Annotated in this window: 61 protein-coding genes, 1 tRNA gene and 1 CRISPR repeat array (1 of these 63 running past the window's edge); of the genes, 14 read left to right on the top strand and 48 right to left on the bottom strand. The window is 37.5% G+C overall.

The annotated features are described in order from the left end of the window. The 18 genes from CO050_02115 to CO050_02030 form a co-directional block, all read right to left on the bottom strand. A protein-coding gene (locus tag CO050_02115; GenBank protein ID PJC31863.1) for a B12-binding domain-containing radical SAM protein crosses the window boundary here: on the bottom strand, window positions 1-1120 show its 5' portion. It extends 383 nt beyond the left edge of the window; only the first 1120 of its 1503 coding nucleotides appear in the window; the start codon lies at window positions 1118-1120; its stop codon lies beyond the left edge, outside the window. After that, window positions 1117-2100 carry a hypothetical protein gene (locus CO050_02110; protein PJC31862.1) on the bottom strand — a complete coding sequence of 328 codons (984 nt, stop codon included), beginning with the start codon at window positions 2098-2100 and terminating at the stop codon, window positions 1117-1119. Before CO050_02110 ends, CO050_02115 begins: the two co-directional genes overlap by 4 nt. Window positions 2101-2150: 50 nt before the next feature. Continuing rightward, on the bottom strand, window positions 2151-2765 hold the full coding sequence (locus CO050_02105; GenBank protein ID PJC31861.1) for a uracil-DNA glycosylase: 615 nt from the start codon (window positions 2763-2765) through the stop codon (window positions 2151-2153). Further along, window positions 2765-3751, bottom strand: a complete 987-nt coding sequence (locus CO050_02100; protein ID PJC31860.1) for an adenosine deaminase — start codon at window positions 3749-3751, stop codon at window positions 2765-2767. Before CO050_02100 ends, CO050_02105 begins: the two co-directional genes overlap by 1 nt. 51 nt (window positions 3752-3802) lie before the next feature. Continuing rightward, entirely contained in the window at window positions 3803-4081 is a 279-nt protein-coding gene (locus tag CO050_02095) for a hypothetical protein (GenBank protein ID PJC31859.1), read from the bottom strand. Beyond that, window positions 4068-4331, bottom strand: a complete 264-nt coding sequence (locus CO050_02090) for a hypothetical protein (protein PJC31858.1) — start codon at window positions 4329-4331, stop codon at window positions 4068-4070. The genes CO050_02095 and CO050_02090 overlap by 14 nt, the downstream gene beginning before the upstream one ends. An 80-nt stretch (window positions 4332-4411) precedes the next feature. Further along, window positions 4412-8113 carry a hypothetical protein gene (locus CO050_02085; protein ID PJC31857.1) on the bottom strand — a complete coding sequence of 1234 codons (3702 nt, stop codon included), beginning with the start codon at window positions 8111-8113 and terminating at the stop codon, window positions 4412-4414. Window positions 8114-8629: 516 nt separating this feature from the next. Continuing rightward, complete coding sequence (locus CO050_02080; protein PJC31856.1) at window positions 8630-8824, bottom strand: hypothetical protein; 195 nt, start codon at window positions 8822-8824, stop codon at window positions 8630-8632. Window positions 8825-8930: 106 nt separating this feature from the next. Continuing rightward, on the bottom strand, window positions 8931-9380 hold the full coding sequence (gene rpsI / locus CO050_02075; protein ID PJC31855.1) for a 30S ribosomal protein S9: 450 nt from the start codon (window positions 9378-9380) through the stop codon (window positions 8931-8933). 2 nt (window positions 9381-9382) lie between these two features. After that, window positions 9383-9811: a 50S ribosomal protein L13 gene (locus CO050_02070; GenBank protein PJC31854.1), complete on the bottom strand. Its 429-nt coding sequence runs from the start codon at window positions 9809-9811 to the stop codon at window positions 9383-9385. After that, a complete protein-coding gene (gene rplQ, locus CO050_02065; GenBank protein PJC31853.1) occupies window positions 9804-10205 on the bottom strand; it encodes a 50S ribosomal protein L17 in 402 nt (133 codons plus the stop codon). The genes CO050_02070 and rplQ overlap by 8 nt, the downstream gene beginning before the upstream one ends. 5 nt (window positions 10206-10210) lie before the next feature. Continuing rightward, window positions 10211-11104 (bottom strand): DNA-directed RNA polymerase subunit alpha, encoded by an 894-nt coding sequence (locus CO050_02060; protein PJC31852.1) that lies wholly within the window; start codon window positions 11102-11104, stop codon window positions 10211-10213. A gap of 2 nt (window positions 11105-11106) precedes the next feature. Continuing rightward, on the bottom strand, window positions 11107-11727 hold the full coding sequence (locus CO050_02055; GenBank protein ID PJC31851.1) for a 30S ribosomal protein S4: 621 nt from the start codon (window positions 11725-11727) through the stop codon (window positions 11107-11109). Further along, a complete protein-coding gene (locus CO050_02050; GenBank protein ID PJC31850.1) occupies window positions 11727-12161 on the bottom strand; it encodes a 30S ribosomal protein S11 in 435 nt (144 codons plus the stop codon). The genes CO050_02055 and CO050_02050 overlap by 1 nt, the downstream gene beginning before the upstream one ends. Before the next feature lie 12 nt (window positions 12162-12173). Next, window positions 12174-12569 (bottom strand): 30S ribosomal protein S13, encoded by a 396-nt coding sequence (locus CO050_02045; protein ID PJC31849.1) that lies wholly within the window; start codon window positions 12567-12569, stop codon window positions 12174-12176. Continuing rightward, the gene (gene rpmJ / locus CO050_02040; GenBank protein PJC31848.1) at window positions 12569-12682 is read right to left on the bottom strand and encodes a 50S ribosomal protein L36; all 114 of its coding nucleotides are present in this window, start codon (window positions 12680-12682) and stop codon (window positions 12569-12571) included. Before rpmJ ends, CO050_02045 begins: the two co-directional genes overlap by 1 nt. Next, window positions 12679-12921 (bottom strand): translation initiation factor IF-1, encoded by a 243-nt coding sequence (locus CO050_02035; GenBank protein ID PJC31847.1) that lies wholly within the window; start codon window positions 12919-12921, stop codon window positions 12679-12681. Before CO050_02035 ends, rpmJ begins: the two co-directional genes overlap by 4 nt. A 215-nt stretch (window positions 12922-13136) precedes the next feature. Continuing rightward, a complete protein-coding gene (locus CO050_02030; GenBank protein PJC31846.1) occupies window positions 13137-13850 on the bottom strand; it encodes a hypothetical protein in 714 nt (237 codons plus the stop codon). A gap of 42 nt (window positions 13851-13892) precedes the next feature. Here CO050_02030 and CO050_02025 point away from each other — a divergent pair, with 42 nt between their 5' ends. Then, the gene (locus CO050_02025) at window positions 13893-15092 is read left to right on the top strand and encodes an aminopeptidase (protein ID PJC31845.1); all 1200 of its coding nucleotides are present in this window, start codon (window positions 13893-13895) and stop codon (window positions 15090-15092) included. Here the strand turns inward: CO050_02025 and CO050_02020 are convergent, their stop codons facing one another. From CO050_02020 to recA, 8 genes are all read right to left on the bottom strand, one after another. Next, window positions 15093-15401, bottom strand: coding sequence for a hypothetical protein (locus tag CO050_02020; protein PJC31844.1), 309 nt, complete (start codon window positions 15399-15401; stop codon window positions 15093-15095). An 18-nt stretch (window positions 15402-15419) separates the two neighbouring features. Next, window positions 15420-16052, bottom strand: coding sequence for a carotenoid oxygenase (locus CO050_02015; protein ID PJC31843.1), 633 nt, complete (start codon window positions 16050-16052; stop codon window positions 15420-15422). A gap of 29 nt (window positions 16053-16081) precedes the next feature. Beyond that, window positions 16082-16774, bottom strand: a complete 693-nt coding sequence (locus CO050_02010; protein PJC31842.1) for a hypothetical protein — start codon at window positions 16772-16774, stop codon at window positions 16082-16084. 48 nt (window positions 16775-16822) lie between these two features. After that, a complete protein-coding gene (locus CO050_02005) occupies window positions 16823-17959 on the bottom strand; it encodes a tRNA (N6-isopentenyl adenosine(37)-C2)-methylthiotransferase MiaB (protein ID PJC31841.1) in 1137 nt (378 codons plus the stop codon). A gap of 73 nt (window positions 17960-18032) precedes the next feature. Beyond that, on the bottom strand, window positions 18033-18305 hold the full coding sequence (locus CO050_02000) for a DNA-binding protein (protein ID PJC31840.1): 273 nt from the start codon (window positions 18303-18305) through the stop codon (window positions 18033-18035). 144 nt (window positions 18306-18449) lie between these two features. Beyond that, window positions 18450-19622 (bottom strand): ribonuclease Y, encoded by a 1173-nt coding sequence (gene rny / locus CO050_01995; GenBank protein PJC31839.1) that lies wholly within the window; start codon window positions 19620-19622, stop codon window positions 18450-18452. Beyond that, complete coding sequence (locus CO050_01990) at window positions 19615-20184, bottom strand: hypothetical protein (GenBank protein ID PJC31838.1); 570 nt, start codon at window positions 20182-20184, stop codon at window positions 19615-19617. Before CO050_01990 ends, rny begins: the two co-directional genes overlap by 8 nt. Next, a complete protein-coding gene (recA, locus tag CO050_01985) occupies window positions 20129-21157 on the bottom strand; it encodes a recombinase RecA (protein ID PJC31837.1) in 1029 nt (342 codons plus the stop codon). The genes CO050_01990 and recA overlap by 56 nt, the downstream gene beginning before the upstream one ends. Before the next feature lie 59 nt (window positions 21158-21216). On the opposite strand from recA, the gene CO050_01980 reads away from it, so the two are divergent. The 5 genes from CO050_01980 (at window position 21217) to CO050_01960 (ending at window position 25974) form a co-directional block, all read left to right on the top strand. Continuing rightward, window positions 21217-21290, top strand: a tRNA-Pro gene (locus tag CO050_01980). A gap of 278 nt (window positions 21291-21568) precedes the next feature. Further along, window positions 21569-21769, top strand: coding sequence for a hypothetical protein (locus CO050_01975; protein ID PJC31836.1), 201 nt, complete (start codon window positions 21569-21571; stop codon window positions 21767-21769). 10 nt (window positions 21770-21779) lie between these two features. Further along, entirely contained in the window at window positions 21780-23645 is a 1866-nt protein-coding gene (locus tag CO050_01970) for a hypothetical protein (protein ID PJC31835.1), read from the top strand. Window positions 23646-23701: 56 nt separating this feature from the next. Further along, complete coding sequence (locus CO050_01965; GenBank protein ID PJC31834.1) at window positions 23702-24931, top strand: hypothetical protein; 1230 nt, start codon at window positions 23702-23704, stop codon at window positions 24929-24931. A 59-nt stretch (window positions 24932-24990) separates the two neighbouring features. Continuing rightward, window positions 24991-25974 (top strand): hypothetical protein, encoded by a 984-nt coding sequence (locus CO050_01960; GenBank protein ID PJC31833.1) that lies wholly within the window; start codon window positions 24991-24993, stop codon window positions 25972-25974. Between the two features lie 42 nt (window positions 25975-26016). On the opposite strand, the gene CO050_01955 is transcribed toward CO050_01960, so the two are convergent. Beyond that, window positions 26017-26814, bottom strand: a complete 798-nt coding sequence (locus CO050_01955; protein PJC31832.1) for a hypothetical protein — start codon at window positions 26812-26814, stop codon at window positions 26017-26019. A 141-nt stretch (window positions 26815-26955) separates the two neighbouring features. Here CO050_01955 and CO050_01950 point away from each other — a divergent pair, with 141 nt between their 5' ends. Together CO050_01950 and argS are read left to right on the top strand one after the other, a co-directional pair. Further along, window positions 26956-27243, top strand: a complete 288-nt coding sequence (locus CO050_01950; protein PJC31831.1) for a hypothetical protein — start codon at window positions 26956-26958, stop codon at window positions 27241-27243. Between the two features lie 153 nt (window positions 27244-27396). Next, window positions 27397-29079, top strand: coding sequence for an arginine--tRNA ligase (gene argS / locus CO050_01945; GenBank protein ID PJC31830.1), 1683 nt, complete (start codon window positions 27397-27399; stop codon window positions 29077-29079). A gap of 4 nt (window positions 29080-29083) precedes the next feature. Here the strand turns inward: argS and CO050_01940 are convergent, their stop codons facing one another. The 6 genes from CO050_01940 to CO050_01915 all read right to left on the bottom strand — a co-directional run bounded on the left by CO050_01940 (window position 29084) and on the right by CO050_01915 (window position 34435). Continuing rightward, on the bottom strand, window positions 29084-29722 hold the full coding sequence (locus CO050_01940; GenBank protein ID PJC31829.1) for a hypothetical protein: 639 nt from the start codon (window positions 29720-29722) through the stop codon (window positions 29084-29086). 43 nt (window positions 29723-29765) lie between these two features. Next, window positions 29766-30074 carry a 30S ribosomal protein S10 gene (locus CO050_01935; protein PJC31828.1) on the bottom strand — a complete coding sequence of 103 codons (309 nt, stop codon included), beginning with the start codon at window positions 30072-30074 and terminating at the stop codon, window positions 29766-29768. 46 nt (window positions 30075-30120) lie between these two features. Continuing rightward, window positions 30121-31308 carry an elongation factor Tu gene (gene tuf / locus CO050_01930; protein ID PJC31827.1) on the bottom strand — a complete coding sequence of 396 codons (1188 nt, stop codon included), beginning with the start codon at window positions 31306-31308 and terminating at the stop codon, window positions 30121-30123. 63 nt (window positions 31309-31371) lie between these two features. Continuing rightward, on the bottom strand, window positions 31372-33459 hold the full coding sequence (gene fusA / locus CO050_01925) for an elongation factor G (protein ID PJC31826.1): 2088 nt from the start codon (window positions 33457-33459) through the stop codon (window positions 31372-31374). A gap of 4 nt (window positions 33460-33463) precedes the next feature. Next, window positions 33464-33946 (bottom strand): 30S ribosomal protein S7, encoded by a 483-nt coding sequence (locus CO050_01920; GenBank protein ID PJC31825.1) that lies wholly within the window; start codon window positions 33944-33946, stop codon window positions 33464-33466. Between the two features lie 3 nt (window positions 33947-33949). Next, on the bottom strand, window positions 33950-34435 hold the full coding sequence (locus CO050_01915) for a 30S ribosomal protein S12 (protein PJC31824.1): 486 nt from the start codon (window positions 34433-34435) through the stop codon (window positions 33950-33952). Between the two features lie 77 nt (window positions 34436-34512). Here CO050_01915 and CO050_01910 point away from each other — a divergent pair, with 77 nt between their 5' ends. Continuing rightward, complete coding sequence (locus tag CO050_01910) at window positions 34513-35937, top strand: methionine--tRNA ligase (GenBank protein ID PJC31823.1); 1425 nt, start codon at window positions 34513-34515, stop codon at window positions 35935-35937. 2 nt (window positions 35938-35939) lie between these two features. Continuing rightward, window positions 35940-37424: a hypothetical protein gene (locus tag CO050_01905; GenBank protein ID PJC31822.1), complete on the top strand. Its 1485-nt coding sequence runs from the start codon at window positions 35940-35942 to the stop codon at window positions 37422-37424. Window positions 37425-37447: 23 nt separating this feature from the next. On the opposite strand, the gene CO050_01900 is transcribed toward CO050_01905, so the two are convergent. From CO050_01900 to CO050_01865, 8 genes are all read right to left on the bottom strand, one after another. Beyond that, complete coding sequence (locus CO050_01900; protein ID PJC31821.1) at window positions 37448-38830, bottom strand: aldehyde dehydrogenase; 1383 nt, start codon at window positions 38828-38830, stop codon at window positions 37448-37450. A 59-nt stretch (window positions 38831-38889) separates the two neighbouring features. Beyond that, window positions 38890-39294: a glyoxalase gene (locus CO050_01895; GenBank protein PJC31820.1), complete on the bottom strand. Its 405-nt coding sequence runs from the start codon at window positions 39292-39294 to the stop codon at window positions 38890-38892. Window positions 39295-39560: 266 nt separating this feature from the next. Beyond that, on the bottom strand, window positions 39561-39833 hold the full coding sequence (locus CO050_01890) for a hypothetical protein (protein ID PJC31819.1): 273 nt from the start codon (window positions 39831-39833) through the stop codon (window positions 39561-39563). Continuing rightward, window positions 39793-39954, bottom strand: coding sequence for a hypothetical protein (locus tag CO050_01885; protein ID PJC31818.1), 162 nt, complete (start codon window positions 39952-39954; stop codon window positions 39793-39795). Before CO050_01885 ends, CO050_01890 begins: the two co-directional genes overlap by 41 nt. Window positions 39955-40032: 78 nt before the next feature. Beyond that, the gene (locus tag CO050_01880) at window positions 40033-41100 is read right to left on the bottom strand and encodes a hypothetical protein (GenBank protein ID PJC31817.1); all 1068 of its coding nucleotides are present in this window, start codon (window positions 41098-41100) and stop codon (window positions 40033-40035) included. Between the two features lie 4 nt (window positions 41101-41104). Continuing rightward, entirely contained in the window at window positions 41105-42181 is a 1077-nt protein-coding gene (locus tag CO050_01875) for a signal peptidase I (protein ID PJC31816.1), read from the bottom strand. Continuing rightward, window positions 42181-42573: a hypothetical protein gene (locus CO050_01870; protein PJC31815.1), complete on the bottom strand. Its 393-nt coding sequence runs from the start codon at window positions 42571-42573 to the stop codon at window positions 42181-42183. The genes CO050_01875 and CO050_01870 overlap by 1 nt, the downstream gene beginning before the upstream one ends. Then, the gene (locus tag CO050_01865; GenBank protein PJC31814.1) at window positions 42563-42847 is read right to left on the bottom strand and encodes a hypothetical protein; all 285 of its coding nucleotides are present in this window, start codon (window positions 42845-42847) and stop codon (window positions 42563-42565) included. The genes CO050_01870 and CO050_01865 overlap by 11 nt, the downstream gene beginning before the upstream one ends. 196 nt (window positions 42848-43043) lie before the next feature. Here CO050_01865 and CO050_01860 point away from each other — a divergent pair, with 196 nt between their 5' ends. Beyond that, window positions 43044-43475: a hypothetical protein gene (locus tag CO050_01860; GenBank protein PJC31813.1), complete on the top strand. Its 432-nt coding sequence runs from the start codon at window positions 43044-43046 to the stop codon at window positions 43473-43475. Between the two features lie 84 nt (window positions 43476-43559). Here the strand turns inward: CO050_01860 and CO050_01855 are convergent, their stop codons facing one another. Genes CO050_01855 through CO050_01845 form a run of 3 tightly spaced genes read right to left on the bottom strand, consistent with a single transcriptional unit; the run spans window position 43560 to window position 48745 of the window. Beyond that, a complete protein-coding gene (locus tag CO050_01855; GenBank protein ID PJC31812.1) occupies window positions 43560-44252 on the bottom strand; it encodes a hypothetical protein in 693 nt (230 codons plus the stop codon). Between the two features lie 54 nt (window positions 44253-44306). Continuing rightward, window positions 44307-46472 carry a penicillin-binding protein gene (locus CO050_01850; protein PJC31811.1) on the bottom strand — a complete coding sequence of 722 codons (2166 nt, stop codon included), beginning with the start codon at window positions 46470-46472 and terminating at the stop codon, window positions 44307-44309. 56 nt (window positions 46473-46528) lie between these two features. Further along, a complete protein-coding gene (locus CO050_01845; GenBank protein PJC31810.1) occupies window positions 46529-48745 on the bottom strand; it encodes a penicillin-binding protein in 2217 nt (738 codons plus the stop codon). Window positions 48746-48766: 21 nt separating this feature from the next. On the opposite strand from CO050_01845, the gene CO050_01840 reads away from it, so the two are divergent. From CO050_01840 to CO050_01830, 3 genes are read left to right on the top strand one after another with little or no spacing between them, the layout of a single operon-like run. Then, window positions 48767-49750, top strand: coding sequence for a hypothetical protein (locus CO050_01840; GenBank protein ID PJC31809.1), 984 nt, complete (start codon window positions 48767-48769; stop codon window positions 49748-49750). A gap of 46 nt (window positions 49751-49796) precedes the next feature. Beyond that, window positions 49797-50087 carry a 30S ribosomal protein S15 gene (locus CO050_01835; GenBank protein ID PJC31808.1) on the top strand — a complete coding sequence of 97 codons (291 nt, stop codon included), beginning with the start codon at window positions 49797-49799 and terminating at the stop codon, window positions 50085-50087. A 25-nt stretch (window positions 50088-50112) separates the two neighbouring features. Next, entirely contained in the window at window positions 50113-52278 is a 2166-nt protein-coding gene (locus CO050_01830; GenBank protein ID PJC31807.1) for a polyribonucleotide nucleotidyltransferase, read from the top strand. A 168-nt stretch (window positions 52279-52446) separates the two neighbouring features. Then, a CRISPR array of direct repeats spans window positions 52447-53608; the repeat unit is 36 nt; unit sequence ATCTACAAAAGTAGAAATCTACTATAAGGATTAAAC. A 215-nt stretch (window positions 53609-53823) separates the two neighbouring features. Here the strand turns inward: CO050_01830 and cas2 are convergent. The 4 genes from cas2 to CO050_01810 form a co-directional block, all read right to left on the bottom strand. After that, complete coding sequence (gene cas2, locus CO050_01825; GenBank protein ID PJC31806.1) at window positions 53824-54105, bottom strand: CRISPR-associated endonuclease Cas2; 282 nt, start codon at window positions 54103-54105, stop codon at window positions 53824-53826. Continuing rightward, on the bottom strand, window positions 54102-55055 hold the full coding sequence (gene cas1 / locus CO050_01820; protein ID PJC31805.1) for a CRISPR-associated endonuclease Cas1: 954 nt from the start codon (window positions 55053-55055) through the stop codon (window positions 54102-54104). The genes cas2 and cas1 overlap by 4 nt, the downstream gene beginning before the upstream one ends. Continuing rightward, window positions 55055-55609 (bottom strand): type V CRISPR-associated protein Cas4, encoded by a 555-nt coding sequence (gene cas4 / locus CO050_01815; GenBank protein ID PJC31804.1) that lies wholly within the window; start codon window positions 55607-55609, stop codon window positions 55055-55057. Before cas4 ends, cas1 begins: the two co-directional genes overlap by 1 nt. A gap of 74 nt (window positions 55610-55683) precedes the next feature. Further along, a partial coding sequence (locus CO050_01810; GenBank protein ID PJC31803.1) for a hypothetical protein occupies window positions 55684-57671 on the bottom strand: 1988 nt, incomplete at its 5' end.

The following is a 57671-nucleotide window of genomic DNA, read 5'->3' as shown; positions in this document are numbered from 1 at the left end:
AGGTCTCCCAAGGATAACCAAACATGGTTGTAATGTGTGGCTCAAGACCAGCTTCTTTCGCCCATTTTAATGATTGCTCCAGCTGTTGGTGAGTAGTACCTTTGTTAATGCGATCCAGAGTTTTTTGATTTACCGATTCCAACCCATAGAGAACAAAGCGAAAATTAGCTCTTCCTAGTAGCTGATATTGTTGTTTTGTTAATGCCCCCGCTCGCATATTGCAGCCCATTACTATTTTTTTATGGTACCCTCGCTTAATCATACCTTTGCAGAACTGCTCTAACCACACTCCTGTTGGAAACGTACCAGTATCGTCAAATACTTCCTTCACACCAAGATTTATTAGTTGTCCTATTTCATCTAACAACTTCTCTGGACTTGCTTTACTCCAGGTTGGAAATATGCTCGTCCAGGAACAAAATGTACACCCTGCTTTACCTCCTTCTGCGGGTCTCCTCCACCAACAGTCACGACCAATCATGGTGTAGGTGTTGGGGGTATATTTAAAGTTTCCATTACCTTTTGAATATAGCTGCCACTTGGTAAGCTCCCGATCAATCATTGGCAACGAATTAAGATCATATCCTCTCTGATTGCCTCCCGTACGAACAATTTTCCCGTTTTTATCTCTATAGCACACGCCTGTACTTAGTTTTTTGCTCTTACCAGACATGTAATCTACTAACTCTAGCAATCTAAAATCAAAATCTCCTCCGATTAAAATATAGTCAACATTAGACTGTTCTAACGATTCTTCAGGGAGAGCAGAAACATGGTCTCCCATCAATACCAATTTCATCTTAGGAAACCTTATCTTTAGATCATCAATTATCTTCCAGTGTTGCTTAATAACGGGTGTTTTACTTTCAATCGCCATTACATCGGGTGTATTTTCCTCAAGCCTCTTGGTAAATTGAGAGTAATTTAATTTTTCTGCCGCACAATCTAACCACAAGACATCGTGTCCATTTTTTGAAAGTAAGGTTGCCGCGCTAGCTGGCACAACTGGATAAATTACATACGATGTTAGTGGGCTCCTAAACCACTGAAACTGACGGTTTTGCCCCAACAAGGGCACTCCTGGTCCTTGCAGTGGCAGATAACTAATAACTATTTTCATACAGAATTACCGATCTTAACAATTAATTTACGCATAAAACTCACCATAAACCTGTATCCATAATACATATGCGTCGTGATCACAGCTGGCACCATTAATATTGCGATTATTATATTCTTTTTATAAGCAAAGATCATTGCTTCTGCAATAATTACTGCTAAATACAACAGTCCTGGAATTAAGACAAGCCTTGAGTAATGAGCAGTCCAAGGTAGTGTTAAAAAATATAACAGCAACACCGATGGGATAAAGTATGGCAATGTAAATGATGTCTGAGGGTAGGAAAGGGCAAACTGACCACGCTGCGTTCCATATCTACCTACTTGCTGTAGGTGAGGTCTAAACAAAGAACGCCTATGGTGATATACAAATAGATCTGGACTATACTGTATTCCTGTATTGTACTTTTCAGATAACAGCAAGCACAGCTTTGTATCTTCCCCAGGGTACATGCCTGACTCAAAACCACCAAGTTCAACAAATACATCTCTACGAATAATTAAATTTGCAGCTGGGTAGTCATATACCACACGAGGTTTCATTTTACGCGAACGAAAAACTCCCGCTCCCATACTTCCAACATAACTCTCCCACACTAGTCCACCAGCTCCTTTGAGGAGGTTATCACTTGGAGGTGTCAGAAGTGGTCCACCCGCTCCATATGTCTCTGACTTACTAAACAACTCAACTATGCGTTCAATATAGCCAGGTGGTACAAAAACATCGTCATCATTGAATATAATTATTTCTCCCTTACCATGATCTATTACTTTATTCCTCTTACTTGCCGGATCACCAGCTAAGCTTTTATCTACAATCAACCTTGCAAACTTCTGCTTAACTTGAAACTTGTTGGTTGAAGAAAGAATAACCTCAAAATTTTTATATGTCTGCTTCTCATAAGACAAAAGCGTCTCAGATAGATACTTACTTCTATCTTCCAGTGGGATGACAACAGTAACTTTTACTCGTTTTGCCATGAGTCTGCAAGTATATCACTTCATGAAGACAAACCCATTCCAGGAATGTACTAGGTTGACATTCCTGGAATGAGCAACTTTTTTAGTGTCTGAAAGTCAGCTAGTAGATCTTTTTTTGTATTAGGGTTATATACCGAGACAGCTGGGTGATAAAGTGGCAAAATCTTTACATTACCAGAATCTGTTTTTGCATCAAAAACCATCCCATGCATCTTGCTAATTGGCTTCAATTCATCACCTAGCCCAAATTGCTCCATAATAAACACCATGGAGAATCTTCCTAGTGTCGCAATAACTTTTGGTTGGATAACATTAATTTGGCGAATTAAGAATGGCGAATACAATGCTATTTCATCTGGCTTGGGATCGCGATTATTTGGTGGGCGATCTTTTACAATATTTGTAACATACACTTGAGAGCGCTCAATATCTACAGAGGTAAGCAATTCATCTAATATCCTCCCCGATGCACCACAAAATGGCTTGCCAGTTTCTGCCTCATTTTTTCCAGGTGCTTCACCTATGAATATAATTTTGGAGTCATGGCTTCCTTCTCCTAACACTGGGAAATAGTTATTGGCTTTCCGATACTCATACAGCGGTGACAACTCTAGTTCAAGAACTTCATCTCTAATCTCACGTAGTCTATCAGTTTTACTTTTCATTAACGAATAAAAGATGCTTCTAGAGAGTTTTTAAGACACTGCTCAATCTGCTTCTTGTCTAGGATACCATTTTTATACAAAAGATCCATCTCATTAGAAACATTTGTCTGCAACAATTGTGGATTGTCAGAATTAATTGTAAACTTTACATCGTATTCCATAAATTTATGCAAAATTCTCTTCATATCTTTCAAATCTTTCACAAACTTAACTCGCAAGTTTGAAGTAGGACAAACCTCAAGTACAATATTTTTCTTGGCTAAATACTTCATAAGTTTAACGTCGTCAGATGCTCGTACCCCATGCCCTATTCTATCGGGTTTAAGGATTTCAACGGCGCTCCAGACATCTTCTGCGGGAGTAGATTCACCAGTGTGAACAGTAACCCCCAAACCAGCTTCTTTCGCTTTTGCAACTGCATCTGCAATTTGCAGATAATTAAATTTTTCACTATTTGGTCCGCCTAGATCAATTCCCACTACACCATCTCTATGAAACTTAATTGCTTTATCTACGATTACTTCATTCTTAGTTTTACTAAACCTTCTATCCATCATTAAAATGATTCCAGCTGAAACTGGATATTCTAGAACAGCCTTCTTCATTCCTATAACTGATGCCAATATAATTTTATCCAAATCGTGCTCTCCTCCTCTATTTCTAAGCATTGGATTAAATCTAATTTCTATTAGTTTTGCGTTGGCTTTGCGGTAAGTATTGGAAATAGCATGGTGCACTGATCGCTCTACTGCATAAGGACTAGATTGAATCCTCTCTGGAATTTCAAAAAAACGTGTAACATATTCCTCAAAGGAAACACTTGTATCCATCCTTATAAGCTGCATAAATTTCCAGTAGTCTTTCTCAGGCAACTTAATGCCTTGTTGATGAGCTAGCTCCCATAGAAAATTTGCTGTCGATGAAGATCCTAAATGCTGATGAAGATCTGACATGTTTTCCATGCCAGCAAACTGTAAATCTACCATAGGTAATTATAAGGTGTTAACCTACCAAAGGCAAGACCCCATGCAAAGGTGTTATTTTGCAGAGTATTCTCTCTTTACTTTATCAGCTAATATCATTTTCATGTACGATTGATAAGGTATATCCTGTTTATTGGCTAAGGTTTTTAGATCAACAAGTAGTGATTCTGGCAATCTTACGGTTACAGGCTTTGTAGATGGTTTAAGATTGGGCATGGCAGGGTTTTTTACTGCTTTACTCCAATCAACATAATCAGTTGAATCGTGAGTTGTCCAGAACTCTCGTTCGTTATCTTCAGTTTTAAATTTTGGTATTGTTTTAAGCTTTTTCATATTGCCTCCTTTCTTTCTTATTTTGGTCTCTGGCAGAAATAATCCTTATAAGTCTGTTTCTATGAGTAAATGCAATAAATAATAATCTATTTGCGCTTGTTTTTCCTAAAGCTTGGTATCTATATTCATTTTTGAAATGTTTGCTATCAGAATTAATGATTAATGGTTGATTAAAAAACACTTCTTCACATTCCTTATTGACTACTTTATGTTTTATTAAATTTTTATCTCTATTTCCAATACAATTTATTTATTTGTCAACTGAAAAATATTAAAGGCCTTGCCTTTAATATTTAGATAAAACAGCGAGCCTTGTCCTTATTTTCTTATTTAACTACTCCAAGGAGTCTGCATTTTCGTAGCAATATCAACTGAAGGCACTACTGGCACAGGTGGTGTTTCAGGTACCACTGGCTGACTTACGTCATCTACTGGTATCCCACTTGTTGGTGCTGGCGCATCCACTTTTGATGTTTCTGTCACTGGTGGTACTACTGGCGGTGTCTGTGTCGGATCTTGTTGTAGATTGTTATTATCCATTGTATTCACCTCCGTTTCTATCTTACTTGGACGCTTTAAACGCGTATTCGCAGTAAAGATAAACTCGCTACCGTTATAATCAACGATAACAATATCTCCTGATTTAAGTTCTCCTTTAATAATCATAGAAGATACTGGATTCTCCAGCATGCGTTGAATCGTTCGGCGCAGTGGTCTAGCTCCAAACATAGGATCATATCCTTCTACGCCTAACTCTTTCTTAGCAGAATCAGAAACCTGCAAGCCAATATTTTGATCTTCTAATAAGTCTGCCAATCCCGCTATCTGTAGGTCAACTATTTTTAATAGTTCTGATTGTGACAATGGCTTAAAGACTAGGACATCATCAAAACGATTAATAAGCTCCGGTCTAAAGAATTCTTGAAGCTTTTCAGTCAACATCTTCTTTAGCTGAGCATATTTCTTTTTATCCTCGCTCTCTTGCTCAGTTTGTAATTTATTTACTTCTTCTCCAAGAGGATGCATCTGTTCGACGCTGTCTGGAGCAGCATTTTGGATTGTGTAAGAAGTGAATAATTCAGGCAACATTCCACTCTGCCAAGTTTTTTCATTAAATTGTTTACGTTTCCAGTACTTACGACCTTTGACAATAAATTCTTCTCCTTTATCATTGAAAAAGTGTGCACTCCATCCATCAGCAGGTAAAGGCTCACTTTTATCTATTTTTTCTACCAATTGCCCACTATCACTTGTCATTAGCTCTTTAACTTTCTTCTGCAACTCTATGTCAGGTTCTGATGGTCCACTAGTTGAGACAGCTGCCACTTGCGGCGCAACTATCGCAACTTCCTGGACAATAGAGTTACCTGTTAGCGTACCAATAACATAATCTGCTAGAAAACCAGTTTCCCACTTAAGTGAAGCCATGCCATTGCGCATCCAGTATCTATCTCCATATGTAATAATTTGTGTTTCCGATGGTGATACTGCCACCGTCGAGAGCTTTGCAGTTGGTAGCTGCTGTTCCGGCTTATCCGCGCCTGCATTAGTTACCTCGTGTCCTTTAAAATAATCCAACAATTTACTTAACTCCCAGGCTTTACTAGTAGTAGATGTACGTCTCCACAGTCGATTATCTCGAGTTATAAGTTCTTCCCCTGAGGGTGCAATCATGTGAGTATCAAAGCCATCAACTGGAAATTTCTGTTTTAAGTCTAAGGGAGCTGCTTGAGACAAATCTTCACCTTGAAAATAATCTTCTAATGCACCATATTTCCAGGCCACATCTCTATTCTCTTTTTGCCACATTCTATTGCCTTGTGTTAATACGATGCGTCCCGTTGGTGAATAAACTAGAGTTGAAACTGGTTCAACTACTGCTTCAAAAGTACCCTCCTGAACCATGTCTTCCTGTATCAATTCAGTTCCAATATTGCTAGTTGCTATAAGAATTGTGTTTTTAAAGTCAATTGTCCGTCCTTTATTATCAGTCAGTCTTCCATCATCAAGCACCTGCAGTAAAATATTAAACACATCTGGATGAGCTTTTTCTACTTCATCCATCAATACAACAGAATAGGGGTGTCGACGTACTGCTTCTGTTAATTGACCTCCCTCTTCATATCCAACATATCCTGGAGGAGCACCAATTAACTTTGCAACCTCGTGTTTTTCCATATATTCAGTCATATCTAGCCTTACTATGCGCTCTTCTGATCCAAATAATATCTCAGCTAATGCTTTAGCTAACTCTGTTTTACCCACACCCGTTGGCCCCATAAAAATGAACGATCCTACTGGCCGTTTAGTAGATTTTAAGCCTGCTCGCCCACGGCGCACGGCTTCCGCTACTGCAGTTACTGCTTGTTTTTGACCAATTAATCGCGCATGCAACATGTCTTCTAAATTTAGTAGCTTATTAGTTTCAGACTCTGTTAGTTTAGAGATTGGAATATTTGTCCAGCGGGAAACAATATCCTGAATTGCCTCAACCGTTACCTCAGTTGTAGTAGTCGCTTTTTTCATCTCATACGCTTTTTGTTTTTCACCAAGTTCTTGTTGAAATTTCTTTAACTTTCGATCAAGTCCTATTATTTGAACATCATCATTAATTTTGACAGCTTCTTCTTTATCGGCTATAAGTCGTTTTATCTGCTCATTTAAGCTCTGAATTTCCTCTGGCAGTGATATAGAGGGTAGCCTAATGGACGAGGCAGCTTCATCTATTAAATCTATAGCTTTGTCAGGTAAAAATCTATCACCTATATATCTATGAGATAACCGCACCGCCGCCTCTAGAGCAGCTTCTGGAATAGATACTTTGTGAAATGCTTCATATTTATCTTTGAGAGCTCGTACCATCTGTAATGCTTTCTCTGGCGTAGGCTCATCAACCATAACCGGCTGGAAACGTCGCTCCAAAGCCCGATCTTTTTCCATATATTTACGATATTCAGCCACCGTAGTAGCACCAATCGTCTGCAGCTCTCCCCGGGCAAGCGATGGCTTTAATATATTAGAAGCATCCATTGAGTTTCCCCCACCACCGGCACCTACCATATTATGAATCTCATCAATAAAAATAATTATTTCCCCTTTAGAGGCTTTAATCTCCTTAATTAGATTTTTTAGTCTTTCTTCAAATTCTCCTCGATGGCTTGCGCCAGCAATAATACTCATTAAGTCAATGGATAATATTCTCTTATTCATCAGTGATTCAGGTACGTTTCCACTCGCAATTCTCTGCGCTAAGCCTTCCACGATTGCTGTTTTTCCTACTCCAGCTTCTCCTATTAACACGGGATTATTCTTTGATCTACGTAATAAAATATGCATCATGCGTTCAATCTCAGCTGATCTGGCAACAACTGGGTCTAGTTTTCCATCTTTAGCTGCCTTGGTAAGATCATGCGAGAATTGCTCAATAGCTGATAACTGTTTTTTTGTTTCTTCACCTGCCACGCTTGTTGTCTTACCAGATATTTTTTTATTCACCTCTTCGACACTTAATCCATGCTTGCTCATTATCTGCGCTGCTTGACCCTCACCCTCTTGTATAAGCGCTAATAAAAGATGTTCAGGTGAAATAAACTCATAACCCAACGATCTGGCTGCAGACAACGAATACTCTAATACCCGCTTTACTCGAGGAGAAAACTGAGGACTATCATGACTATCGCCTTGTTTTAGCACTGCCTCAACATCTGTCTGGATCTCGCTTGGTGTTTTTTTCATCTCAGAAAGAAGCTTATATATACCTGGATCTGTCAATAGACCCCAAAACACGTGTTCTGTATCTATGAATTGGCTATGTAACTCTTTAGCTTTGTTAACCCCCGCCATCATTGTCTGATTTGAACGCTGAGTTAAGCGAGTTAAAATATCTATTCCTGTGCGTTTCTCAGGATTCATTGTTCCTTTATTTGGATCCACAGGAGAATCATTCACCACAGGAGTGACTGGGTCTGCATTGATTACGCTGACATTATCTTTCTTGAACTTATCTTTAATATCAGAAATTGGATTGGGCATTACATTAAGTAAACCACAATCAGCCTAAACTTGTCAACAAAAACCTAAGCGAAACAAGGCGAGGCCTTTACGAAGTGAAGGGTGGGACCTTAAGTTGAGCGGTTTCACCAGATCCCAAACCAACCCAAGCAAGCTATTGCAATAATGCTTCTTCAAATTTTTATTTATTTTGATGTTGTAATGTTAACTTGCTTCAAGAAGGGGTCGATAGCCTTTATAACAAAACTAGATAACATAAAAGTTCGAGGTGTTTTTTTACCTTCAAAACTGCACTCAATGACCTTCAACTAGAATAGTTGCAAATTCTAAAGTATCAAAATGATGAAAATATGCTTCCTTTGATCCAGAGTAGTGAAAAAAATTATGATTTACTAACAATTTCAAATCCTCAGGATAACTGCCATCTTGTTTAAGAATTGGTAATAACTCAGGAGTTTTTTCATTAGCATCAAGCTTTTTAAAAAAATGTGGGTATTGTTTGAAGAAATCTTCCTAACAGAGAGGCATAGATTGCATCTATACCCTCTCGATCCTGCTACTCTTATTCCAGTTTACTTCCCAACAGTTAAACTTATTTTTCCCCATTTTTTTCTTTAACTCTAATACTTTCTTAGAAATTCTTGTTTTATTCCCCTCTTTATCTCCAGATTTAGGATTCAATGAATACAAATATCCACCAAGAAGCATATCAGCCATCTGGATTGGCAACACACCATGTGATTCTGTTTGAAGAACATTATAAACCTGTGAAATGTCTTGCTCTACGAGGCAAGGCCATTCATTTCATGAAATGCCTCGCCTTGTCTCGCTAATAAGCTTATCTCTTAGGGGATTGTTTCTTGGCTCGCGCGGATTGAGCCAAACCTGCCTTGCGGCGCTCTCTAGCTCTTGGGTCACGCGTTAGAAGTCCTTGTTTCTTTAAAATAGGTCGATATTCCTCTGAATTTATTTTATCTAGTGCTCTAGCAATTCCGTGTACAATTGCATCGAGCTGACCTTTTAGGCCAGATCCCGAAGCCTGGGCTGTTACCGCATATTTATCTAGTGTTTTTGTTAATTTAAATGGCAACATTAAAATATTGTTTTCAACCAAACTAGGAAAAGTGTCAGATGCTGGTTTTTTATCAACCAAGATAACACCTGGACTAAGCTTGTAATCCCATAACTTAACTAGTTTGCGCTTATCTTCCACATCATACAACCGAACCCTGGCGGTTGCCGTCCGGCGTCGTCCTATTGCTTCAACATATTTAATTTTACTAGACATAATTAACTTATATTCTCGATCTTATCTTTATATTTATGCTCTTCATCGGGAAATATATACAATTTACGAAGCATTTCTTTCCGTAATTTATTTTTAGGCAACATCCCGGATACTGCAATCCTGATCACCTCACCAGGTTTACGTTTATTCAGGTCTTTATATTTTTCCTGTTTAAGTCCACCTGGGTAACCAGAATAATTCTCATATAATTTTTTCTCAGACTTATCACCCGTAACCACTATTTTAGAAGAATTAATAACAACAACATAATCCCCCATAAGCAAATTGCGCGAAAAATTGGGCTTAGCTTTACCAATTAACAACTGAGCAACAACTGATGCTAAACGTCCAAGAACCATACCTGCAGCATCAATCTCACGCCATTCGCTTTTTATTTCGCCAGCTTTTGTAGATGCTGTATAGCTATTCATCTTTTTTCTCCTTCTTTACTATTTTCTCTTCACTCTTAACTACCCACTCAACCAGCATCATTGTAGCATTGTCTCCTTGCCGTTCACCAATGCGAACATTACGAGCATAACCACTTGATCTATCTGGAAAACGTTTAATTATGTCGTTATAAAGTTTATCTAATGCTACTTTGCTTGCAAGATAATTAGTCAACTGTCCACGCGTACGCGTAAGCGTTCCTTCTTTTTTAGCGTTATTAACAACACGATCAATAAGGCTTTTTAGCGCCTTTGCCTTTGCGTTGGTTGTCTTGACACGCTCATCTAAGATGAGAGCACTGATTAGATTCCTAAACAATGCTTTGTGGTGGTCCTTATCACGGCTTAGCCTGAAGCTTTTTCCATGTCTGGCCATTGCTTTTACTCTTTAAAGGATAAACCTCTATCTTCAAGTTTTTCCTTAATCTCTTGCACTGATTTCTGCCCCATGTTCTTGATCTTTTTCACATCTGCTCTTTTATATTGTGCAAGCTGTCGAACCGTCTCTATGCCTTCTTTCTTTAGTGCATTTTCCACACGGGTATTCAGTTCTAATGCCTCAACTGATTCTTCGTCTTTCTCTTCAACAGCCAATGGAGCGCTTATTGTTTCTCCTCCGCTAATTCTCGTCATATATTGACTAAGAATTTTTGCTGATTGTTTTACAGCATCTTGTGGGGAGATAGTTCCATCTGTCCATACTTCAAGAATCAAGCGATCCAGATTAGTCATACGACCTACTCGAGTTTCTTCTACTTTATAACTCACTCTAAGCACTGGAGAATAAACTGCATCAATAGGTAGTAGACCTACCTTTTCAAGCTTTCGCTCTTCAAAAGGAGAATACCCATATCCCGACTCAACATCTACTTCCATCTCTAACTTATTATTCTTATTCGCCAAATTGGCTAGAACTTGATCTTTATTCACAACTTCGACTCCACCGGATAACTCAAAATCTCCCGCAGTTATTAATCCTGGTCCAGATTTAGATAATTTAACTTGTGCTGAATCACTCCCTTTAAGATCAAAGCGCACCTCTTTTAAATTAAGGAGTAACTCGATGACGTCTTCCTTCATACCAACAAGCGTAGAAAAACGATGTTGCACACCTTTTATCTTTACTTTAGTTGCCGCTGCCCCAGGTAGAGATGAAATTAGAATGCGTCGCAACGCATTACCAATTGTATCACCATAGCCTTGAGCAAGTGGAGTTATCTCCAACTTTGCGTATCCTAATTTTTCTTCTATTGCTTTAACTTCAAAATCCTGCATTGTTAGCGGGTATAAAACTCAATAATATATTGCCAATCTACGGGCTCTGTAATGTCCGTCTGACTGGGCAAGGTCTCTATTTTACCAGAAAATTCTTTTTTTGTTAACCACCCAGGTAAACTTGTTGTCTGCCCGTTTGCTAATTCCAAAACTGCTGGAATTTTCTGCGCCTTATTATCTAGCTCAATTTGATCTTTTACGCTCACTTTATAAGAAGGAATATTAACTCTCTTCCCATTAACTTTCACATGACCATGGCTTACCAATTGACGAGCAGCAGCTCTTGTTGGAGAAAAATCCATCCGATAAACAACATTATCCAATCTGCGCTCCAACTTTTCAACAAGTGCATTTACAGTATTTTCTTTTTCACTTACTGCCTCTGCGACATAACGACTAAACTGTTTTTCAAGTAACCCATATAGTCTCTTAGCTTTTTGCTTTTCCCGTAATCGCAAACCATAGTCCGAAGTCTTTGGTCTAAATCTACGAGTTTGTTGTCCAGGTGGAACAGCTATTCTCTGCTGCAGTGATAATTGAGCATTAGAACCAACTGTTTTTAGTCCTAGGTCCTGTCCTTCACGTCTAGCTATTTTATTTTTTGGTCCTGTATATCTTGCCATTAAACTCTCCTCCGTTTTGGTGGACGCACACCATTATGTGGAATGGGCGTAACGTCACTAATGCTTTTAATTGTCATTCCTACTGTCTGTAATGAACGCAATACTGCGTTTCTTCCTGCTCCAGGCCCTTTAATAAATACCTCTACCTCTTCCATACCAACTTCTCTAGATTTTTTAATAACTTCGTCTATAGCTGTAGTAGCTGCAAAAGGAGTAGCTTTTCTTGCCCCTTTAAATCCCACTGAACCAGATGTTCCCCAGTATAGTGTATTACCTTGAGCATCTGTAACCGTAACCAAGGTATTATTAAAAGTTGCTTGAACATATATTCTTCCTTTAAGAATCTTCTTATCTGCTCCAGCTTTGCTGGATCTTGCCTTGCTCAATTTCATTTCTTTTTTTGTTATTTTCTTTGTTTCTTTTGTTTTTGCCATGATTTTTTATGATTACTTACTTTCCATCTTTTGTGCCACCTCTTTACGCATTGCACCTATTGTCTTGCGCTTACCACGTTTAGTGCGAGCATTTGAACGGGTGCGCTGTCCCCGCGCTGGCAAACCCTGCGTATGTCTAAGACCCCGATATGACCCGGCTGCTTTCAGGCGCTTAATATTATCTTGAATCTCGCGCCGCAAATCCCCTTCGATATTAAAATGCTCCTCTAATGCCTTCTGAATCGCCGCAATATCTTTATCCGTTAACTCCTTCACTCTTTTTTCTCCATCTACTCCAGATTTCTCTATTAAGCTCAAGACATTAACTTGCCCAATACCATAGATCTTGGTTAATCCAAACCAAACCTTACGACTATCTGGAATGTCTACTCCTACTATTCTTGCCATTATCCTTGTCTTTGTTTGTGCTTAGGGTTTTCGCACGTAACATATAGCCGTTTTTTTCGACGGACTAACTTACATTTAATACACATTTTTTTTACACTTGCTCTGACCTTCATTTATACCTATAATTAATTCTTCCTTTATTTAAATCGTAAGGTGTCATCTCTGCCTTAATTTTATCTCCCGGTATTACCTTAATATGATAACGCCGCATCTTCCCTGATAAGTGACAAAGAATTTCTTTACCAATTAATTCAGGATTGCCTTCTGCTTCCACAATATCTACTCGGAAAAGAGTGTTGGGAAGAACTTCTGTTACGTCTCCTTCAACTATAAATGTTTCTTCTTTCCCCATTAACGAACCCCAATTATACCAGCAGGTTCAAACCGACACAAGAGTAAATCCATGTAACAAATAAAATGAGCGAAACAAGGCTAAGCCCTTCATGAAATGAAAGGCTTAGCCTTAAGTGAGCGATTAACTCCACAGACGGACAGAAAAACACTGGATTCCCGATGGAGTTTATCCGCCTGTGGCGGGTGGGAATGACAGAGCGATGGCTAAGCTCTTTATTTTGAACCCACAGGGTCCGTTCCGCCTGCGGAGTAAAGGGTAGTCATATTTTCTGATCCTAATCTCGTCACAATGAGAGTATTCTCATACCTATATCCAAATTTGCCTGGAAGATAAATACCCGGTTCTATTGTTATGGCCATTCCTGCTTTTAACCTATTCTTGCTCTTTAGATATATATTTGGTGGTTCATGAATTTTAAGTCCCAATCCATGTCCTGTGGTATGAATAAACTGCTTACCATAACCCGCCTCAGTAATAACATCCCGCGCCGCTCGATCTACATCTGAAACTCTAACACCGGGAGTTAATAAATTAACAGCAGTTATATATGCCGTGTCTACAGCCTTTTTAATCTTTATGTACAGGTTGGTTGGTTCACCAAAAAAAATTGTTCTGGTCATATCCGAGCAATATCCATTAAATCTGCAACCAAAATCTACTAGCACAACAGAATTTTGCTTTACCTTTCTATTTCCCGTCTCATGATGGGCAGTTACAGAATTAGAGCCCACAGCAACAATTGTTGGAAAACTTTCAGGCTTCTTATCCGCACCCAGCTTTAGCATTGTGCTTATAATTTCATCTGCTATTTCCCGCTCAGATCTGCCAATCTTAATTTGTGGTTCAACTATTTCCCAGGTTTTAGCCGCAATTCTACATGCTTCGCGGATATTTTTTATCTCATCTTTATTCTTAATCATGTTCATAGCTTTAATTATATGTCACGTAGCTCTGTTATAATACATACTATGTTCGAGCCAAGTGAAAAGATCCTTAAGAAATACGCAGACGTTTTGGTCAAATTTGCCTTAAACTCAGGTAAGGGAGTTAAAAAGGGAGAAGTTGTACAGTGCACTGTTCCAGATATTGCCAAACCCTTACTTGTGGCATTGCATCAATCTATTTTAGAAGCAGGAGCACATCCTGTTATCCGTATGCTTCCTTCAGGAATAGATAAAACATTCTACCAATTAGCAAATGAAGATCAGTTGACATTTTTCCCAAAAAAATTTGCCAAAGCCCGAGTTGACCTTATAGACCACAGTGTAGGGATCTTGGCTGAAATTGATCCATTCGAACTTAAAAATGTTGATCCGCAAAAAATAATGAAAAACGCTGAATCCGCAAAAAAAACTAGAGACTGGATATTTAACAAAGAAATAAAAGGTAATTTCACCTGGACACTAGCCTTATATGGAACACCAGCTATGGCTAAAGAGGCGGGTTTGTCTCTTGAAGATTACTGGGAGCAAATAATCAAAGCCTGTTTTTTAGATTTTAAAGACCCAATATTACAATGGAAGAAAATATTTAAAGATCAAGAGCATATTAAAAATAAGCTAAACAGCTATATTATTGATCAAGTGCGTGTTGAAGCTGATGGAATAGACCTCTGGATAAAGCTGGGAAAAGACCGCAAATGGATAGGGGGAAGTGGTAGGAATATACCAAGCTTTGAAATTTTTACTAGCCCAGACTGGCGTGGAACACATGGGTATATTACTTTTAATCAGCCAATATACTTTCATGGAAATGTTATGAAAGACGTTAGACTCGAATTTGCGAAAGGGATAGTTGTTAAAAGCAGTGCAAGAGAAGGAAAAAAAACATTACAGGCTATGCTTTCGCGCCCAGATGCCAATAAGGTCGGCGAATTTAGTTTGACGGATTCTCGAATGACCAGAATCGACAAATTTATGGCAAATACACTGTTTGATGAAAACACTGGAGATAAACAAGGAAACACACATATTGCTGTAGGTAGCTCATACAAAGAAGGTTATCGTGGAGATCCTTCAAAAGTGACAAAACAAGAATGGAAAAAGATGGGATATAACAGCTCCGGGGAACACTGTGATTTTATAAGTACAAAAAGTCGCAAAGTAACAGCCTACTTAGAGGACGGATCAACAAAGGTTATATATTCAAATGGTAAATTCACAGTCTAGCTAGGACTCTAGTTCCTTGTCTAGCTCAAGCTTTTCAAACCAGCCACGACGAAGCATTATTGCAATAACAGCATAAACCGCTACATCAATCCAGTTTTCCTCCATTGACTCATACTGGGGCTCTCTATTTTCACGAAGCAAATGTTTTAATCTACTTACTTTTTCTGTCTCACGAAAAGCAACTCCAAGTTCCCCCATCTCAAGGATATTGTCTTTACCATAATCTTTATGTTTCTTCACAAAAACATCCATTAAGGTTTTACACACTTCCTCAAATGCCTCCTCAAGATGTTCTGGATTATCCTTCATAAGGGATAGCATAACAGATTATTCTAAGACAGACAAGATCTCTAATGGTGCACCAAGTAACACAGTGGGGTTATGTTTTTTGAGAAGACTCTCTGAATCAAATCCCCAAGAAACAGAAATAATATCTATCTCTGTTTTTTGCGCTGCTTCGATATCTCTTGTCTCATCACCAATATATACAGTTTCTTGAGATTTTAAATTATGGTCTTTCAACACCTTACGAAGTATTTTATCCTTTCCCCAGATACTACTCCCAGTCACAATAAAATCAAAAAGCTCATATAATTCTTCTCGCTTTAGTATTTTTTCAACACCATTTTTATTATTTGACGATACTATTCCTAAATTATATTTTCTCTTCTTAAGCTCTATTAATACCTCAAAAATTCCTTTAATTATCTCTACATCATCGAGATGTTCCCCAAACATGACTCGCAGTTTTCTCATTACAAATGGCACTTGAAATATAGAAACCTCAAAAAGCTCCATTATTTCCCTCGCCGTCTTGTCTCTTAGTTTTTTAGCTTGTCCCTTATTTAGACGTTTGAAACCCAATTCTTCTGCAATTTTATCCATCATTTCTATAACCACTCCAAACGTATCTGCAATCGTCCCATCAAAATCAAAAATCACAGTTTTTTTATTCTTCATTGTATTTATTAAAGGCAAGGCCTTTAATATTAATCACTATCTATTTCTAAACCAACTAAAATATCACTGTTAGATTCTGTAGGCTCCTCATTTAAAAAATTGATTAATTTCTGCCTATCCAAAAAAAAACTTGGGAGCCTCTTTGTTGATATTATTTCACTCTGTTTTTCACCCGTATATTCAGATAGAGAAGACCAATTATATTTAAGGTTATTATTTCTAATAAGTTTTGCATTTAATGGATTATTCAATACATAACGAAGCAACTGAATAAGCTGTTCATCTGCTATAACTTCTACAGCCTGAAATTTACTTTGAAATAATGACCCAGATACATCGTATCTTTCATTAAAATACATCGCATAGGCAGTTGATAATTTCTGCATATATCTACTTATCCCATCATCTTCTGTTTGCTCCAAAATCAAATGATAATGATTAGGCATTTCTACATAAGCAAGTATCTCTACTAAAGGAAAGGAATACTTGTAATTCTCAGCAAATGACTTGATAAATGCTTCGGTTTCACCCGCCCGTTCTTCTATTTGCAATAACCTCTGCAAATACAAACTATATGAATAACTATAATTTGCAGACCAAGCCAGCAGCTTTTCCCACCGCTGATAATCAGCATCGCTTAAATATAAATCATTTTTATGTACTCCTCTATTGTAAATGTGGTAAATATTGTTTTTTACAAATTGCACCTTTCTTTTACTCATAATATTTACATTATCAAATAATAATATTAAAGGCAAGGCCTTTAATATTTATAGATTTGGCTTGTTGATTAAATTCTCCAGAACTAGCCAGCGACGTTTTTTTTCCGCATTGAGTACAGTATCTTTATATGATACAGATGTATGTGCAGCAGTCAATGGCCTATCCGAGTAACGCGAAATATATGCTTTAACAAATCCAACTTTTTTTACTAAATCTAGAGTATCCTCAAACTGTTTTTTTGTTTCTCCACAAAACCCAACTATGATGTCTGTGCTAAATTCCACTCCTTTTACTTTGCTTCTAATCTTAGCTATTAAATTAATGTATTCTTCTTTTGTATACCAACGATTCATTTTTTGTAAGAGCTCATCATTACCAGCCTGAACTGGCAAATGTATCAAACGACTAATTTTGGGATTTTTCGCAATTACATCAATCAAAGCATCAGAAAAATCCCAGGGATTAGAAGAAACAAAATCTACTTTTTTAATTCCCTTAACTTTACAAACTTCTTCCAGCAAATAGGGAAATAGTGTAGGAATTCTTTGTCTTCCTAAGTGCTTAACCATTACCGGAGACACTTTCCTTCCACCAATGATGACTTCTTCTGACTTAACTATATCTGCACCATATGAGTTTACATTCATTCCTAATAAAGTAATTTGATCATATCCAGACTTAGCTAACCTTTTTACTTCATTGAGAATATCATCAAAGGGCCGACTTATTTCACGACCTCTGGTATATGGCACAACACAGAACGTACAAAAATTATTACAGCCATTTGAGATAGGTACCCAGCCATGTTTAGCATTGGTACGTATTGGGTCATGGTCAAAACCTACTTCCTCGATTGGTAAAAACTCGTCAGCACCTGGCATTCTCCTTTTTATAGTTTCTAAAAACTCACCAGTTTTATCTCTAACTGCCATTCCCACCATGCAACCAGTAATCACCACTTTTAGTTTTCTTCCTTTTTGCTTTTCCTCATACAGATTGTGTACCAAACCATATACCCTGTTTTCTGCGGATTCTCTAATCATGCAGGTATTGATTATAATGTGATCTGCCTGCTTTATATCTTTGGCTTGAACCATTCCGCGGGATTTTAGTTGTGAAGCTATTCGTTCACTGTCTGCCTCGTTCTGTTGACAGCCAAACGTATGAATATGATATTTTGTCACCTGTGTATTTTAACAGGAATAATAAAGAAAGCAGGAGGGAGCCTGCTTTCGATATAAAAACAAGAAATTACCCTTAACGAACCGTTCTTTTGAGTGTTTTTCCTGCTGTAAAAGTTGGACTTCTCATCTCGGGGATCATAATCTTTTCCCCTGTCTGAGGATTACGTCCTTCGCGTGCTGCGCGCTTGCCAACATCGAAAGTTCCAAAACCGGTAACTACCACTTTTTCACCTTTTTTCATGTTTTCGGTAACAACGTCGAACACTGCTTGAACTGCATCACGTGCTGCTTTATTAGTTAATTTTGCCTTTTTGGCAACAACTTCAATTAAATCACTTTTTGTCATATTGCCTCACCTCCTTTACGGACTTAAGCATCCTACTATCCGCATTAGCTCTTGTCTGCGGGCTTAAAAACATAGTAAGTAATTTTTAGCCTTGTGTCAAGGGCTAAACCGGAATTACTTTAGTACTTAAGTCTTATTTGGAGGCTACTGAGCTATTTCAATCGCTCGAAGTTCTCTTATAACAATAATCTTCACTTGGCCCGGATACACCATCGTTTCTTCTACTTCTTTTTTAATATCTCGTGCCAGCACAGTCGCTTCCGCGTCAGATAACTCTCCAGGGTCTACAACCACTCGAAGATCACGACCAGCTGAGACTGCGTAAGCATCAGATACTCCCGTGTGTCTCTTTGCTATATCTTCCAGTTTAGTAAGACGTTTCAAATAGTCACCATAGTCTTCATGTCTGGCTCCAGGTCTAGCTCCTGAAACTGCATCGGCTACATATACTAATACTGCAGATAAAGATGGAAATGGAATATCTTCATGATGTGCTGCCACACAACCAATCACAGCTTCGGGCATATTATATTTCTTTAAAAGCTTTACTCCTTTATCAACATGAGTTCCTTCATCTTCAGATACAATCTTTCCAATATCGTGGAGCAAACAACCCAAACGAACAATGTCCACGTCTGCTCTCAACTCTTCTGCCAACGCAATTCCTATCTTTGTCTCCTCCAAGGTATGCTTAATCATGTTTTGGCCATATGAAAAACGGTATTTAAACCTTCCTAACATAGCGATCAACTCCTTGGGCATGCTAAAAACTCCTACTCCGTGACACAACTTCTCACCAGCTTCAAACATTAATTTCTCAATACTTTCCTTGGTCTGCTCGTATATCTCTTCTATTCTTGCTGGTTGAATTCTCCCATCTTTAATTAAATCCTCTAACGCTACTCGCGCAATTTCGCGACGCACTGGATCAAAACTAGAAAGAGTAATTAATCCTTCTTCATCTAGATTTACATCAACATTGGTCACTCTCTCAAACGCACGGATATTTCTGCCTTCTTTACCTATGATGCGCGCTTTGACACTATCATCTTGGATCTGGATTGTCGAAACAGTAAACTCAGAAACCCAATCAGTAGCACCGTGTTTAATAGCATCGGCCACAATCTCTCTGGCTCGTTTATCTGCTTCTACCTTAACTTTCTCTTCTACAGCCTTTATCTCTCTTGCTATCTCTTCTGCTTCTGAATGTTTTATCTGGTTTAAAAGCTCCTGTTTTGCGTCATTTCGAGACATGCCAGCGGATTTTTCCAGTTTTCCTATTAATTCGTCTCTAATTTTGTTTATTGAATCACTCATAATTTATTGTTATTAATTCTTGCGTTACCTCACTTGAAATTGTGTAATCAAAGCCACGACTTACCAAGTATCTTACCATTTTTTTTTCAAATGTGAACTTATCTTCAGTTTTATACATTTTTTGTTTTTTCATGGCAGCTCCCAAAGCAAGTATTTTTTCATCCAAAGCTTCTCTTTTAACACCAAAAATATCAATTTCGCCGGTGTGTAATAGGGCTATTGCCTCTCTGATGATTTCTTCATCAACGCCTTTTGCTTTTAGTTCTGCAGTTATCATTCGCTTGCCTCGCGGACTAAACTCAGATCGCTGCTCTATCCACCACTGGGCAAATTTAAAATCGTCTATTACATTTTCTTCTTTTAGTATTTGTAGGACCTCTTCCACTAAAGAATGTTCTAACTTCCATTTACCCACATACAAAGTCAAACGTAAACGAAGTTCGGATTCCGAACGAGGACGATATGAGATCAGCCTCTGTGCCTTATTATATAACAAGTAACACTTATCACTTGGTTTTTTTGGGCTTTTCTCCTTCAGTCTTGGCTTGTTTGGTTTCAGCATAAATCTTGCTAGCTAACTTCTTATCTTCCATCAGTGTCGATGCAGCAGCATCGTGTCCTTGACCTAGTACACTTTCCCCATATTTAAAAAATGCTCCTGAACGATTAATAACTCCGTGCTCAACTGCCATATCTAAAAGCTCTCCACCCTTGTCTATACCAAACGACTTAATCTCAAACTCAGCTTCTCGAAATGGTGGAGCAACTTTATTCTTAACAACCTTTACTCTATGCCTTGAGCCAATTACTTGGTCTCCGGATTTTATTGCTTTAATTTTACGAACATCCATACGGATTGACGCATAGAACTTCAAGGCTAATCCACCTGTTGTGGTTTCAGGGTTTCCAAACATCACTCCAATTTTATGCCTAATTTGGTTAGTAAAAATAACTACTGTGCGAGATTTTGAAATTACTCCGGTTAATTTACGAAGTGCTTGGCTCATAAGCCTAGCTTGAACCCCCATCTGTGAGTCTCCCATCTCCCCTTCAATTTCCGAACGAGGAACTAGTGCGGCCACAGAATCTATTACCAAAACGTCAATACCACCTGAGCGAATAAGTGTCTCTGTAATTTCCAAAGCCTGCTCTCCAGTGTCCGGTTGAGAAATTAAAAGATCATCCAAATTCACACCAATTATCTGTGCCCAAGCGGGATCAAGAGCATGCTCTGCGTCTACAAAGGCCGCAATACCACCAGCTTTTTGTGCTTGCGCAATAGTCCCCAATGCAATGGTAGTTTTTCCAGAAGCTTCTGGACCATAAACCTCAACTATTCTTCCTCGTGGTAACCCTCCTACGCCCAATGCCTGATCAAGAGTCAAAGAACTAGTAGATATAACTTCGAGTCCTGCAACTCTTGCCCCAGGCTCACCAAAACGCATAATAGATCCTTTACCATATTGTGTCTGGATCTGCTCCATCGCTAAACTCACTGCTTTTTTACGCTGCTCTACTTGTTTATCATCTGTCATATTTCAAGGCTATTGTACCATATCTTTTTATAAGTAGCGTAGTGATAAAATATTCCAATCGGGGTATAGTTTAGTGGCAGAATGCGCGCCTGGGGGGCGTGCGGTCTAGGTTCGATTCCTAGTACCCCGACCAATCAAGAGCAATTTTGATTATGCATATTTCAAGAAATAAATTCTTCATTATTCTTTTAGCATATGCTAACTATAGGTGGTGGAATTGCTCTGGAGGAACTCTCAGTTATACTTCGTGAACTTGGTATTCGCCACGTAATCCATTATCAGACGGGACTTGATATCTTCATTATCATAATAATGATAGGAATTGTGTATATATTATCCTGTATTTTCAACAAATCTTAGTTATTTTAAAACCCGGTTTTAAAACTTTTTGAAATAGATTATAATAAAAACATGCAAGAAGATATTGTTGCCAGATTAAATGCTCAAGATGAGCTACTTAGAAAGATATACTCATCATCTGAAAAAACCCGCAAATACTTCATGTGGACATTAATTGGTACTGCAGTTATGTTTGTTCTTCCCCTGATTGGACTTGCCTTTGCCATACCCGCTTTTCTAAATAACTACATGGGAGCTCTCAGCAATTTCTAACAATCAAATCATGGACGAAACAAGCGAAGCATCAGTAACATTAGCCTCAACAGAAACTGACCCTACATCATCTGAGAGTGTAACAGTTACCCATCCTTCACAGAACCAAGAACCAGGTATGTCAAGAAGAAAAGTGCTAATTGCTGGTAGTATACTCGCCGGAACAGCAATTGCAAATTATTTCGGAGCTCCCCGGGCAGTAATAAACGCTGCAGGGGGAGTTCCGCCACATGGTCGAAAACTATTACCTCAATCACCCGAGTACGCACAAATCTCACGTGAAACTTCTGACAGTCTCTTTCATGATCTAGATCCTTCCCGTTTTTCTAGTGATGCACTAAATGAAGATAGTTTTTTTCGTCTTAACGAATGGCTTACTAAGCTTAGTCTATTTTATTTTAGTAAAGACCCATTTAAGTATCAACCAGAATTCGACAGCCACCACCAAAATTTTATCTCAAAAATTAATCAAACCTCACAGGAATTAGACATAGGACTTCCGCAAGTCCTTCTTGGTTTTCGAACCAGCTCACGAAATATTGGCGGTCGCGGTAAATACAACAGTGACGTATGGACAGAGTTTAAAATCGAGGCTGCAAATAGGCTTGCAATGTTCTGGAGTCGAGGAAAACATTCTGAAGATCAAAGAGAAAGAGCATTAATAACAATATGGAAAACTACAGATTCGTTCCAAAATCACTTTGGCAATCCTAAAGATATGGGAACAGATGATATACCTCGGGTTATGGGACCTCGTACATTTGGCATCCATGATCAAGAATCTATACAAATTGCCAGAGCTCTAGCTTATTGCAATAGAAATAGCTCGTGGTTCCAAAAGCAAATAGCTCAATATGGTCTCGACCCAGAAATAGCACAAACAATACAATTGTACGACCACCTTGCTCAAACTAAACAAGAAACAGATCGTCTCATTGAGCAATCATTCCTGGAAACTACACCAGAAACTGAATCTCTTCGAAAATTATTTAATAGCCCAAATTTTATCCGATCAATGATTACTGATCCCAAAAACCGCAATCTTATTTCACCTTGGCAACTAACACGCACAACAAAAACTTGGGCATCACTCGTGATTAACGAAGCTGGAGATAGAGATAACATTTACAACTCTGATAACATTACGTCAATTGACAACACGGTTAATTGGTACACATCCGAAGAAGCAACGCAAAATAACTTATTTCTACAACACCAATTAACTAATCCCCAATTACGAAGCTATATCCAAGAACAACTCTCACAGCCTTCTATACCTGATACTCAAAGGGCTTTTTTAAAATCTCTTCTGCGTGCTTCCAACAAAATTATATCTCTATCCGAACAAAGCTTGTTAAGTAATCGAAACCTAGATGAAAAACTAATAGATCTCGAATTAGATCAATCATTTCAGGTATTATCAGGTGTAGCCTATATTAAATACCTCTATGAACTAAATAGGCCCAACTTAAAAGAGGCAGATTATTTAGATAAGACAAGTCTTAATCAGCTAACATATTCTCACTTAATGTATGGCTCTCATCGAGATATTGGCAATGTTGATTTGTTAGCCGAAAGATCATATATTACTCCAGCCGACCTTCCATATGTTCCCAAAGACACAGTAACTGCTTTATTTCATGAAATATCTCAACAATTCAAAGAAGAAACTGGAAAACTGCCAGATTCAAATTATGAAGATCTGCTAGAATTTTTGAGAGATAAACACGAATCATCAGATCTAAGAGTTACAATCGGAGGTAAACAAACACTTAACAGAAGAAATAAGACAATAAAAGATCTCATGAGATCAGTAGCCACTCAAAGTGGTCTTCTCGATCTTGAATCTATATACGAAATAGGTCTTCGCCATTAACCACCATCTCCATAATAACTAATATAATCTAATAAATCACTGTATAATAGTCTAATATGACTGTCTATTATCCAACAGGAACCAAACAAATATATCACCTAGCAAAAAGAGCCTTTGCTAAAACCTGGTTAAAACTCAACAACCCTATTCAGATTGCCATAACTGGTAGCCAGGGTAAAACAAATACTACCAAAATAACTACTGCTATCTTAGAAAAAGCTGGATCCACAGTATCCACAGATACTAATCTAGACACGACCTTTAATATTCCCATTACAGCTCTCAAAGTCCGCCCCTGGACCAAGCACGTTGTCTGGGAATTAGGGATTGATCACTTGGGGGAAATGGACCAGCATCTAGAGATTGTTAAACCAAGCATTTCTTGTATCACCGGAATTTCACCAGTTCATACAGACAATGAGCACTTGGGGTCACTTGAAACACTTATTCAGGAAAAAAGAAAAATAATAGAAGTTTTACCAAAGACCGGCACCGCAATCTTAAACTATGACGACCCATTAGTCCGCCAAATGGCTAAACACACTAAAGCAAAAGTTATTTGGTATGGAACAGATCCTAAGTACTCTAACGTCTGGGTAAACCCTAAATCTATAAAGATTAATCTAACTGGGACAGAATTTGAAATAAATATTGACAATAGAAAATATATTGTTGAAACAGGACTAATAGGAACACATCATATATATAACCTCATGGCAGGATACCTGATTGCCAAATCCGCTCACCCTCACCACGGCCTTATTAACAATTTTCAGATTGTGGCAAAAGAAATATCACCACTTAAAGGACGCATGAATATTGAAAAAGGCCCCTTAAATACTCTTATTCTTAATGATTCACTGCGCGCTAATCCCGCCAGTACTAAAGCTGGGCTTGAAACACTTTTCAAACTTGAATATAAAAAGGGTAGAAAAATTGCTGTCTTGGGAGAAATGGGGGAGCTGGAAGATCCAGTTGATGAGCATAAAAAGACGGGTTATGAGATTGCTAAATTTAAGCCAGATTTTGTTGTTGGAATTGGCCTCTTACGTAAACATACACTTGAAACAGCAGTTAAAGCAGGTTACCCTAAAGAAAAAACTGCTTACGCAACCAATGTGCTCGTCGCCGCAGAAATACTAAAGAATGTATTAAAGCCAGATGACTTATGGTATCTCAAGGGATCATTCCTTCGAAACTATAAACGAATCCCCCAGTTATTAAATGAAGAAAAGATCTGTTGTGATAAAATTCTTTGTCCCTATTCCCACTGTGGTTATAATTAATCTTCCAATATCTTCTAACATCTTGCAATATCTTTTAATATCTGTTAAACAGGTATTATATGAAATATATCTATAAACACACAGTAGAAATTGAAGCATTGCTTAGGCGAATTGATGTTGCTCAGCAAGTTTTAGCAAGCATTCCAAAAAAGCCACTGATTGAATTACGTTTACAGCGAGAGTCTTTGTTAAAAAGCGCACTTTATTCTGCGCGAATTGAAGGGAATTCACTTAAATTAACAGATGTTGGAAAGCTGGATAAACATGATACCAGAGCACTAGAAGTTCAAAACTTACAACGCGCATACAGCTGGCTACGAAATGCAAAGCAAAACAAAAAACTAGTACCAAGTATTATTTTAAATCTACATAGAATTGCTATGAATAAATTATCTGCCGCGGCAGGAAAGTTCCGGCACGAGCAGTCAGCAATATTTAATTCAGCAGGAATAGCAGTATATATGCCGCCTCCACCAAGTGAAATAAAGAGTCTTGTAGATCAATTAATCTCATTTTATAGCTCAACCGATTACCCTGCTCCCATTCATGCGGCAATTATTCACTATGAGTTTGAAAAAATACATCCTTTTTTAGACGGAAATGGGCGTGTAGGACGATTACTCTCAGTTTACATCCTACACACTAATGACTATGACTTTCGAGGGCTTGTTACCATAGAACAATATCTTGAAGAAAACCGCCAACTATATTACGACCTTTTGGCACTCCCATCAAATAGCATCATGGAATTTGTAGAATTTTTCTTAACAGCAATTGCTCAGCAAGCAGAGCAAGGAATAAAAACATATACAGATGCGAAAGACTCGGTGCCCGAGGATAATTTACTTCCCAGACGACGCGAAATTCTAGAAATAATTCGTGATCACAAAATAGTTAGCTTTGACAACATTAAGCGGCGTTTTGCTCGTGTTCCAGAAAGCACTCTCCATTATGATCTGCGCCAACTTTACAAATCTGGTTTTGTAAATAAACTCGGCTCCACCCGGGGTTCTCTGTATACAATTAACACACCAAGTGTGTAAATTACACAGACAATTTATTAAAAATTACCGCAAACAGGTTTACTAAATTATAGGTAAGTAGATCTCAAAAAACTGCTTAGACAAATCTTGGTTTACTTTGCGATAAATTTCAAAAGCAGGAGTTTTTCTACGAACATTTAATTTATTTAATCTACAATACTTCTCCAGCTCTTTCCAAAACAAGGACAACAAACTACCTGATCCGTTATGGGTATAAGTTATTACCTTTCCAGGGTTGAATTTCATATATTTAACTTCATCTTTATATTCACTCCTAACTATCATATTTTTATTTGCAATAATAGCTACTTTTATTAGCGTTTCTTTTGGCTGGTAGGTCTGATCCTCAAATATAGCTAGAGACACAAACTTGTTTCCCTTTTTATCAAGCATTGTTCCTAATTCCACACAATAATCACCAATTTTTGAATATGGACCTTTCCGCTCTATGTAATATATATAAAATGGTTTAACTACTTTTATCTTGGGATCCACCATTGTTCTATTAATTTCTAGATTTAGTGAGTATCTTTCTAAGCTATCTAAACTAAATTTCAAGTCCTCAATTTGCTGCTTAATTAGAGCTTTTTTCTCAAAAAATAAGGCAGATAAGTCTCCTTGTTTCTTTAGGTATTTTTCTATTTCTTTAAGATAAACGCCTAGCGTGGTTAATAGAAGTATTCTCTGATAATCCAATACCTGTTCTTGAGCATATTTACGGTAGCCATTGGAATCAACTTTCACAGGCTTCAATATTCCCAGCTCATCATAAAAATGAATGGTCCGCTTGGTAGTACAAGCTAACCTTGCTAATTCCCCTGCTGATAGATAGTTTTTCATTGCTATTGACTATAACGTAACGTTATATCATATAATAGCCCATAGTTGAGTGTTTGTCAAGATGAATAACATAATAATTAAAGGCGCCAGGGAAAATAACTTAAAGAATATTGACCTTATTATCCCCAGGAATAAGGTTGTTTGACTGTTTCAGAAAATATCGCAATTGGGAAAATTAAAGACATACAAAATAAGCCACTTATTAGAAAAGCCGCTTTGATGTCTGGCGCAAATCAGTTTATAGAAAAACTCCCTAAGAAATATCAACAAATTTTAGGAAACGCCTTTGCAAATGGGGAACAATTATCTATTGAAATAATTGTTCTAAAGGATGGGGCAATCATCGAAAGAGGCACACACGATGAGCTATATTTAAAAAATGGTGAGTACGCACAGATGTTTAACCTTCAAGCAGAGGTATATAAATAACAGTCAGATCTATTAATCACACCTTAGGTAGGAAGAAAAATTGATCTTTGTTTCTTTCTCCCCTAACCAAAGTTTTAGGCGCAAGCTACAACTAAAGTTCAGCTAATACATCTCTTAACTTACTAGTTTTAGTGATCCTGCTATAATAGACTAATGATCACAGACACTATTAAAGAACAGATACAACAAGTAATTAAGCGTTTAAAGCTACCAGAGGTAGATATAAACCTGGAGCATCCGGGTGAGGAAAGCCATGGCGATTACTCTTGCAATATAGCAATGGTATTAGCAGCTAAGGCAGAGAAAAATCCTCGAGAGCTAGCCACAGCAATAGTAACAGAATTAGAGAAAGATAAAGAACTAAAGAAGGTTGTAGACAAAATAGAGGTAGCCGGCTCAGGATTTATTAATTTTTGGCTCGCAAATGATTGTTTGATCAATGAGCTCGAACTTATTAACACAGATAAACAAATAATCCCTTCATTCCTCTTAGGTCCAGCAAAAAAAATAATCGTTGAATTTGCTCACCCCAATACTCACAAACTACTCCATATTGGTCATTTAAGAAATATATCCTTAGCAGAGTCAATTATTAGAATACTAGAGACGATTGGTAATAAGGTTATAAGAGCTAATTATCAAGGAGATGTTGGTATGCATATTGCAAAATGCATATACGGAATGATGCAAACTGGCGAGAAAACTCCTAAAACTCTTGATGAAAAGATTAAATACTTAGGTAAATCTTACCAAGAAGGTAATAGTTATTATGAAAACAATGAAGAAGCTAAGCAAAAAATTCATGTTATTAACAAAAAAATATACAACAGAGATCCTAAAATTCTAAAACTCTGGAAGAAGACTAGGCAATGGAGCTTGGATTACTATGACGAGTTTTATAAGCGAGTTTATTCTCATTTTGACCGATTATATTTTGAAAGCGAGGTATATGACTCAGGACTTAAAATGTCCAAACAAGCTCTTAAAGACGGTATCTTAGAGAAAAGTAAAGGCGCTGTTGTGTTTAATGGAGATAAATATGGTCTCCATACTAGAGTATTTATCACTAGCGAGGGAAATCCTACTTACGAAGGAAAAGAACTAGGCTTAGCAGAACTAGAGTTTAGTGAGCATGGAGAAATAGACAAATGTATTCATATAGTAGGTCCAGAGCAAGCCAGTTTTTTCCAGGTAACGTTTAAGGCAGAAGAGCTAATCAATTCTGTAAAATACCAAAATAAACAGCTTCACTACATATACGGATTTGTTCAGCTAGCTAAGGGAAAAATGTCTTCCCGCAAAGGAACAGTAATTACCGCTCAATGGCTATTGGATGAAGTTAAGAATAAAATTACAAAATCTTTCGATGTTGATGACAAGTCAGCAGAGATTATTATGATCGGTGCTGTAAAATATTCTATGTTAAAAGTTGATCCAAAAAGTGAAATAGCATTTGACATTAATCAGTCCATATCTTTAGAGGGGAACTCGGGGCCATATTTACAGTACACATATGCTAGATGTAAATCTATTGCAAGAAAGAGTGAAAATAGTAAATCAGATACGAGCCTACAACCAAACATCGAGGAATTAACTATTTTGCGAACTTTGTATAAATATCCCGAAGTGGTGCTTGAAGCAGGAAAAACTTACTCTCCTAACTTAATCTGCAATTACCTGTTTGATCTTGCGCAGAAATACAATACTTTCTACAACAAACATAAAGTAATCGGTGGTGATAATGTACAATTTAGATTACAGCTAACGTCCGCTACTGCACAAGTATTGAAGAATGGGCTTAAACTCTTAGGAATCAAAACTCTCGAAAAGATGTAGTAATTTACTTAAATCTCTCTTCAGATACACAACCATAGATACAATCTCCAAAATTAGCTGGGTCAGGTGTTAACAGAGGTGTTTGAGCTGGAACATTAGTTGGAGTTTGTGTTAGAGATTCATTCACTGGTACTTTAGTATTTTCAATCTTTACAGTTGGGGTGAGGTGCAATATCAGCTCTTTATCAACCTGCTCAATTATTGCACTAATATCATTAACCGTAACTCCATCATTTGTTACGGTTATCACAATTACCTGATCGCTCTTCTTGCTATTAGTTGTTAATACATACAGCTGCTGCTCACTGTCTCCTTGAACATTCTGAGTTGTGTGTATGCCAGTATATTCAGCAATATTTATCTCTTCAATATCTCCAAGGCTGCCTATGATGGTAGATAAAAATCTATCATATCCAATTCTACTTATTTCAACCTTTACTCCTTCCAGGGTAAATTTATCACTCATGTTTCTTTTTACTAGACTATATTCGTCTTCCTTTTTTGTTTCATGAATTATATTCTGCATATTATTGTCTATTAACAACTTATTTGAAGATGATAAATACGCTAATCCAAATCCAGTAAATATCAGCAATAGAAGAACCAACTCCAATGCTGCAATCAGCCACCAATTAACTTTCATATATACACAATAACATGATCTAGGAACTATATGTTGAAGAGATTTAGGAGCCTATCTGAATATCTACTCCAGCGGGAAGATTCATATGCATAAGAGCATCAATAGTTTTCTGGTTAGGTTCTTCAATATCTATTACTCTCTTATGTGTCTTGATCATGAAATGCTCACGTGAATCCTTGTCCGTAAATGGGGAACGCATAACCGCAAATTTTTCTCTGCGTGTTGGAAGAGGAACAGGTCCCATAACTTTTGCACCAGTTTGAATTGTAGACTCAACTATTTTCTGACAGGATTCATCAATAACCCTGTGATCATATGCCTTTAATCTAACTCTAATTCTACTTTGACGCATAATATAAGACCTTTAAATGTGCAAATTTTGGGCAAATGGGTGTATCTTAAGCTACTACCTTAGTAATAACTCCTGCCCCAACCGTGTGTCCACCTTCGCGGATAGCAAATCTTACTCCCTCTTCCATTGCAATTGGCTGAATCAATTCGACAGTAACTGTAACGTTATCTCCAGGCATAACCATTTCAACTCCTTTTGGTAAAGCTACGTTACCAGTAACATCTGTTGTTCTAATGTAGAACTGAGGTCTGTAACCTGTAAAGAATGGAGTATGCCTACCACCTTCATCTTTAGTTAAGACATAGACCTCTGCCTCAAATTTAGTATGAGGAGTAATTGAACCTGGCTTAGCTAATACTTGACCACGTTCTACCTGATTTTTCTCTAGTCCTCGTACGAGTACTCCAACGTTATCTCCCGCTTGACCTTCGTCAAGAGTTTTTCTAAACATTTCTACTCCTGTAACGACTGTCTTAACTGTGTCTTTGACACCAACAATCTCAATCTCATCATTTACATCAACTTTACCTCTCTCAATACGTCCTGTTACAACAGTTCCTCTTCCCTTAATTGAGAAAACGTCCTCTATTGGCATTAAAAATGGCTTATCCAGCTCACGTTTAGGTTCAGGAATATACTCATCTACTGCATCCATTAGCTTCTCAATTCCCTTTTGTGCTTCGGCGTCACCTTCAAGCGCTTTAAGAGCTGAGCCACGAATAATTGGCACGTCGTTACCTGGGTATTTGTATTTATTTAAAAGCTCACGAACTTCAATCTCAACTAGATCAAGCAATTCTTCGTCATCAACCATATCTACCTTGTTCATGAACACAACAATCGCAGGCACATTAACTTGACGCGCAAGTAGAATGTGTTCTGTGGTTTGTGGCATGGGTCCATCTGGAGCAGACACAACCAAAATTGCGCCGTCCATCTGAGCTGCGCCAGTGATCATGTTCTTGATGTAGTCAGCATGTCCTGGTGCATCTATATGAGCATAGTGACGCTTTGCCGTTTCGTATTCAACGTGGGAAATGTTTATTGTAACTCCTCTTTCTCTCTCTTCGGGAGCATTGTCAATATCCTCAAACTTCATCGCAGAAGCTTGACCTTTAGTAGCAAGGTAGTTAGTAATAGCCGCAGTTAAAGTGGTCTTGCCGTGATCCACGTGTCCGATAGTTCCGATATTTACATGAGGCTTAGTGCGCTCGTATTTTTTTGAATCTGCCATTTTTTTATATTTTCTTTAATGAAAGAAATTTATGCAAGAATAATACCACAACTACAGATACTGTCAAGATCTGCTCTCAACAATCTTTTCTTGAATATTTCTTGGCACTTCTTCATAATGACTAGGTTCCATATAATAAGTAGCTCTCCCTTGAGTCATTGACCGCAATATTGTTGAATACCCTGGTAATTCAGCCAAAGGAACTAAAGCTGTAATAATTTGAGCTTTTCCACGAGTTACAGTTCCTTGAATCTGGGCACGTTTTGCTGATAGGTCTCCAATTACATCTCCCACAAAATCTGGCGGTGTTGTTACCTCTACCTTCATAATTGGCTCTGTTAGTGTAGGATCTGCCTGTTTTGCTGCAGATTGAAATGCCATTGAACCAGCAATCTTAAAGGCTACTTCGGACGAGTCAACATCATGATAAGTTCCATCATATAGCTCAATTTTAATATCTACCATTGGATATCCTGCTACAATTCCTCTTTCCGCAGCTTCTTTAATTCCTTTTTCAATAGCTGGTACAAACTCTTTAGGAATTGCTCCACCTTTTATCTTATTTTCAAAAACAAACCCTGTACCTCGTTCCTGAGGTTCAATACGTATAAAACAATGCCCATATTGCCCTCGTCCACCAGACTGCTTAATATACTTTCCTTCTGCTTGAGCTTTTTCTCTAATTGTCTCTTTATACGAAACTTGTGGTTTACCAACATTCGCTTCGACATTAAACTCTCGTTTCATACGATCAACCAAAACCTCCAAATGCAATTCGCCCATACCCGATATTATCGTCTGACCAGTATCTTCATCAGTTTTAACTCCAAATGTTGGATCTTCATCCATTAATCTACGGAGCGCCTGTGACATTTTTTCCTGATCTTGTTTAGTCTTTGGCTCAATTGCTAAAGAAATTACTGTTTCTGGAAAAGAAATTGTCTCTAGTAATATCTGATGATCTTTATCCGTTAATGTATCGCCTGTACTAGCATTTTTTAAGCCTACTAACGCCACTATTTCACCCGCAAATGCCTCTTTCACGTCTTCTCTAGTATTTGCATGCATGAGTAATATGCGTCCCACTCTTTCTTGCTTATCTTTGGTAACATTATTAATGTATGAGCCTGATTCCAATTTTCCTGAGTAAATCCGAGCGTAAGCAAGTTGCCCAACATGTGGATCCAGTTGAATCTTAAACACTAAGGCAGAAAATGGCTCATCCTTACTTGGTTTACGCACAACACTTACTCCCGTTTGCGGATCTTTACCTTCCATCGGTGGTACATCTTGTGGTGAAGGAAGATAATCTATTACAGCATCAAGTAGAGGTTGGATGCCTTTATTTTTAAGGGAAGATCCGCAGTAAATAGGAACTAATTTATAAGCTATAGTAGCTTTTCTTAGTGCACTTTTTATATCTTCCTTACTTATTTCTTCTCCATTAAGAAACTTCTCCGTTAAAGTGTCGTCTGTTTCGGCTACCTGCTCAATAAGTATCTTGCGATACTTCTCTACCAGCTCTTGCATATCTGTGGGGATATCTACCTCTTCGTAACTTGCATCCATATCACTTCCAGACCAGATCAAAGCTTTTTCCTCTAATAAATTAACCATCCCTTTAAAGTCATTTTCTGCTCCAATTGGCAACATTACAATCGCTGGATTTGCCCCCAAACGATCAATAATATCCTGGACTGTTGCAAAAAAGTCTGCTCCAACTTTGTCCATTTTATTAATAAAACAAACTCGAGGAACTTTATATTTATTAGCCTGATTCCAGACAGTCTCTGACTGACTCTGAACTCCTTCTTCAGCGTCTAATACAGTTACCGCTCCATCCAATACGCGAAGCGAGCGCTCAACTTCAGCTGTGAAATCAACGTGTCCTGGGGTATCTATAATATTAATACGTACATTTTTCCAAAATGTTGTTGTAGCAGCAGAGGTAATAGTGATTCCTCGCTCTTGCTCTTGCACCATCCAGTCCATGACAGCTGCGCCTTCATGGACTTCGCCAATTTTATAGGTTTTACCAGTGTAATACAGAATTCTCTCAGTTGTTGTAGTTTTACCCGCATCAATATGGGCAATAACTCCAATATTTCGAACTCTATCTAACGGAAAATCGCGTGTATTCTTGTCTGCCATGGCCTTACCAGCGGAAATGTGCGAATGCTTTGTTTGCTTCAGCTACTTTGTGCATATTCTCTTTCTTTTCTACTGCTCCACCTTTATTATCTGCTGCATCCAAGAGTTCTGCCACCAACTTAGCTTTATATGTTCTATTCTCAGGACCTGATCGAGAATTTGCAGCACCCACAATCCAGCGCATTGCTAAAGATAATCGCTGCCTGGCACTTACGGAAACTGGCACCAAGTAAGAAGCTCCCCCCACTCTCCGAGGACGAACTTTTTTAGTTGGACCTACGTTTTCAATAGCAGCTTCCAGTATGACTATTGGATCTTTTTGCTTATCTTTGCCGGCAATCAGCTCTAAAGCAGCATAAATGTGGCGTTCTACCACTTTCTTTTTACCACTTTTCATTGATGCATTAACTAGCCTTGTCACCATCTGGCTATTATAGATAGGGTCTGGCTTTGGCTCACGAATTTTTGCTTTTTTAGATCTTGGCATAATTTATTCTTCCTCCGTGGCTGACGCAACATCTGCTGCTGGTTGTACAGATTGCCTTGCTGGTGCTGCAGCATTAGATTGCCCACTCTTCTTAGTCCCATATTTTGAACGAGAAGACTTGCGACCAACCACACCTTCCAAATCTTGAGTACCACGAACTAAATGATATTTAACTCCTGGTAAATCTTTGACACGTCCTCCACGGACAAGCACAACATTGTGCTCACCAAGATTATGTCCTTCACCTTGAATATACGCTGTAATCTCTTGCCTATTAGAAAGACGTACTCTAGCTACTTTGCGAAGTGCAGAATTTGGTTTTTTTGGCGTCATTGTCTTAACCAACGTCACCACGCCTCGCTTTTGTGGGGCAGGAACTTCACGCGTTTTGCGAGTTAATGAGTTATACATTTTTCGCAAGGCCGTTGCCTTAACCTTTTTCTTAGGTGTTTTTCGACCATAGCGAACTAATTGATTTATTGTTGGCATAATTAATACTTAAACAAACGAAGGGTAATTTTACCAGAAAGCTCGTGTTTCCGCTAGAGTCTGCTAAAATATAGCTAATGAGCAAATATTATGTCACAACTGCAATTCCTTATGTAAACGCTGCTCCACACATCGGACACGCTCTTGAATTCTTACAAGGAGACACAATTGCTCGCTATCATAAATTACTCGGGCAAGAGGTTATGTTTCTCTCTGGAGGAGATGAAAACGCACTCAAAAATGTACAAGCTGCAGAAGTAGTTGGAAAAGCTGTGCAGGAATTTGTTGATGAAAATACAGCAGTATTTCTAGATTTAGCTAAAAAACTAAATGTTGAATACGATATTTTCCAAAAAGGAAGCGACGCAAAAATACATTTTCCTTCTAGTCAAAAGTTATGGGAATTATGTGCAAAAGCAGGAGACATCTATAGCAAGACATACAAAGGCCCCTACTGTGTGGGGTGTGAAACTTTCTATGATAAAGACGAACTCAATGAAAATGGCGAATGTTTTGAACACCCTGGAAAGGAACTTGAAGTAGTTGAAGAAGAAAATTATTTCTTCAAACTCTCAAAATATGAAAAACAACTAATTGAGCTAATATCTAATGATAAACTAAAGATCCTTCCTCAAACACGCAAGAACGAGGTACTCGGATTTCTAAAACAAGGGTTAAAAGATATTAGCATTTCTCGTTCAAACGAAAGAGCTAAAAACTGGGGAGTACCTGTTCCAGGAGACGATAGCCAAAGAATTTATGTCTGGTTTGACGCCTTAAACATCTACCAATCTGGAATTGGATTTGGCTGGGATGAAAAGTCATATAGCAAGTGGTGGCCTGCAGATATACACGTTATTGGCAAAGGAATAATTCGTTTCCACGCAGTTTATTGGATAGCATTTTTGTTATCTGCTGGGCTGAAACTACCTAAAGAAATCTTTGCTCACGGATATATTACCGTTGAAGGACAAAAAATGAGTAAAACTATCGGAAATGTTGTAGATCCATTTGAGCTTATAAAAAAATATGGAGTTGACCCACTTCGATATTATCTCCTAAGAGAGATTCCTAGTTATAGCGATGGTGATTTTAGCAGTAGTAGATTTCAAGAATTATACAATGCAGATCTGGCCAACGGGCTTGGTAATTTAGTTGCAAGAGTGAGCACTTTAGCGGCCAAAGCCAAGCTATCCATAAGTGATATTGAGCTTAAGCTGTATCCAGAAGTAGAAAGATATCTCAAAGTATACCGCTTTGATCAAGCTTTAGAATTTATCTGGAATGACAAGATAACTAGTCTAGATAAAAAAATAGACAAACGCAAACCATGGAAACTTGAAGGAGATAAGTTATCCAATTCATTAATGGATATAATTCTGGAAATTAAAATTATTGCCTACAACCTTAAGCCATTCTTACCTAGCACAGCAAATACTATTATTAAACAACTGTCAGGCACAATAACAAAAGGGGGAGTACTATTTCCACGATTAGAGTAATTATGGTACAGCGAATATTTAGACGTTACCCAGTTAAAACTCAAAGATTTATAGAAATTATCATTCCAGCTTTTTCATGGCTTCTCATAACTTTTCCTTTATGGTTATCATTTTGGCATCCAGCTGTGGTAGCTTACTTTATTATCACTTTCGATATCTATTGGTTCTTTAAATCGGCTACTCTCGCATACTATGCAATTCGCTCGTACCTAACAATGGTGGCGCATGGACGCATAGATTGGTTTAAAGAGGCAAAATCAGTTGCAAACTGGCAGGACATTAACCATGTAATTATTATCCCCGAATACAAGGAGCCATATAGTATTCTTGAGCAAACTATAAGCAACTTAACAAAGCAGACATTTCCTCTTAAATATATTTCAATCATCCTAGCCACTGAAAGTAGAGATAAAGAGGTTGAAGAGATCGGCAACCTTCTTAAGCAAAAATACGGGCATAAGTTTGGAAATTTCTGGATTACAAAACATTCTATACTCCCTGGGGAAATTGCCGGAAAATCATCTAATATGGCCTTTGCTGGTCGCTTCGCACATAAAAAGTGTAAACAGCTAGGCTGGGATGAAAGCTTAACAACTGTCACCTCAGCAGATGCTGATGCCCAACTACATCCTTCCTATTATTCCTACTTAACATACAAGTTTCTAACCGATTTAGACCGAGATTATCATTTTTATCAGACAGGTATTATGTATTATTCTAATATCTGGGAAGTGCCGCTTCCTATTCGTGTTATTAACACAATTGGAAGCATGTTCTCCTTATCACTGCTGAAACAAGGTAAAAGACTTATTAATTATTCAACCTACAGCCTTTCGCTCAAAACTGTTGCCGAAGTTGGCTTCTGGTCTGTTGATATTATTCCCGAAGACTATCACCTCTTCTTCAAGACCTATTTTGCTAAGGGTGAAAAGGTGCGTGCAATACCTATCTTCTTGCCAACATTAGTCCAAGCTGCACAGTCATCCACGCTCAAAAAAACACTTATCAACCAATACGAGCAACAAAAACGCTGGGCTTGGGGAGTGTCAGATTTACCAAACGTTATCAGAAACTATTTTCTTCATCCAGAGATAAGTATTATTGACCGCACCACTCGTCTTCTTTATGTACTGGAAACTCATATTATCTGGCCTACAAACTGGTTTATCCTAACACTAGGAAGTACTCTTCCAACTCTAGTTAACCCATATTTTGCTCGTACAGTACTAGGTCATAATCTCTCTCAGATATCCTCATTTATTCTAACTATAAGTGCAGTTTTACTTTTAATCGTAATAATTGTAGATACCAAAACCAGACCCAAAAGACCAGCTCATTTCCCTCGCTGGAAAGTTCCTTTTCTTTTTGTACAATGGCTTAGCTTACCAGTAGTTTCCTTCTTCCTTTCCGCTCTCCCAGGCCTTGACGCCCACACCAGATTAATGCTTGGTAAACGTCTGGAGTATAGAGTTACTGAGAAAGTATGAAACTATACATCATGCAGATAGTTTTATTTTTCTCTGGAAACAACTTTGACTTGGGTAATATCATGAAACCCATATGATCCATGCTCTCTGCCTAATCCTGACTCCTTATACCCTCCAAATGGGTTGCATGCCATAACATAGCTCGTGTTATTCAAGCTAACCATACCCGCTTGAAGTTTCATAGCTACTCGTTGAAATCTTTCTTTATCAGACGTAAATACATAAGACCCCAAACCATACTTTGTATCGTTTGCTAATTCTACTGCCTCTTCTTCTGTTTCAAAAGTAACGATTGGCAATACAGGTCCAAACACTTCTTCCGTCCATACTCGCATATTTTGCTTAACATTGGTTAACAAAGTTGGTTCATAATAAGCACCCTTTAATCTCTTAGGTATTTTCCCACCAATTTCTACCTTTGCTCCCTTAGAAAGGGCATCCCCCACTTGCTCTTCAAGCAAGTCTAATTGTCTTTGAGAAACAAGTGGACCCATTTGGGTTTTATCAGATTCGGCTTCTCCAATTATATTATTCTCAAAAATTTCTTTTAATTGCTTAAGAACTTGAGAATATACATTTTTGTGTACTATTAACCTTTTAAGACCATCACATATCTGTCCGCAATTCATAAATCTATTCATAACAATAGTTTCAATTACACCAGAAATGTCCGCATCTTCAAATATTACACCAGGAGCCGATCCACCTAGCTCCATGACAACAGGAATAAATTTTTCTGCTGCTACTTTATACAGGTACTTACCAGTATTAGTACTACCAGTAAAGCAAATTAAATCAATATTCTCATGTACTAGTTGATCTCCAACTTTCCCATCTCCATAAATAACATTAAACACGCCTTTGGGTAAAAGAGAACTTAACATAATCTCTTCCAGAGCTTTACTGAACAAGGGAACCTCTTCTGAACCTTTAAAAACAATCACATTACCAGCAATTAGGTTCTGACCACACTGCCACACAAAATTAGAAAAAGGAAAATTCCACGGAACTATAACAGCTGTTACTCCGTACGGTTCCCGATAAACAGCGTGAATCTCGTTATCATCTTCATATGTAACTTCGGGCGATAGATACGCCGTTGCATGATCTAAATACCAATCCAGATTTCTATTTCCGTACATAAAGTCTTCTCTTGATTCTTTGATCGGCATCCCCATTTCTTGAGAAGCCAACTTGGCTAACTTTTCAATATTTTTCTTATCCTTAAATAAATCAAATACACTCCGTAGAATAGTTATTCGCTCAGATAGTGGAGTTTCTTTCCATTGCAGTTTCGCAACTTGTGCAAGCGCAGCTGCTTCTCTAATCTCAAGCTTAGATGATATTTCAACCTCACCAATCACTTCATAATTCCTAGATGGATTTGTAGATACCAGTTTGCTCATATTATATTATATCAACATCCAAAAAACATAATACAATTAGAAAAGGACATAATCAAGCCTTAACTTAAATCAGTAAAAGGGTTATATGCTACTTCCCAGAGATACCCATCAGGATCTGCAAAATATCCTGAATAGCCTCCCCAGAAGACATCTTGTGGCTTTTTGATTAGTTTTGCACCAGCATTAAGTGCTTCTTTATATACCCTATCCACTTCTTCTTTTGAAACAACATTATGAGCAAGAGTTATGGGAGAAAGACCAGGATCGATGATCGGCAATGTAACATCTTTAATGAGCATGTCTTTGGGACACAATGCAAGATATGTTCCTTCCATTTCCAGCATTACATATTCATCTTTTTCGTTATAGCCATGCGGTTTAAATCCAAGTCCTTTAGAATAAAACTGAAGCGATTTTTCAAAGTTAGAAACACCCAAAGTGATGATGCTTATCTTTGCTTTCATTGCCGTTCTATAGTAAATGCCATGTAGTCTTTATCTTTATTCAATTGCATGAAAGAATTGTATCACAAACTTTATTAAAGGCCTTGCCTTTAATAAAAGCGCAAGACTCTCGCAAGGCTATTGATATATAATCAAAGCATGAAAAGTGTATATGTTATTCGTCATGCGCTTAAAGATTCTACTATTAGTCTTGTAAATCTAGTGAAATAATTGATAATTGATCAAACTTACATAACCAAGTTATAATCATATTAAAGGCAAGGCCTTTAATATGATAGATACCTAATTTCTTTAATTGCAATCTTCAAAACCTCATTATATTTTGGATCTGGTTTAATAATCTGTTCTAAATATTGCTCAAGTGTCAACATTTTGCTCTGGTCTACTACTTTTGCTAGAAACTCTATTCCATTTACATGATCTACTTCATACTGAATAACTCTCCCCAAAATACCGTCAGCTATAAAACTAAATTTCTTACAGTTAATATCTAGCACTTCAACCCTGGCAAGCAGCAATTCCAATAAGATCTGCATCATGCATTGTATCTGTTAAATCCTGAATAAGTGCTTCAAGTTTTTTACCAGAAAAATCCTTAATTTCAACATTTTTTGCCTTCAACCTAGGGTCACCAATCTGAACAGTTTTTCGTACAACCATACAAAGTTATTTTAACAGATCTATTAATTTAATCTACCAACACCCGGTGTTAACACCGGGTGTTAAATAAAAAACTCGTTAATCCTTCCGAAGATAGAAATAGCCCAGTATGATTCCTAACAGGATAAGGCCACCTATTGTTAAAGGGGAAACCCAGTTAAAAGATTTGCCATCTTCCTCAAAATCATTAAATATATCTTTTATCTCTGATCCTCTAACTTCTCCTTTGTTATTCTCTTTTTTAGTTTCTTTTAAAACTAAATTAGGCGCTTCATTCTCAGTTGTCTCTCCTAACACTCCAGGAGCAAAACCAGAAGCCGGTTGCCCAACAATAGATCCGGGAGCTCCAGAAGAGATTGTCACAGCAGTTGGTCCCACAAAATCACCTGGCATACATCCATTCCCTGCTCTTACCCAAAAATAGTAATCTCCTGTGCCCAAACCAGAAACAACATATACTACATCTTTTCCAATATTTGGATTCCCCCATTTAGGAGGAAAACTGGAGCTGTCGCTATATGCTAATAGGAAATAAGTAAAATTTCCTGTAGGTTTTCCCCAGCTTAGAGTAACTTGACCATCTTCAGGTCCAACCGCCCCGGTTAGCGTTCCAGGAACAGATGGCTTAGAGTCACCACATGTGTTATTTGAACTACTAGTTACCGTAACGGGTGCTTCCCCTACAAACCCTATGTTCAGATCAAATAAAGCCTGTTTTCCTTGGTATTCATTACCCGCAGTCTCATTCATAGCTATGTTAATGGTAAGAGTCGTTGTACTACTGCCAGAGACGTCCAACATCTTTACCTCACCTGCATCCCAGAAGTTTTGCAATGTCTTGCTATTACTTGCTCCATATAGATTAGTAGAATTCTGCTGAACATTAAAATACAACACGCCAGCCATAGCCCCTGTCTGACTAGTATTTATTGCCTGAAAACTTAGCTCCTTTTTATCTCCACTAGTATTATTTACTGTGATAGTTTTTGATACTACCAAACCCGGATACCAAGCTATTGTTGAAGCATATAGGGGCTCATCTAGGGTTAACTTTATAGATCCAGACTGTTTGGTTACTGCAGCTACTGGCAAAGCCGATACACCAAACAAAAATAAAAGTATTAATATATATATAATCTTATTCATAATTCTAAAATGGAGAACCTCCTCCAAACGATAGATTATATGCATTACAATATGTTGTTGATCCTACATTGATTGTAGCTAGTTCATAATTATTATCATAATCACCAGCGCTATTACTGCATAAGAAACCTAGAAGCATAAAGTCAGCAAGCCTATCTCCATCCACAGGAAATTCAGCAACACCCAAAGTGCCCAATCCATAATCCAAGATAGATATTGTCCCACTAGCATCGGTACTGTAATCAAAAACATCAAATTCATCGTCATCGGGCGGGGAATCATCGCCATCAGCTACATTGTTAGTGGCTCTAAAGTGAATATTACTACCAGCCTCGCTACAACTATCTGGTATAGTTGCATTCCCATTAGAATCAGATTGTTGATCCACTCCAATACTTGTTCCTATTGGACAAAAATAAACCTTAATAGATAGATTACCTACGTCCAAGCTCGAACTAAATGAACTAGCTGCCGCAATTAAATTGTTACTACTACTTGCTGATTCTGCAAAATATGAATTAGTTAACTCACTATGTAAACCTAACACAATTACACAAGCGATGGCTAAATGCGCTATTTTCTTCTTAAACAAGTGCTGTTTTAAACCAACCAGTTCCTGATAGACAATAACTGTCGATGGAATAATAATAAGCAGAATAAAACCGAGAGGTTGCTTTGTGAAAGAAACCAGATAACCCAACCATGGAATCTGTTTAATCTGTCTTCCTAGAATATTAGGATAATTAACTGGATTTGGATCCGCTACATTATTGGCATCTCCCTTGGTAATATATCTCTCACCCGAAGCTGTATTATGATATGCAAAGATTCGATGCGTTACCACTTCCTTGTCTAATTTATACGCAATAACATCGCCAATCGAATAAATATCTTTCTTTTCTGTAAGAATTAAGCTACCTTCGTGGATAGCAGGCTGCATTGAACCAGATTTAACCGCTAGTAGTCTGTATTTTGGTGAAGCATGAAATGTGGTAATAATCAAAAGAATTGTCGCAGCTACAACCAACACCGTTAAGCACCATTTGCTACCAACTACAACAATCTTCCATGTTTTAATCATTACTGGCTTGAATGCTGGTTTAATGTAAAACTAAATGTAATGTTTAGACTATCACCTTGATATTCATTTCCCGCCGTCTCATCAAGCTTCAAGTCTACATCAAAATTAGCAGACGTTGTTCCGGCTAATCCATCGGGAACTAAGTCAACTGAAGCAACATCATAGATCTCAAGAACATATGACTCCCAGCGGTTAAGTGTAATATTGCCACCTGCATCCAATAACAAACCCAATAAACTCCCATTCTCCAATCTTATCCCATATCCACCACTTTCATAACTGGTTGCACCTGAATTTCCCGTTATAGCTGCTTTGACATCAAAAGAACCATATAATAACTTGTCCACAATTATCTCTTCGTCGATATCTGGATCAGCATTACTATCTAACATCGGTAACAGTATTGGTAACGGTAATCTCAACATGATCCGCATCCACGCTGCCTTCATTACCTATATCATATGGATTCTGGTCTCCTGTAAAGACATCACCCGGAACAGCCCCGCTCACATTAAAATCAATATCCACCGGAGTACCAATTTCTAGTGTACCAGCTGTAACTTTATTATTTGAGCTAGTTTCTTGATCACTAAAATATGCAGCCGTTGCCCCGGATGCAAGAATAATAAGTATAATCAATAAAAATAGCCTCCTTATAACGCTCATATCTTCTACCTTAGGTTTAACATTTTAGGTTCACATTGTCAAAACCACAACTTAACAAAGTAAGCGAATATAAGGTTAAGCTCAACTCGAATATTAGCTCAAAAGGTCTGACCTTCTGAGCTAATTAATGCACAGCTTGACATTTTCAAATAATTAAAAAATACTAAAGATAGTTTAGAAGACTGCAATATTGATCATGGCTAAGAAGAGAAATTTATTAATAGGAATTGTGGGGATAGCTTTCGGTCTGTTTGCCCTTTATATGGGCCTGCCAGATGTTACAGAAGGCATTCTGTATAGACTTAACCCACCAGAATATGTACCAAAGGGCTATGTACTCACTAAGAACTACCAGAAACAACAAACAGAAGATGGAGAGATTTTTATTTCTAAACTCGAGAAAGGTGATAAGGAAATCCAAATAACACAAATGAATAAGTTTGACTGGTCATGTAATGGTCCAACCAAGACTGTTGTTAATGCTGAAATTTGCTATTTTCAAAGAGAAGGCGCAAGCCCAGAATATGACCAAATCTTTTATGATAAATTCGAAAGTACAATACAAATTTTTACAAACGATAAAAGTTTAAGCGATGATGATTTGGTTACAATAATTGCAAATTTTTAGCTTTTTTTATCTCTGTTCAATTTATTTTTCTTCTTTTTGACGTAAAACATTAAATTTGAACTCAAAAGGTCAGACCTTTTGAGTTTATTCTAGCAGTAATTCAGAAATTAGCGCCACTTTATTAGTTGGAAGAGACATAAACTCCTGATAACTACTATACATGTCTCCTGAGCTACCTTGATCAAACCAACTAAGTATACGCTCTGGTTTTACCCATAACTGGTTTATTTGTCCCAAGTAATTCGGCAAAGAACTTGGTTTTTGAACTCGCAAGGTCTGACCTTTTGAGTTCAATATAGCTTGTGCGTGAATGTAGTAAGAGAGATGAACTAATTGTTCATCACTTATAACTAATACTCCTTTATATACTCCCTGAAACAAAGGTCCTACTCGATTGTATTTCTTGTTAATATACATTGTAAAACGAGTCATAAGTGACTGCATAAATTCCTGTATAGCCTTACCGTCTGTTTGATATAGTAATAGATGGAAATGATTTGGCATCAAGCAATATGCTAATAGTGAAACTCTGTCTGCGTAATTTTTTATCTCCAGTTGTCGAACTAGCTTTTCTCGCTTCTTGTAGTCAATATTCAGATCAGACAGTTGATTTTGGATACCCCTTTTATCTATTGGCGATAGATACTCTTTTAAATAGCTTAAAAACACTAAATAGTCTACCTTTTCCAGAAATATTATCCTCTTTTCAACCCCACGGTTATAACAGTGATAGATGCTATCAGTTACGTACTGTTTAACACGATTCTTAGAAGGCATTTTACCTAGTATATCATATTTAAACTCGCAAGGTCAGACCTTTTGAGGTTATTTTTATTGTGTTGGGGTGGGAGAGGATGAGGGACTGAATTTTGGCCAAATACCACAACCACGCACAGGTGCTGTTCCTTTGATGAAGTATTCATACCTTCCATAGCAAGGAATTCTCACTACATCATCAGGTTGGGCTGGAGGTAAAGCTTCTCTGTCTTCCAAAAGATAGTCCATAACACGACGCCAGATTGGTGTTGCGCCCGTAATACCTGAGGTTAAAGTGGGATGCATGGGTGAGTTATCATTATTACCTACCCAGACCACTACTACAAAATCTTTGGTATATCCAACTGTCCAGTTATCTCTTTTTTCATTAGAGGTCCCTGTTTTAACGGACACATATTTACCTGGAATATGTAGTAGTGAATTAACACCAAATGCACGGCTTCGAGACGCGTTATCTGCCAAGATATCAGAGATTATAAAAGCTGCACCTTCAGGAATTACCTGCTCTTGTTTACGATCAATTGCAAAATCATCAAGAGATTTTCCTTGAAAATCTTCAATCTCTAATACTGGTAACAGCTCCATTAATTTACCCCCATTTGCAAATACTCCATAAGCTTCGGCCATATCCAACATCGTAACTTCTCCACCACCCAATGTTAAAGATAAGCCAAAGCGCGAACTATCTTCCCAGCTATCTATCCCCATAGCTTGTCCTTGTTCAACCATGGAAGACACTCCAATTTTGTCTAAGACTTTAACTGCAGGAATGTTGTATGAATTAGCTAGAGCCCAACGTAGAGGCACAATTCCATGAAAACGGCCATCATAGTTAACTGGACTATATACTTTTCCATTTGGTTGAACATAGCTAATTGGGCTATCGTTAATTAATGTAGCTGCAGTCATTCCATTTTGCAGTGCTGCAACGTAGTTTATCGGCTTAATTGATGACCCTGGTTGCTGCAACGATGTTGTTATATTAACATTTCCATCATTTAATTCATCATAGTAATCACGCGATCCAACCATTGCTACAATTTCACCCGTCTCTGGCTTTGTTACTAAAACAGCAGCATTTCCTACATTTAAACGAGCAAGTTTTGCTAGTTCTTCTTGAACTATCTCTTGCGCAACATTTTGCAGATCTAGATCTAAAGTAGTAGTGATTTGCAGACCTCCTTGCTCTACAATACGAGGACCAAGTAGATCGTCTAATACTTGTTTTGTATACATAACAAAATGCGGTGCACTTATTGTGTTACCTGGTTGTGTAAAGTTTAACTGTTCTTGCTTAGCTCTCTCGCGCTCTTGTTCAGTTATATATCCCATTTGAAACATCTGGGAAAGAACAAGTTCCTGGCGCTTCTTTGCAAGCTCTGGATTGGCACCAAAGGGGGAATAGGTAGTTGGGGCAGCAGGTAGACCCGCCAATAGCGCTGATTGAGCAAGTGTCAGCTCAGTAACATCTGTACCAAAATATTTTTCTGAAGCCGCTCTTATTCCCCAGGCTGTTCCTCCGTATGGGACATTATTTAGATACATCGACAATATCTCATCCTTAGAGTAGATAATCTCTGCCCACGAGGCAATCACAACTTCTTTTAATTTACGCGAGATAGTTGTTTCAGGTGTAAGTAATGTATTTTTAATCAGCTGCTGAGTTATTGTTGAGCCTCCTTGTAATTTCTTATTAAGAATAATCTCTCTAGCTGCTCGAAACATTCCTCGGAGTGAAAAACCCAAATGATGGTAAAACTCCTGGTCTTCTACCGCAATTGTTGCATTAACAATATCTTGAGGAATCTTGTCTAAAGCTACCGGACGCCTATCTATGTCAGCATAGAGCTCATATAACAATTTACCATTACTATCATAGAACTTTGTTGTAGCTGGAAGCTTCATCTGAGATAACGTATGTGGATCGGGTAGTTGGCGTAACCAACTCACAACTATAAACGGCACTCCCACAAATAACATAGTAAATATAACTCCCAATACAAACCACCTTAGCGACTGAAAACTCAAAACCAATCTGGTTCTTTCTATTTTAGGTTTCTTTTTTTTCTTAAAATAGAATAGCTGCAAAAGCAGCATACCAATATATCTTATAGGTCTAAAAACTAAATCTATAATCCTGCGCACTACTCCTCCAATTAATATTAGAGCGTACGCCAATAAATAGAGCAATCTATATGTTATTTTCCACAACACATCCATTAGAGTAATATCTGGACAAAAGAATTAAGGGTATTCTACCATGAATTATAGGATACTTATTCTGGTGCTTTTTCTGTAAGAATAGTTGGAGACTCTGGCGGAGGACAATCTACACAATACGGTTTACCTGTTATATCGTAAACTATACTTTTTTCCTGCTGCTCAATATTCTCGGAAGGTGTATCACTTGTTGCTAATCTACCTGTTGTCTTATCTATATTTACAACTCGGCGCAGATTTTCCACATCAGTAGGCTCTGTTCCTTTTATAAAATACTCAAACCGCGTTGGGCAGGTTTCCCCTTCACTAGAGGGTAAGTTTGAAGACAGAGTGCAAATACTTCGGCCAATTACACCACTAGGTATTGCAGGCCAAGTTTGCTTACTGTCTACAAGCAAATTCGTCATAATCTCATTCCATATAGGAGCCGCACCTGTAACTCCTGAAACTACATTTCGATTCATTGGAGAATTATCATTATTACCAACCCAAGCTGCTACTAAATAATCTTGATTATAACCAATGGTCCAGTTATCTCTTAAATCATTCGTCGTTCCAGTTTTAACAGATACTTCAGGATGACCACGTACTACCAACTCGGAGTTAGAGCCAAAAGCAGAAGAGCGTGCACCATTATCATATAGAATATGAGAAATTATAAAAGCCGTTTCACGAGACAGCACTCTTTTTCCAACAATTTCTAGTTGAGAAACTACATTTAAGCTCTCTTTATCTTGTTCATATATTATTTCTCCTTTATTGTCTTTAACTCTTAAAACATAAATTAAGTCTTTTTTTATTCCTCCGTTAGAAAACACTCCAAATGCTTCAGCCATGTCTATCATAGTAACTTCTCCACCACCAAGGGTTAGGGATAAACCATAACGCGATGTATCCTTAAATGTATCTATGCCCATCGCAGACGCTGTAGCTATCATTGTTTCCAAACCTATATGATATAGAGATTTAACAGCTGGAATATTATATGAATTGGCTAGAGCAAACCTGGTATATGTTATGCCATGAAACTGTCCATCATAGTTCTGTGGACAATACACCTCTTGGTTGGGTACCGTAAAACAAGTTGGCTCATCATGAATGGGAGAAGCTGCTGTTAGTTTTCTTGTCTCAATTCCAGTTGCATACATAATGGGCTTAATTGATGATCCTGGTTGACGAAGTGCTGTAGTTACATTAAACCTACCTGAATCACTAGCTAAATAATCACTCGAACCCACCATGGCTAATATTTCACCAGTTGCTGGGCGTGTTACTAGCGCAGCTCCATTACCTACGTCGTACTTGGCAATATCAGCCACTTCTGAAGCAACAATTTCTTCTGCCATCTCCTGAATAGATAAATCCAACGTTGTGGTAACGCTAATTCCGGCTTTTTCTATTACTTGCTCTCCATATTTCTCAGCTAACTTTTCCCTCACAAACATCACAAAATGTGGAGCCCTAATACCTGTACGATTCTCTGCAAATTTTATCTCTTCTGCCTTAGCTTTATCCGCTTCTTCTTCTGTAATGTAACCTTCCTCTACCATGCGATTCAACACTAGTTTTTGACGATCACGTGCTAGTTCAGGATTGTTCCCAAAAGGAGACACCCTTGTTGGAGCAACCGGCAAACCTGCCAGTAGTGCTGATTCTCCAAGCGTTAAATCAGCAACCTTTTTATTGTAATAGCGCTTAGCTGCTGACTCAACACCCCAAGCCGTTCCTCCATATGGGACTGTGTTCAAATACATCTCCAGTATTTCTTCTTTAGAATATAGCACTTCTGCCCATAGAGACAGAGCTATTTCTTTAAGCTTGCGAGTAATGGTACGTTCAGGAGTAAGCAACGTATTTTTCATCAATTGCTGAGTTATGGTTGACCCACCTTCTAACCTACCTTTAGTAATACTCGAACTTGCCGCACGCAAAATTCCACCAACTGGATTTATTCCTGGGTGATGATAAAAATCTTTGTCTTCAATAGAAATTGTGGCTTGCTGTAAGTATAAAGGGATCTGTTCTAATGGTACAACTGTCCGGTCCTGATCTGTAAAGATCTTAAATAACAGCTCTCCTTTGCGGTCATAAATCTTGGTAGTTTGTGGCAGGTCATATGAATAAAGATCAGAAGGTGAAGGTAGGTCTTTTAAAATCCAGGTGTACAATACTACGCTTATCGCCACCATAATTACTACAGCCAAGATGATGTAGATACGAAACTTTTTATTTAGCTTCCTAAAGATGCTAAAATTAAACTTGAATTGTTTCATTAGTATATTTCTAATTTTAGCATGCAAACACCACTAACACTGAATGGCAACTGGGTTGATTTAATAATCATCGCTGTTCTTACTATATATATACTCGATGGAGTGAGAAGAGGCCTAATACTAGGCCTATTAGACCTACTTAGTTTTACCTTCTCATTTTTTACCGCCATTCAGCTGTATGATTTAGCAGCTGTATTGTTGCAAATTAACTTTAATTTACCACTTGGAATAGCTCATGCTCTCGGATTCCTATTTGTGGGATTTGCCACAGAGCTTATCCTCTCGCTCACATTGCGTAGATTAGTCGTATTGATTCCATTTGAGTGGAGAGCCAATCAAACAGTTAAAGTTTTAGGGGTCCTGCCTGCCATCACCAATACGGTTATTATCACTGCCTTTATACTCACACTGTTTATCACTTTACCCATTCAAGGGTCAATTAAGAACACCATCTTAATCTCCAAACTTGGTGGACCACTTGTACGAAATACCCAAGGTATTGAAAAACAGCTCAATACTGTATTTGGCAGCGCTGTTGAAGAAACACTGACCTTCCTTACAGTTCAACCAACTTCTGAAGAGACAGTCGAGCTACACTTTACTCAAACCGAAGTATCAATTGACGAAGCTTCAGAGCGCAAAATGTTTGAACTAATAAATCAAGAACGAACCGAGAGAGGTATTGCTCCTCTGGAATTTGCCCAAGGCAGACTACAAGACCTAGCTAGAGAGTATTCCAAAGATATGTTTGCTCGTGGCTATTTTTCCCACTACAACCCGGAAGAGGAATCACCATTTGACCGCATGAAGAATGCCGGCATAAATTATCTTGCTGCTGGAGAAAATCTAGCCCTAGCCCCAACCGTCACTCTAGCTCATCAAGGGTTGATGAATTCGCCCGGACACAAAGCTAATATTCTATCCCCGGACTACGGAAAAATAGGTATTGGAGTTATTGATGGAGGCATCTATGGCAAAATGTTTGTCCAAGAGTTTACAGATTAGTTTTGTCCTTTTGCCATAAGGAAGTTTTTGTCATATAATGACATTCATGGTTTTAAAAAAGAAGGCAGAAGCAGCACCTAAGGGCAATAAAGAAAAAATCATCGTTAAGTTTCATCTAAATGACAACGACACTGGTTCACCCGAAGTTCAAATCGCACTTCTTTCTCATAGAATTGAGAGTGTCAGTAAGCACCTTACAGACAACCCAAATGACAAACATACACGCAGAGGATTATTGGGGATTATCTCAAAACGCAGACGTATGTTAAAATTCCTTGAAGGAAAGAGTGAAGAAAGATATAAAGAAGTAATTAAGAAAGTAGGACTGAAGAAATAAAAAATAATCCTCTATCCCACTCCAAATGAAAATAATTAAAAAAACAGCAAACATTGGTGGACGTGAAATGTCACTAGAAATTGGCCGTTTTGCACACCAAGCAACCATGGCCGTTTTAGGTCAATACGGTGACACCCAAGTATTAGCTACTGTTATGTCTTCTGTGCCCAAACGTGACCTCGGCTACTTCCCATTGTCTGTGGACTATATGGAAAGACTGTATGCTGGAGGAATCATCAAGGGATCCCGTTGGATGAAAAGGGAAGGAAGACCAACTGATGAAAATATTCTTACAGCCAGACTCATTGACCGCTCAATCCGACCGCTATTTCCTAGTACATACAAAAATGATGTACAAGTTATCGTAACTCTGCTATCCACAGATAAAGAGACCGATGCAGATGTTTTGTCTATTATTGCAACATCCGCTGCAATTGCCGCATCTTCAATACCCTGGGACGGGCCAGTTGGAGCAGTTCGAATGGGTTACATTGACGACAAACTCGTAGTCAACCCTTCTATACAACAGCGTGATTTAAGTAGTCTTGATTTAGTTGTATCTGGTTTTCCTGATCGAGTCCTTATGCTTGAAGGGGGCGCCAACCAAATAGCTGATGAAGTATTTATTGAGGCAGCTAATGCTGCACTTATCCAATCCGACAAAGTTATTAATCTAATAAACGAATTAGTAGCTGAAGTAAAACCAACCAAACAACCAATTCCTGAGGGGATTGATGAAGAGCTCATTTCGCGTATGGAAAAAGAATTCATGGGAGATATAAACAAATTGGTAGAGCAAGCAAATAAGCTTGAGCGTAAAGACGAAAATGCCATGATTGATGGAATTGTCGAACAAGCCCACGCTCGATTTGAAGAAGAATTTGAAAAAAAGGATATTGCTCAGGTTGTAGATAAACTTCGTAAAAAACTACTTCGTAAAAATATTTTAGACACAGGTATACGCGTAGATGGTCGCAAAACCACCGAACTTAGGCCATTAAGTTCGGAAGTTGGAATATTAACTCGAACCCACGGATCAGCAGTATTCCAAAGAGGAAACACCCAGGCATTATCTGTCACAACTCTAGGTTCCGCTGGAGAAGAACAATTGCTCGAATCTGCTAATGGTGAGAGTAAAAAAAGATACATGCATCACTATAGCATGCCACCATTTTCTGTTGGAGAAACTGGGCGATTTGGCTTCCCTTCGCGTCGAGAAATAGGACACGGTGCACTGGCGGAGCGAGCAATTATACCTGTATTACCTTCGCCGGAAGAATTCGCGTACACAATTAGAGTTGTATCTGAAATACTCTCATCCAATGGGTCAACATCCATGGCATCAGTTTGCGGATCAACTTTATCACTGATGGATGCAGGCGTACCTCTTAAAGCGCCAGTTGCTGGCATATCTACTGGAATTATAGTCGAAAGTGACGATAAATATGTTCTACTTACAGACATTATGGGCATTGAGGACTTTAATGGTGACATGGACTTTAAAGTAGCTGGAACAAAAAATGGAATTACCGCTGTACAGCTCGACGTAAAAATCAAAGGCCTAACCCCCAAGATGATAAAAGAAACGGTAGAAAGAGCAAAGGAGGTACGTATACAGATTTTAGAACACATGGCTACAACACTAGCTCAGCCCCACGAAACAGTTTCTCAATATGCTCCACAAGTACAGCAACTGACCATACCTGAAGAAAAAATCGGCGCGCTTATTGGACCAGGCGGATCAAATATTAAAGAAATAATAGCTACTTTTGAAGTCGACGTTAACGTTGAAGACGACGGAACTGTTAATATATCTGGTTTAAATAGCGAAAAAGTAAAACAAGCATCAGATCACATTCAAAATATGATGCGCGAACTTAAAGTAGGAGATAAATTCAAGGGAACGGTCAAACGAATTGTTCCATTTGGCGCATTTGTCGAAGTATTACCCGGAAGAGAAGGATTAGTCCATGTCTCTCGTATGGCAGACAAGTACGTCGAAGATCCAAGTGAAATTGTTAAAGAAGGAGACATAATAGACGTAACTCTATTTGAAATTGACGATCAAGGTAGAATTAATCTAACCATGGTAGACAATCCAAAAAAAGAAGAAGAAGATCGCCGACCACCAAGACGTGACAATAACAGACGCGACGGTTATCGTGGCGGTAATCGCCGAAACAACTACTAACTCTAGTATAAGCGAGACAAGGCGAGGACTTTCATGTAATGAATGGCCTTGCCTTAAGTAAGCAAATCAAAAGTAGAAATCTACCACAAGAATTAAACGTACTCATTCACGATTTAACAAAGTAAGCGAGTATAAGGCTAAGCCCTTCATGAAATGGAAGGCTTAGCCTTTAATAAAAGTAGAAATCTACTATAAGGATTAAACCTAGCTCTGGTCGTATCTAGGTCAACATCTACAAAAGTAGAAATCTACTATAAGGATTAAACCTGAATAGTGCCGTTTTGATAATATGATATCTACAAAAGTAGAAATCTACTATAAGGATTAAACTGTAGTGGTACAAAATGGGCATGGAATCTACAAAAGTAGAAATCTACTATAAGGATTAAACCCCAAATAGAATTCAAGCCGGTCAAAATCTACAAAAGTAGAAATCTACTATAAGGATTAAACTGGTCCCCATACTTGTACCCATCCAATCTACAAAAGTAGAAATCTACTATAAGGATTAAACATTTTCTAAAATAAGAAAGCTCGTAAATCTACAAAAGTAGAAATCTACTATAAGGATTAAACTCAAAAGTATTGGAAGACACTCATTTATCTACAAAAGTAGAAATCTACTATAAGGATTAAACTTTGCATCCCCCAAGTCTGCACCCCTATCTACAAAAGTAGAAATCTACTATAAGGATTAAACAACCGAAAAAAATACGACAGATAAAATATCTACAAAAGTAGAAATCTACTATAAGGATTAAACTACTTATCGGAGGTAGAGGAGATACCCATCTACAAAAGTAGAAATCTACTATAAGGATTAAACAACGGATTGATGGAAGCTGTGCCTAAAATCTACAAAAGTAGAAATCTACTATAAGGATTAAACTAGGTAAGTATGGAGTAGTCACTGTATCTACAAAAGTAGAAATCTACTATAAGGATTAAACAATTGACCCTACGCAGGCAGAAGATCACTATCTACAAAAGTAGAAATCTACTATAAGGATTAAACTTTACAGTTTTTGCACCAGCTTCTAAATCTACAAAAGTAGAAATCTACTATAAGGATTAAACTCAGTCATGTTCAGATGGAGCAAGGACAATCTACAAAAGTAGAAATCTACTATAAGGATTAAACATGAAACGGCTACGCGGTGAGCATAGCATCTACAAAAGTAGAAATCTACTATAAGGATTAAACCTTTGCCTATCTCGTGAAGGGATTGATATCTACAAAAGTAGAAATCTACTATAAGGATTAAACTGAGCTCTCTGGCGATAAACATTTTAAATCTACAAAAGTAGAAATCTACTATAAGGATTAAACCACGAAAGGGTTGATATTACGCGGAGAAGATACAACCAGCAATTCAAAATAATTCTGGGACTTCTCCACGATAAATATCATGTTTTCCTTATATTTAAGCTCCATACTTAAGTTTAATCCCTCTGTCCCAAAAAAATTAAGACAAAGGTTTACAATAATCTTTACAGTCGGCTTCTACCTTTAGCCGAAATATTATTTCAAGGAGCGACACACCGTCACCCAAAGTATACAATACTTTCTTCTTCATGGACAGCAGAACCATATCTTTTAAGACCCTTCATACACCCATTACACACCTGAAGTACATAAATGCTGTCGGTCTTCTCAAAATTCTTTTTATATGAGTGTTCTATTTCAGTCAATATATTATTGATAACACGCCTACTATTTCTGATTTTAAAAACAGAATACTGAATACGATCCCCATACTGCTCCAGAAATCTAGAAAATTTAGCTCTTCTCTTATCATCAGAAAAATCATAAGACACAATAATCATTTATAGCTAAATTCAGTAAAAGAGTATTTGACAGGATTAAGCATATACCGATAAAAATTGAGAATAAAAATATAAATATCTTCCTTATTCTCCATAATCAACTTCAGCCAAATATCTGCATACTTCTTTCGCATATCAAAAGACTTAATCCTAAAGCTTCCCTGACTGAACTTAAAGTCTTTTTCATTTATAACCTTGAGGTTGTACTGTTTTATTAGATGCCGATCAATAAGCGGCCGAAGCGGTTCCATCAGATCGCAGGCTAATGATTTACGCTGAAAAAATAGTTGATGGTAAATACCCTTATAGGTATCAAATCCAAATAATCGCAACATACCATCGATATAATTAAACATAAAAGTATAACCAATATCCAAAAGCAAATTTGGAATATCCGGCTTTGTGCGTGGAGATCTTTTATACCAACCTACATCTTTAAATATAACTGAAAAATATATACTAGCAAAATTACCTTCAATTCCACGGATAGAATCTATGCTCCGCGCTTGATCAACTTTGAGTAAGTAATCATCAATTATATATTTTTGGCGCTGTATCTTTCTGATAACTGTTGCTTGATTTGCAATCTTATTTTTAACCAATTTCTTGCTAAACTCTAATTCTTTCTTCTCCGAGAACATATATTGAACTGAACGAAGCATGTAATTACCCTCAGCCTCCGAGGATATTGAACTATAAACCTTAAAAGAATCATCCATAAAGTAAATAGATATTCCATGCTCAGCAAGTTTCTTTAGCAAAACACTAGTCAAGCTAATTTGACCAATTATAAATATTGCCAACACCAAATGTATGCTTATCCTGTCTACACATTTGTCATCGCGATAGAGACATACATTGCTATTTCTAAATTTAATAGTATCGCTAAATTCTTCTCTGGAAGAAATAAACAGTATCTTTTTTTCACGTAAATCTGGTAAAGTTAACATTATTTAAAAGCGCACAAGTTATTATATATACATTTTTCACATTTTAAGGGAGAGATAGAGAGCAAAACTGCATCTTTCGATCTAAAATTACGAATCTGTTTGACTGTATCTTTCAAAAAATTCAGATCCTCTCCAGAAGGAAACGCAATAGGATAATTCTTATTATCTACCAATGAGTGGAAACATAATTTATTTACTTGATATCCCATTTCTTGCATGCATAAACACTGCGCAAAAAGCTGTAATTTATAACCTGAATATATTTTGGTTATTTTATATTTTCGTTCAATAAGTGATTTTTGCTTGCTGTCATATAGATCAATCTTTCCAACTAGTCCATATTTTTGACTATAGATATCTTTTCCCTGAATGATATATTTAGAAGTAGAATAAGTCTTGTTGTCTATTCTCGCATGGTTAATAGAGCCTCTTTTTTGAAACTTTGAGTGATAAGTTGAGGTATCAAAATTCTCATAAATAGAATGTAAATAAATAGAGTAAGGGCAAAAGATAAAGTCGTTTAACTTTGATATTTGAATATAATCATCCACAATGAAAGATTATAACACACCGATAGTATTTAACTACAGGTCTTGTTTAAGTAGCGGTTTAAAAATAATGTTACTTATTATAATCCTCGTTCATTGTTTGATTCGTTCCAATCTTTCTTATTCCACTGACTATATGTTAATTCATCCCATTCTTGCAATGTAATCTTTAAATCTTTACTCTCAATTCCTTTTTTAGTATATATTTTCTTTCTCAACTTTTCACTTCTGATTTTTTCAAAAATCATGAGACCTTTCCTTGCGATGTTATATGCGCCATTCGCATCGCCATTGTTAATTTTTTGAACTTTTGGTGGAAGTGTTGAGAAGTGACACTTAGGGCAAGAGATAATATCTTCCTCATTTGTGCGATTTCGGATGTTCAGAATAATATTGAACACTTCGATAAAAACTGAATATGAAAAATGATTCTCTTTTATTGCTATATTCTCTTTACTTGTTTGATAAAATGCTTTGAAAATTTCTTTCAACTTTATCGTTGGGTCATATTTCCTATACCAGTCACTTCTGATCACATCAGAATAAATATATTCCATATTATTCTCCTGATCGTATAAATCTCTATTACTATATAACTCAGTTTTATTATTCATCCTATACTCGTAATTCCAGTTATATTCAATTCTGAATCGATCTTTCTTCTTTTCAAAGAATACTTTCAAATCGCCATTCTTTATCTTCTCTCTGAGGTTTTCTCTGTTGTTAAAATCACTAACTCCTCTTTTTCTAAAGCCACAATTTGGACAAGTTTTTGAGGTGAATTTTGCATCGGTGTAAAAAAGTGCTCCCATTTGATTGCCCCAGGATTTTATAGCTCGATTTTTCTCAGTCAATTGCCGTGCGTTTCTTACTCCTTCTGGTGTTTTTTCAAGTACTAAATAATTCAATTTATCGACTAGGGCATTCTCCAAACGCTGATAAACGCCTTTCTCAATTCGTATGCTGCGATCTTTTTTAAAGCCATGATTCAATTCTTCAAGACAGATAAAAGCATCGTTATCAACCATCAACTTCGCGATTTCATTTACAACATTTGAAATATATCCTTGCTTCAAGTCTTTTATACCTTCAATTTTTGTCCAGGATCGGCGCGCTATCATTCGCTCCCTTTCACGGATATCTAACTTGTTACGATAATTTATCGGTTGCCGAACACCATCAATGACATTTGAACCCATTGTATTCAGAGTTTTTGGCTCATCAATAATTGTTCCAAATTGATCAAGTAAGCAATAATAAGCTAGTTCTTTTTCACCTCTGTCTATGCCAATTATTTTTACATCTTCGTTCTCCTGAATATACTCGTGAACTTTACGATTTACGCTTCCACCATCATTGATATTGTTTAACACAATTGGCAGATGGAAAAGTATCTGATTCCCTGTGAACCGTCTCTTTTTATTCGGAAGCTTATCCGTTTTCGGATTCTTCAATCTTTTCTTTTCCCATTGATCAACCTTGTAGTCATCGATCTTTTCTCTGAAAAATACTTCCGCACCACCAGAGAGTTTAAAGATGGGATTCTCTTCATTTTCTTTTGAAAATAGTTCTTCAAAATACAGTGTGTGAAGGTTTTTCTTGCTATTAGGATTTTTATCAGGAGAAAAATCTTTACTATAGATTTGGAATAATGCTTTGATTTTCGTATCGTTTGAATTTTGCTTAACCGCATTAAAGCTAATTTTATAAAAAAACGGCTCTAATTTTGTAAGCTCGTAAACCATTTTATCTACGCCTTTGAAATCTTTTCGCTTAGGAGTTTTACCAAATAATTCACCAATTTTATTAACTAGATAATCAGCTTCTTCATTAAAATTAAAAATATTTCTAAAATTTTTTCTCAGAATTTCTAAAACGACCTTCTTTTTATCAGCTTTTCTATATTCGTCGTACGTTGTTCCTGTTTTACCTGTAAACAGTCTATCTATTTGTTCCCTAGTAATCTCAAAATCAAATAAACCACTTGTACGATCTTTTTTTATTTTTTTTATGTATGTTTCAGCCTTTGGAAAAGCGGCAATTAATTTCTCATCTATTATTTTATCAA

The sequence above is a fragment of the Candidatus Roizmanbacteria bacterium CG_4_9_14_0_2_um_filter_38_17 genome (assembly GCA_002788855.1).
In the GTDB taxonomy this organism is placed as follows: domain Bacteria; phylum Patescibacteriota; class Microgenomatia.
The sequence above is the reverse complement of the archived record's forward strand: the minus strand, read 5'-3'. Positions and strand labels throughout refer to the sequence as shown.

Coding starts and splice junctions, on each gene's coding strand:
- CO050_01895 (PJC31820.1), bottom strand. CDS start 39,294: ATGAAAGCAAAGATAAGCATCATCACTTTGGGTGTTTCTAACTTTGAA.
- CO050_02070 (PJC31854.1), bottom strand. CDS start 9,811: ATGAATAGCTATACAGCATCTACAAAAGCTGGCGAAATAAAAAGCGAA.
- CO050_02085 (PJC31857.1), bottom strand. CDS start 8,113: ATGCCCAATCCAATTTCTGATATTAAAGATAAGTTCAAGAAAGATAAT.
- CO050_01935 (PJC31828.1), bottom strand. CDS start 30,074: ATGCGTCAAAGTAGAATTAGAGTTAGATTAAAGGCATATGATCACAGG.
- CO050_01975 (PJC31836.1), top strand. CDS start 21,569: ATGCAAGAAGATATTGTTGCCAGATTAAATGCTCAAGATGAGCTACTT.
- CO050_02045 (PJC31849.1), bottom strand. CDS start 12,569: ATGGCAAGAATAGTAGGAGTAGACATTCCAGATAGTCGTAAGGTTTGG.
- CO050_01835 (PJC31808.1), top strand. CDS start 49,797: ATGGTTTTAAAAAAGAAGGCAGAAGCAGCACCTAAGGGCAATAAAGAA.
- rpmJ (PJC31848.1), bottom strand. CDS start 12,682: ATGAAGGTCAGAGCAAGTGTAAAAAAAATGTGTATTAAATGTAAGTTA.
- CO050_02050 (PJC31850.1), bottom strand. CDS start 12,161: ATGGCAAAAACAAAAGAAACAAAGAAAATAACAAAAAAAGAAATGAAA.
- tuf (PJC31827.1), bottom strand. CDS start 31,308: ATGGCAGATTCAAAAAAATACGAGCGCACTAAGCCTCATGTAAATATC.
- CO050_01940 (PJC31829.1), bottom strand. CDS start 29,722: ATGAAAGTTAATTGGTGGCTGATTGCAGCATTGGAGTTGGTTCTTCTA.
- CO050_01900 (PJC31821.1), bottom strand. CDS start 38,830: ATGAGCAAACTGGTATCTACAAATCCATCTAGGAATTATGAAGTGATT.
- CO050_01840 (PJC31809.1), top strand. CDS start 48,767: ATGCAAACACCACTAACACTGAATGGCAACTGGGTTGATTTAATAATC.
- CO050_01845 (PJC31810.1), bottom strand. CDS start 48,745: ATGAAACAATTCAAGTTTAATTTTAGCATCTTTAGGAAGCTAAATAAA.
- CO050_02035 (PJC31847.1), bottom strand. CDS start 12,921: ATGGGGAAAGAAGAAACATTTATAGTTGAAGGAGACGTAACAGAAGTT.
- CO050_01850 (PJC31811.1), bottom strand. CDS start 46,472: ATGGATGTGTTGTGGAAAATAACATATAGATTGCTCTATTTATTGGCG.
- CO050_01960 (PJC31833.1), top strand. CDS start 24,991: ATGAAATATATCTATAAACACACAGTAGAAATTGAAGCATTGCTTAGG.
- CO050_02025 (PJC31845.1), top strand. CDS start 13,893: ATGTTCGAGCCAAGTGAAAAGATCCTTAAGAAATACGCAGACGTTTTG.
- CO050_02110 (PJC31862.1), bottom strand. CDS start 2,100: ATGGCAAAACGAGTAAAAGTTACTGTTGTCATCCCACTGGAAGATAGA.
- CO050_02015 (PJC31843.1), bottom strand. CDS start 16,052: ATGAAGAATAAAAAAACTGTGATTTTTGATTTTGATGGGACGATTGCA.
- CO050_01905 (PJC31822.1), top strand. CDS start 35,940: ATGGTACAGCGAATATTTAGACGTTACCCAGTTAAAACTCAAAGATTT.
- CO050_02000 (PJC31840.1), bottom strand. CDS start 18,305: ATGACAAAAAGTGATTTAATTGAAGTTGTTGCCAAAAAGGCAAAATTA.
- rny (PJC31839.1), bottom strand. CDS start 19,622: ATGAGTGATTCAATAAACAAAATTAGAGACGAATTAATAGGAAAACTG.
- CO050_01890 (PJC31819.1), bottom strand. CDS start 39,833: ATGATGCAGATCTTATTGGAATTGCTGCTTGCCAGGGTTGAAGTGCTA.
- CO050_01915 (PJC31824.1), bottom strand. CDS start 34,435: ATGCCAACAATAAATCAATTAGTTCGCTATGGTCGAAAAACACCTAAG.
- CO050_01955 (PJC31832.1), bottom strand. CDS start 26,814: ATGAAAAACTATCTATCAGCAGGGGAATTAGCAAGGTTAGCTTGTACT.
- CO050_01910 (PJC31823.1), top strand. CDS start 34,513: ATGAGCAAATATTATGTCACAACTGCAATTCCTTATGTAAACGCTGCT.
- CO050_01855 (PJC31812.1), bottom strand. CDS start 44,252: ATGCCTTCTAAGAATCGTGTTAAACAGTACGTAACTGATAGCATCTAT.
- rplQ (PJC31853.1), bottom strand. CDS start 10,205: ATGGCCAGACATGGAAAAAGCTTCAGGCTAAGCCGTGATAAGGACCAC.
- CO050_01870 (PJC31815.1), bottom strand. CDS start 42,573: ATGTTAGATAGTAATGCTGATCCAGATATCGACGAAGAGATAATTGTG.
- cas2 (PJC31806.1), bottom strand. CDS start 54,105: ATGATTATTGTGTCTTATGATTTTTCTGATGATAAGAGAAGAGCTAAA.
- CO050_01990 (PJC31838.1), bottom strand. CDS start 20,184: ATGCTGAAACCAAACAAGCCAAGACTGAAGGAGAAAAGCCCAAAAAAA.
- CO050_02055 (PJC31851.1), bottom strand. CDS start 11,727: ATGGCAAGATATACAGGACCAAAAAATAAAATAGCTAGACGTGAAGGA.
- CO050_02010 (PJC31842.1), bottom strand. CDS start 16,774: ATGAGTAAAAGAAAGGTGCAATTTGTAAAAAACAATATTTACCACATT.
- CO050_02100 (PJC31860.1), bottom strand. CDS start 3,751: ATGGTAGATTTACAGTTTGCTGGCATGGAAAACATGTCAGATCTTCAT.
- CO050_01875 (PJC31816.1), bottom strand. CDS start 42,181: ATGATTAAAACATGGAAGATTGTTGTAGTTGGTAGCAAATGGTGCTTA.
- CO050_01970 (PJC31835.1), top strand. CDS start 21,780: ATGGACGAAACAAGCGAAGCATCAGTAACATTAGCCTCAACAGAAACT.
- CO050_01965 (PJC31834.1), top strand. CDS start 23,702: ATGACTGTCTATTATCCAACAGGAACCAAACAAATATATCACCTAGCA.
- CO050_02095 (PJC31859.1), bottom strand. CDS start 4,081: ATGAAAAAGCTTAAAACAATACCAAAATTTAAAACTGAAGATAACGAA.
- CO050_01830 (PJC31807.1), top strand. CDS start 50,113: ATGAAAATAATTAAAAAAACAGCAAACATTGGTGGACGTGAAATGTCA.
- argS (PJC31830.1), top strand. CDS start 27,397: ATGATCACAGACACTATTAAAGAACAGATACAACAAGTAATTAAGCGT.
- fusA (PJC31826.1), bottom strand. CDS start 33,459: ATGGCAGACAAGAATACACGCGATTTTCCGTTAGATAGAGTTCGAAAT.
- cas1 (PJC31805.1), bottom strand. CDS start 55,055: ATGTTAACTTTACCAGATTTACGTGAAAAAAAGATACTGTTTATTTCT.
- CO050_01920 (PJC31825.1), bottom strand. CDS start 33,946: ATGCCAAGATCTAAAAAAGCAAAAATTCGTGAGCCAAAGCCAGACCCT.
- rpsI (PJC31855.1), bottom strand. CDS start 9,380: ATGTCTAGTAAAATTAAATATGTTGAAGCAATAGGACGACGCCGGACG.
- CO050_02105 (PJC31861.1), bottom strand. CDS start 2,765: ATGAAAAGTAAAACTGATAGACTACGTGAGATTAGAGATGAAGTTCTT.
- CO050_01860 (PJC31813.1), top strand. CDS start 43,044: ATGGCTAAGAAGAGAAATTTATTAATAGGAATTGTGGGGATAGCTTTC.
- CO050_01880 (PJC31817.1), bottom strand. CDS start 41,100: ATGAATAAGATTATATATATATTAATACTTTTATTTTTGTTTGGTGTA.
- CO050_01885 (PJC31818.1), bottom strand. CDS start 39,954: ATGGTTGTACGAAAAACTGTTCAGATTGGTGACCCTAGGTTGAAGGCA.
- recA (PJC31837.1), bottom strand. CDS start 21,157: ATGACAGATGATAAACAAGTAGAGCAGCGTAAAAAAGCAGTGAGTTTA.
- CO050_02030 (PJC31846.1), bottom strand. CDS start 13,850: ATGAACATGATTAAGAATAAAGATGAGATAAAAAATATCCGCGAAGCA.
- CO050_02060 (PJC31852.1), bottom strand. CDS start 11,104: ATGCAGGATTTTGAAGTTAAAGCAATAGAAGAAAAATTAGGATACGCA.
- CO050_02020 (PJC31844.1), bottom strand. CDS start 15,401: ATGAAGGATAATCCAGAACATCTTGAGGAGGCATTTGAGGAAGTGTGT.
- CO050_01865 (PJC31814.1), bottom strand. CDS start 42,847: ATGAGCGTTATAAGGAGGCTATTTTTATTGATTATACTTATTATTCTT.